Annotated in this window: 60 protein-coding genes, 1 tRNA gene, 1 other RNA gene and 2 pseudogenes (2 of these 64 cut by a window edge); 49 read left to right on the forward strand and 15 right to left on the reverse strand. The window is 63.4% G+C overall.

The features are described 5' to 3' along the window. The 5 genes from DYST_RS23535 to DYST_RS23555 all read right to left on the reverse strand — a co-directional run. Positions 1-744, reverse strand: the start of a protein-coding gene (locus tag DYST_RS23535; RefSeq protein ID WP_239948952.1) for a DHA2 family efflux MFS transporter permease subunit. Its footprint begins 810 nt before the window's first position; the window shows 744 of its 1554 coding nt (coding positions 1-744); it begins with the start codon at positions 742-744; the stop codon falls past the left edge of the window. Positions 745-765: 21 nt separating this feature from the next. Continuing rightward, positions 766-1968: an efflux RND transporter periplasmic adaptor subunit gene (locus DYST_RS23540; protein WP_102304258.1), complete on the reverse strand. Its 1203-nt coding sequence runs from the start codon at positions 1966-1968 to the stop codon at positions 766-768. After that, positions 1955-3460, reverse strand: coding sequence for an efflux transporter outer membrane subunit (locus tag DYST_RS23545; RefSeq protein WP_239948954.1), 1506 nt, complete (start codon positions 3458-3460; stop codon positions 1955-1957). Before DYST_RS23545 ends, DYST_RS23540 begins: the two co-directional genes overlap by 14 nt. After that, positions 3457-3948 (reverse strand): MarR family winged helix-turn-helix transcriptional regulator, encoded by a 492-nt coding sequence (locus DYST_RS23550; protein WP_239948956.1) that lies wholly within the window; start codon positions 3946-3948, stop codon positions 3457-3459. Before DYST_RS23550 ends, DYST_RS23545 begins: the two co-directional genes overlap by 4 nt. Positions 3949-4044: 96 nt before the next feature. Next, entirely contained in the window at positions 4045-4812 is a 768-nt protein-coding gene (locus DYST_RS23555) for a TatD family hydrolase (RefSeq protein ID WP_239948957.1), read from the reverse strand. Positions 4813-4954: 142 nt separating this feature from the next. Here DYST_RS23555 and DYST_RS23560 point away from each other — a divergent pair, with 142 nt between their 5' ends. Both DYST_RS23560 and DYST_RS23565 read left to right on the forward strand, forming a co-directional pair. Beyond that, the gene (locus tag DYST_RS23560; RefSeq protein ID WP_102304251.1) at positions 4955-5536 is read left to right on the forward strand and encodes a glycine zipper 2TM domain-containing protein; all 582 of its coding nucleotides are present in this window, start codon (positions 4955-4957) and stop codon (positions 5534-5536) included. An 11-nt stretch (positions 5537-5547) separates the two neighbouring features. Beyond that, a complete protein-coding gene (locus DYST_RS23565; RefSeq protein WP_199038477.1) occupies positions 5548-6000 on the forward strand; it encodes a glycine zipper 2TM domain-containing protein in 453 nt (150 codons plus the stop codon). A gap of 71 nt (positions 6001-6071) precedes the next feature. On the opposite strand, the gene DYST_RS23570 is transcribed toward DYST_RS23565, so the two are convergent. Beyond that, on the reverse strand, positions 6072-6506 hold the full coding sequence (locus tag DYST_RS23570) for a cell wall hydrolase (RefSeq protein WP_199179033.1): 435 nt from the start codon (positions 6504-6506) through the stop codon (positions 6072-6074). A 461-nt stretch (positions 6507-6967) separates the two neighbouring features. Then, positions 6968-7768 (reverse strand): YgfZ/GcvT domain-containing protein, encoded by an 801-nt coding sequence (locus tag DYST_RS23575; protein WP_239948959.1) that lies wholly within the window; start codon positions 7766-7768, stop codon positions 6968-6970. Between the two features lie 128 nt (positions 7769-7896). Between DYST_RS23575 and DYST_RS23580 the strand changes: the two genes are divergently transcribed. From DYST_RS23580 to lpxK, 14 genes and pseudogenes are all read left to right on the forward strand, one after another. Continuing rightward, on the forward strand, positions 7897-8064 hold the full coding sequence (locus DYST_RS23580) for a DUF1674 domain-containing protein (RefSeq protein WP_102304245.1): 168 nt from the start codon (positions 7897-7899) through the stop codon (positions 8062-8064). An 85-nt stretch (positions 8065-8149) separates the two neighbouring features. Further along, a pseudogene (gene sdhC, locus DYST_RS23585) lies at positions 8150-8546 on the forward strand (succinate dehydrogenase, cytochrome b556 subunit). Further along, entirely contained in the window at positions 8543-8956 is a 414-nt protein-coding gene (gene sdhD / locus DYST_RS23590) for a succinate dehydrogenase, hydrophobic membrane anchor protein (protein WP_102304242.1), read from the forward strand. Before sdhC ends, sdhD begins: the two are co-directional and overlap by 4 nt. 4 nt (positions 8957-8960) lie before the next feature. After that, positions 8961-10748, forward strand: coding sequence for a succinate dehydrogenase flavoprotein subunit (gene sdhA / locus DYST_RS23595; RefSeq protein ID WP_239948961.1), 1788 nt, complete (start codon positions 8961-8963; stop codon positions 10746-10748). 21 nt (positions 10749-10769) lie between these two features. Next, entirely contained in the window at positions 10770-11549 is a 780-nt protein-coding gene (locus DYST_RS23600; protein WP_102304238.1) for a succinate dehydrogenase iron-sulfur subunit, read from the forward strand. 176 nt (positions 11550-11725) lie between these two features. Continuing rightward, positions 11726-11974: a succinate dehydrogenase assembly factor 2 gene (locus DYST_RS23605; RefSeq protein WP_102304237.1), complete on the forward strand. Its 249-nt coding sequence runs from the start codon at positions 11726-11728 to the stop codon at positions 11972-11974. Then, positions 11946-12401: a protein YgfX gene (locus tag DYST_RS23610; RefSeq protein ID WP_239948963.1), complete on the forward strand. Its 456-nt coding sequence runs from the start codon at positions 11946-11948 to the stop codon at positions 12399-12401. Before DYST_RS23605 ends, DYST_RS23610 begins: the two co-directional genes overlap by 29 nt. Positions 12402-12469: 68 nt before the next feature. Further along, entirely contained in the window at positions 12470-13717 is a 1248-nt protein-coding gene (locus DYST_RS23615; protein WP_239948965.1) for a lipoprotein-releasing ABC transporter permease subunit, read from the forward strand. Next, the gene (lolD, locus tag DYST_RS23620) at positions 13710-14420 is read left to right on the forward strand and encodes a lipoprotein-releasing ABC transporter ATP-binding protein LolD (RefSeq protein WP_239948967.1); all 711 of its coding nucleotides are present in this window, start codon (positions 13710-13712) and stop codon (positions 14418-14420) included. Before DYST_RS23615 ends, lolD begins: the two co-directional genes overlap by 8 nt. Before the next feature lie 142 nt (positions 14421-14562). Further along, positions 14563-16827, forward strand: a complete 2265-nt coding sequence (locus DYST_RS23625; RefSeq protein ID WP_428994002.1) for a DNA internalization-related competence protein ComEC/Rec2 — start codon at positions 14563-14565, stop codon at positions 16825-16827. 162 nt (positions 16828-16989) lie between these two features. Continuing rightward, a complete protein-coding gene (locus tag DYST_RS23630; RefSeq protein WP_239952191.1) occupies positions 16990-17637 on the forward strand; it encodes a MotA/TolQ/ExbB proton channel family protein in 648 nt (215 codons plus the stop codon). Between the two features lie 3 nt (positions 17638-17640). Further along, positions 17641-18072: an ExbD/TolR family protein gene (locus DYST_RS23635; RefSeq protein ID WP_102304226.1), complete on the forward strand. Its 432-nt coding sequence runs from the start codon at positions 17641-17643 to the stop codon at positions 18070-18072. After that, positions 18069-19847, forward strand: coding sequence for a lipid A export permease/ATP-binding protein MsbA (gene msbA / locus DYST_RS23640; RefSeq protein WP_239948971.1), 1779 nt, complete (start codon positions 18069-18071; stop codon positions 19845-19847). Before DYST_RS23635 ends, msbA begins: the two co-directional genes overlap by 4 nt. 9 nt (positions 19848-19856) lie before the next feature. Next, complete coding sequence (lpxK, locus tag DYST_RS23645; RefSeq protein ID WP_239948972.1) at positions 19857-20837, forward strand: tetraacyldisaccharide 4'-kinase; 981 nt, start codon at positions 19857-19859, stop codon at positions 20835-20837. A gap of 61 nt (positions 20838-20898) precedes the next feature. Here the strand turns inward: lpxK and DYST_RS23650 are convergent, their stop codons facing one another. After that, the gene (locus DYST_RS23650) at positions 20899-21366 is read right to left on the reverse strand and encodes a glycine zipper 2TM domain-containing protein (protein WP_158241382.1); all 468 of its coding nucleotides are present in this window, start codon (positions 21364-21366) and stop codon (positions 20899-20901) included. A gap of 160 nt (positions 21367-21526) precedes the next feature. On the opposite strand from DYST_RS23650, the gene DYST_RS23655 reads away from it, so the two are divergent. Continuing rightward, entirely contained in the window at positions 21527-21925 is a 399-nt protein-coding gene (locus tag DYST_RS23655) for a DUF6165 family protein (RefSeq protein ID WP_239948974.1), read from the forward strand. A gap of 49 nt (positions 21926-21974) precedes the next feature. Here the strand turns inward: DYST_RS23655 and DYST_RS23660 are convergent, their stop codons facing one another. Beyond that, entirely contained in the window at positions 21975-23018 is a 1044-nt protein-coding gene (locus tag DYST_RS23660; protein WP_239948981.1) for a glycosyltransferase family 9 protein, read from the reverse strand. A 93-nt stretch (positions 23019-23111) separates the two neighbouring features. Here DYST_RS23660 and DYST_RS23665 point away from each other — a divergent pair, with 93 nt between their 5' ends. From DYST_RS23665 to DYST_RS23710, 10 genes and pseudogenes are all read left to right on the forward strand, one after another. Further along, positions 23112-23843, forward strand: a complete 732-nt coding sequence (locus DYST_RS23665) for a 3-deoxy-D-manno-octulosonic acid kinase (RefSeq protein ID WP_239952192.1) — start codon at positions 23112-23114, stop codon at positions 23841-23843. Next, positions 23840-24599: pseudogene (locus DYST_RS23670) on the forward strand (MBL fold metallo-hydrolase). Before DYST_RS23665 ends, DYST_RS23670 begins: the two are co-directional and overlap by 4 nt. Before the next feature lie 27 nt (positions 24600-24626). Continuing rightward, a complete protein-coding gene (locus tag DYST_RS23675; RefSeq protein ID WP_239948983.1) occupies positions 24627-25130 on the forward strand; it encodes a DinB family protein in 504 nt (167 codons plus the stop codon). A gap of 100 nt (positions 25131-25230) precedes the next feature. Continuing rightward, positions 25231-25323 (forward strand) — tRNA-Ser (locus tag DYST_RS23680). Between the two features lie 60 nt (positions 25324-25383). Beyond that, positions 25384-25480, forward strand: an RNA gene (gene ffs, locus DYST_RS23685) — signal recognition particle sRNA small type. A 100-nt stretch (positions 25481-25580) separates the two neighbouring features. Next, positions 25581-27263 (forward strand): DNA polymerase III subunit gamma/tau, encoded by a 1683-nt coding sequence (gene dnaX, locus DYST_RS23690; RefSeq protein ID WP_239948985.1) that lies wholly within the window; start codon positions 25581-25583, stop codon positions 27261-27263. Between the two features lie 19 nt (positions 27264-27282). Then, entirely contained in the window at positions 27283-27606 is a 324-nt protein-coding gene (locus DYST_RS23695; protein ID WP_239948987.1) for a YbaB/EbfC family nucleoid-associated protein, read from the forward strand. A 145-nt stretch (positions 27607-27751) separates the two neighbouring features. Continuing rightward, on the forward strand, positions 27752-28345 hold the full coding sequence (recR, locus tag DYST_RS23700; RefSeq protein WP_239948996.1) for a recombination mediator RecR: 594 nt from the start codon (positions 27752-27754) through the stop codon (positions 28343-28345). A 4-nt stretch (positions 28346-28349) separates the two neighbouring features. Further along, entirely contained in the window at positions 28350-28757 is a 408-nt protein-coding gene (locus tag DYST_RS23705; RefSeq protein ID WP_239948997.1) for a GNAT family N-acetyltransferase, read from the forward strand. Between the two features lie 17 nt (positions 28758-28774). After that, complete coding sequence (locus DYST_RS23710; RefSeq protein ID WP_239948999.1) at positions 28775-29119, forward strand: histidine triad nucleotide-binding protein; 345 nt, start codon at positions 28775-28777, stop codon at positions 29117-29119. A gap of 63 nt (positions 29120-29182) precedes the next feature. Here DYST_RS23710 and DYST_RS23715 read toward each other — a convergent pair whose 3' ends face one another. The 4 genes from DYST_RS23715 to DYST_RS23730 are packed head-to-tail and all read right to left on the reverse strand — an operon-like array spanning position 29183 to position 33700. Next, positions 29183-29782, reverse strand: coding sequence for a Slp family lipoprotein (locus DYST_RS23715; RefSeq protein WP_102304204.1), 600 nt, complete (start codon positions 29780-29782; stop codon positions 29183-29185). Between the two features lie 50 nt (positions 29783-29832). Further along, a complete protein-coding gene (locus DYST_RS23720) occupies positions 29833-31806 on the reverse strand; it encodes a transglutaminase TgpA family protein (protein ID WP_343214845.1) in 1974 nt (657 codons plus the stop codon). Further along, a complete protein-coding gene (locus tag DYST_RS23725) occupies positions 31803-32759 on the reverse strand; it encodes a DUF58 domain-containing protein (RefSeq protein WP_239949001.1) in 957 nt (318 codons plus the stop codon). The genes DYST_RS23720 and DYST_RS23725 overlap by 4 nt, the downstream gene beginning before the upstream one ends. Beyond that, entirely contained in the window at positions 32759-33700 is a 942-nt protein-coding gene (locus tag DYST_RS23730; protein WP_239949003.1) for an AAA family ATPase, read from the reverse strand. The genes DYST_RS23725 and DYST_RS23730 overlap by 1 nt, the downstream gene beginning before the upstream one ends. Before the next feature lie 41 nt (positions 33701-33741). Between DYST_RS23730 and DYST_RS23735 the strand changes: the two genes are divergently transcribed. Further along, positions 33742-35334 carry an ArnT family glycosyltransferase gene (locus tag DYST_RS23735; protein WP_239949005.1) on the forward strand — a complete coding sequence of 531 codons (1593 nt, stop codon included), beginning with the start codon at positions 33742-33744 and terminating at the stop codon, positions 35332-35334. 6 nt (positions 35335-35340) lie between these two features. On the opposite strand, the gene DYST_RS23740 is transcribed toward DYST_RS23735, so the two are convergent. Together DYST_RS23740 and DYST_RS23745 are read right to left on the reverse strand one after the other, a co-directional pair. Continuing rightward, positions 35341-35925 carry a Maf family protein gene (locus DYST_RS23740; protein WP_239949007.1) on the reverse strand — a complete coding sequence of 195 codons (585 nt, stop codon included), beginning with the start codon at positions 35923-35925 and terminating at the stop codon, positions 35341-35343. Beyond that, complete coding sequence (locus tag DYST_RS23745) at positions 35922-36377, reverse strand: hypothetical protein (RefSeq protein ID WP_239949009.1); 456 nt, start codon at positions 36375-36377, stop codon at positions 35922-35924. Before DYST_RS23745 ends, DYST_RS23740 begins: the two co-directional genes overlap by 4 nt. A 173-nt stretch (positions 36378-36550) precedes the next feature. Here DYST_RS23745 and DYST_RS23750 point away from each other — a divergent pair, with 173 nt between their 5' ends. The 21 genes from DYST_RS23750 to nuoF form a co-directional block, all read left to right on the forward strand. Then, positions 36551-37030, forward strand: a complete 480-nt coding sequence (locus DYST_RS23750; protein ID WP_239949011.1) for a YceD family protein — start codon at positions 36551-36553, stop codon at positions 37028-37030. Between the two features lie 18 nt (positions 37031-37048). Next, positions 37049-37243: a 50S ribosomal protein L32 gene (gene rpmF / locus DYST_RS23755; protein ID WP_019466219.1), complete on the forward strand. Its 195-nt coding sequence runs from the start codon at positions 37049-37051 to the stop codon at positions 37241-37243. 149 nt (positions 37244-37392) lie between these two features. Further along, a complete protein-coding gene (locus DYST_RS23760) occupies positions 37393-38367 on the forward strand; it encodes a beta-ketoacyl-ACP synthase III (RefSeq protein ID WP_102304196.1) in 975 nt (324 codons plus the stop codon). Positions 38368-38742: 375 nt separating this feature from the next. Continuing rightward, complete coding sequence (gene fabD / locus DYST_RS23765; protein ID WP_239949018.1) at positions 38743-39690, forward strand: ACP S-malonyltransferase; 948 nt, start codon at positions 38743-38745, stop codon at positions 39688-39690. Between the two features lie 64 nt (positions 39691-39754). After that, positions 39755-40498 (forward strand): 3-oxoacyl-ACP reductase FabG, encoded by a 744-nt coding sequence (fabG, locus tag DYST_RS23770; protein ID WP_239949020.1) that lies wholly within the window; start codon positions 39755-39757, stop codon positions 40496-40498. Between the two features lie 301 nt (positions 40499-40799). Continuing rightward, on the forward strand, positions 40800-41039 hold the full coding sequence (gene acpP, locus DYST_RS23775; RefSeq protein WP_019466215.1) for an acyl carrier protein: 240 nt from the start codon (positions 40800-40802) through the stop codon (positions 41037-41039). Between the two features lie 212 nt (positions 41040-41251). Then, positions 41252-42490 carry a beta-ketoacyl-ACP synthase II gene (gene fabF / locus DYST_RS23780; RefSeq protein ID WP_102304191.1) on the forward strand — a complete coding sequence of 413 codons (1239 nt, stop codon included), beginning with the start codon at positions 41252-41254 and terminating at the stop codon, positions 42488-42490. Continuing rightward, on the forward strand, positions 42487-43839 hold the full coding sequence (locus tag DYST_RS23785; RefSeq protein WP_239949022.1) for an aminodeoxychorismate synthase component I: 1353 nt from the start codon (positions 42487-42489) through the stop codon (positions 43837-43839). Before fabF ends, DYST_RS23785 begins: the two co-directional genes overlap by 4 nt. Further along, positions 43839-44663, forward strand: coding sequence for an aminodeoxychorismate lyase (gene pabC, locus DYST_RS23790; protein WP_239949024.1), 825 nt, complete (start codon positions 43839-43841; stop codon positions 44661-44663). The genes DYST_RS23785 and pabC overlap by 1 nt, the downstream gene beginning before the upstream one ends. Next, positions 44660-45697, forward strand: a complete 1038-nt coding sequence (gene mltG / locus DYST_RS23795) for an endolytic transglycosylase MltG (RefSeq protein WP_239949025.1) — start codon at positions 44660-44662, stop codon at positions 45695-45697. The genes pabC and mltG overlap by 4 nt, the downstream gene beginning before the upstream one ends. Next, on the forward strand, positions 45694-46326 hold the full coding sequence (gene tmk / locus DYST_RS23800; RefSeq protein WP_239949027.1) for a dTMP kinase: 633 nt from the start codon (positions 45694-45696) through the stop codon (positions 46324-46326). Before mltG ends, tmk begins: the two co-directional genes overlap by 4 nt. Next, complete coding sequence (gene holB, locus DYST_RS23805; RefSeq protein WP_239949029.1) at positions 46323-47258, forward strand: DNA polymerase III subunit delta'; 936 nt, start codon at positions 46323-46325, stop codon at positions 47256-47258. The genes tmk and holB overlap by 4 nt, the downstream gene beginning before the upstream one ends. Before the next feature lie 80 nt (positions 47259-47338). Further along, positions 47339-48961, forward strand: a complete 1623-nt coding sequence (locus tag DYST_RS23810) for a hypothetical protein (RefSeq protein WP_239949031.1) — start codon at positions 47339-47341, stop codon at positions 48959-48961. 1 nt (position 48962) lies between these two features. Beyond that, positions 48963-49901, forward strand: a complete 939-nt coding sequence (locus DYST_RS23815) for a PIG-L deacetylase family protein (protein WP_239949032.1) — start codon at positions 48963-48965, stop codon at positions 49899-49901. A 113-nt stretch (positions 49902-50014) separates the two neighbouring features. Then, positions 50015-50371 (forward strand): PilZ domain-containing protein, encoded by a 357-nt coding sequence (locus DYST_RS23820; RefSeq protein ID WP_102304182.1) that lies wholly within the window; start codon positions 50015-50017, stop codon positions 50369-50371. Positions 50372-50657: 286 nt separating this feature from the next. Continuing rightward, positions 50658-51014: an NADH-quinone oxidoreductase subunit A gene (locus DYST_RS23825; RefSeq protein WP_102304180.1), complete on the forward strand. Its 357-nt coding sequence runs from the start codon at positions 50658-50660 to the stop codon at positions 51012-51014. Beyond that, the gene (locus DYST_RS23830) at positions 51005-51562 is read left to right on the forward strand and encodes a NuoB/complex I 20 kDa subunit family protein (protein WP_074550954.1); all 558 of its coding nucleotides are present in this window, start codon (positions 51005-51007) and stop codon (positions 51560-51562) included. Before DYST_RS23825 ends, DYST_RS23830 begins: the two co-directional genes overlap by 10 nt. Positions 51563-51580: 18 nt before the next feature. Then, positions 51581-52309 carry an NADH-quinone oxidoreductase subunit C gene (locus DYST_RS23835; protein WP_102304178.1) on the forward strand — a complete coding sequence of 243 codons (729 nt, stop codon included), beginning with the start codon at positions 51581-51583 and terminating at the stop codon, positions 52307-52309. 2 nt (positions 52310-52311) lie between these two features. Next, positions 52312-53565 (forward strand): NADH-quinone oxidoreductase subunit D, encoded by a 1254-nt coding sequence (locus tag DYST_RS23840; protein WP_102304176.1) that lies wholly within the window; start codon positions 52312-52314, stop codon positions 53563-53565. 18 nt (positions 53566-53583) lie between these two features. Continuing rightward, positions 53584-54111 carry an NADH-quinone oxidoreductase subunit NuoE gene (gene nuoE, locus DYST_RS23845; protein ID WP_102304175.1) on the forward strand — a complete coding sequence of 176 codons (528 nt, stop codon included), beginning with the start codon at positions 53584-53586 and terminating at the stop codon, positions 54109-54111. Positions 54112-54123: 12 nt separating this feature from the next. Continuing rightward, a protein-coding gene (gene nuoF, locus DYST_RS23850) for an NADH-quinone oxidoreductase subunit NuoF (protein ID WP_239949038.1) crosses the window boundary here: on the forward strand, positions 54124-55064 show its 5' portion. It continues 370 nt past the right edge of the window; 941 of the gene's 1311 nt are visible here — the first part of the coding sequence; it begins with the start codon at positions 54124-54126; its stop codon lies off the right edge, out of view.

A 55064-nucleotide genomic window follows, 5' to 3' on the forward strand; every position in this document is an offset into this window, starting at 1 on the left:
CGCGACGATGCCGAGGGTGGCGATCAGCGGCGAAGCGAACCAGTCATGGTCGTTGCCGTTATCGAGCATGAACTGCAGGCAGCCCACGCCGGCCACGAGCAACACCAGGCCGACCACGTCGATCGGCGACTGGAAGGTCTTCGTTTCACGTTTGCGCAGCAGCGTCCACGTGATGACACCCGCGGCCACGCCCACCGGCAGGTTGATGTAGAAGATCCAGGGCCACGAGAAGTTGTCCGTGAGCCAGCCACCCAGGATGGGGCCGAAGATAGGCGCCACCACCACGGTCATCGCCCATAGCGCCAGCGCAATGCCCTGCTTGGTCTTCGGATAGCTCGCCAGCAGCAGGGTGAGCGACAGCGCCACCATCGGGCCGGAGCCGGCACCCTGCATGAGGCGGGCGAACACCAGCATCGGCATCGATGTGGCGAGGCCGCACATCATCGAGAAGATCACGAACAGGGCGACGGAGACCACGAAGGTCTTCACCTCGCCGAAGCGCCGCGCGATCCAGCCGGTCAACGGCTGCATGATGGCGCTGGCCAGCGAGTAGGAGCTGATCGTCCACGTACCTTCGTTGGCGCTGACGCCAAGGCTACCGGCGATATGAGGCACAGCGACGTTGACGATGGTCATGTCCAGCACCTCCATGAAGGTGCTGAACGCGACCGCGATGGTCAGCAGGACCAGCGCGGTGCCGTGCAACGGCGGTAGCGGTTTGGCTTCGGAGGGGTTGGCAGCCATGGCGGCGTTTCCGTCGGATCGTCAGTTCGCGTCGCGCGGGCTGAGGTTGGCCTTGATGATCTTCTCGGCCTCTTCGTCGGCCTTGCTGGCCATCTGATCGTAGACCGTCGTTTGCGCGATCGGCTGGCCGTTGCCTTGCGCGGCGTTCATCTCACCCTTGTCGTTGGTGATGTCCACGGAGACGTCGGTGGACAGGCCGACGCGTAGCGGATGATCGTCGAGCTCCTTGTTGTCGAGCGCGATGCGCACCGGTACGCGCTGCACCACCTTGATCCAGTTGCCGGTAGCGTTCTGCGCAGGCAGCAGCGAGAACACGCTGCCGGTGCCGGCGCCGAGGCCGATCACCTTGCCGTGGAATTCCACGCTGCCACCGTAGACGTCGGCCTCGATCTTGGCGGGCTGGCCTACGCGGATATGGCGCAGCTGGTTTTCCTTGAAGTTAGCGTCGATCCACAGGTCGTGCAGTGGCACCACGCTCATCAACTGCTGGCCCGGCTGCACGCTGTTGCCGACCTGCACGCTGCGCTGGGCGACATAACCGGTGACCGGGGCATAGATGTTGTTGCGCTGGGCGGCGATCCAGGCGGCGCGGAAATTCGCACGAGCCTGTTCCACGGCTGGATTGTTGGCGATCTGCGTACCTTCAATGACGGCGCGCGACGCGGCGGCCTGAGCAACGGCGGAATCGAGCGAGGCACGCGCCTGATCAACGGCATCACGCAAGTGCTGCACGTTCTGAGGTGCTTCGGCCTGGGCGGCGACCAGCGGGGCGCTGCGCGCAAGGTCGGCCTCGGCCTTCTTCAGATCCACGCGGGCCTTGGCCACCTGGGCATCAGCGCTGTTCGCCGATTCGGTCTGCTGGCGCACCTGGCGAACGGCCTGGGCGAGCGCGCTGCTGTTTTGCTGCAGGCGGACGTCCGCATCGGTGCTGTCGAGCTTCACCAAAATCTGACCGGCTTCCACGCGCTGCGTGTCGTCGGCGAGGATGGCCACCACGATGCCCGGCACCTGTGCGGAGATCGCCACCTGGTTGCCGTTCACGTAGGCGTTGTCGGTCTTCTCCCGGGTGGAGAACACGAATACCCATAGCAACGCCCACGCGGCGGCGGCGATGAGGAAGATGAAGGTGACGATCAGCAACGCACGGCGGCGCTTGGCCGGATCCTTGGCGGCCATGCCGCTGTCGTTGTCGTTCTTGTTGACGGCGGAATCAGTGGCGCTCATTCGAGGCGTCTCCGGAAAGGTTCAAAGGGGAGGAGGGGCGGTCGCTGGATGCCTGCTCAGGCATGCTGGCGCGGTAACCGCCGCCCAATGCCTTGATCAGCGAGATATCGGTGGAAAGTGCTTGGGCCTGCAGGCTCGCGTCGCTGTCCTGCTGTTGCAGCAATTGTGCCTGTGCACTCAGTGTTTCACGGCGATCCGTCACGCCGCGTTGCACGCGTGACTGTGCATTCGCGAGCAATTGCTTGTTGGCGTCGATCTCGCGGGCTTGTTCCTTGCGGCGGCCCTCGATCTGATCGGCGGTGAGGCTCTGCGTCGCGACGTCACGCGCGGCGCCGAGCACCGTGCTGTTGTATTGCGCCACAGCGGTATCGAGCTGCGCTTTGCTGATGCCGTAGTTCGCTTCCAGCAAGCCGCCGGTAAAGATCGGCAGGTGCAGCGCCGGCGTCAGGCCGAACACGCGACTGCCTGAGCTGAACATCTTGTCGAGATCGATACTCGACAGCCCCGCCATAGCGCTGATGCTGATATCCGGGAAGAACTGCGCGCGCGCCACGTCGGTTTGCCGTAGGGCAGCTTCGACCTGCCACAGACTGGCCGCAATGTCGGGGCGGCGTGCGATCAGGTCGACGCCGACATTGTCAGGCAGCCCCGTGGTGACGTTGGGTAGCGCGCGTGGCTGCAGCGAAGGCAGCTGGGCGGGCGATACGCCACACAGACTGGCGAGCGCTGCCTGGCGGATGTGGGCGGAGCTCTCTATCGCCACCAGCATCTGCCGCGCCGAGGCCGTCTGAGCCTTGGCCGATTGGAGGGTGTCCGGGCGATCGACGCCTTGCTTCACGCGCAGTGCTGCGATCTGCTCCAGCTGTTCGGCCGTCTGTACGGCTTGCTTCGCGATGGTGATGCGTGCCTGATCGGCTAGCCAGCCGAAGTAGGTATCGGCGACATTGGTCTGAATGGCAAGAGCCGCGACGCTGTGTTGCGCTTCCGCCGCATGCGCCTGGTCCACGGCGCCTTCGATGGTGTTGCGCTTTTTGCCCCAGAAGTCGAAGTCGTACTGTGCTTGCACGCCGATATCGCCCTGGTTGTACCAGGTGAAACCGAGGAACTTCGGCGGAATCAGCCCCGTTTCGCTCAGACGCTGGCGTTCGACCTGCGCGCTGCCGCTGACACTCAACCCCGACTGCGCGGTGGCGGCCCGGATGGACTGCTGCGCCGAGTCCACGCGTGAGCGCGCCTGGGCGATATCTGGCGAATCCTTCATCGCCAGTTCGATCAGCTGATCGAGCTGCGGGTCGTTGTACTGCTTCCACCAGGCTGCATCGGGCCAGCCGGCGCGATGACCTGTATCGAGGCCGGCCAGCGGGACATCGTCGCGAATGGGCGGCCGATTCAGCTTGGCGGGGATGGAGCAGCCCGCGACGGCGAGTGCAACGGCGCAGGCAAGCAGCGCGCGACGGCCGAGTCCGCGGTGGGAAGGGCGGTGTGAAGTCATGGACGGGAGTCCGGCTGGGTGAGCGAGTCGATGTTGACGGCAATCTGACGGAGCAGGCGATCGAGCGTGCGTTTGTCATTCGCCGTCAGCGAGGCGAAAGCCCCGTGGACGTTGGGAAACAGTGGCGGAAGGATCTTCCGTACCAAGCGTTTGCCGGCGGTAGTGATGCTGAGCACGACGCGGCGGCGATCCTCGGCGCTGGTGGCGCGCGTGATCAAGCCGGCTTTTACCAGCGCATTGGCGATGCGAGTCATGTTGGTGGCGCCCTGTTGCGCGTACTCGCACAGTTCGGTGGGCGTCGCGCTACCACGGCTGTAGATCATCATCAGCGTGCGGAAGTCGCTTTCATTCAGGCCGTGAGGCTTGAGATCGCGCTCGAGTTCACCGAGCAGGTTTCCGCCAACCAGCAACAACAGGCGTGTCAGCACCACCTCCTGGACGGGAAGGTCCGGGAAGATCTCGCCCACACGGCCAATTCCCTCGTCCATGTGGGCGAGGCACTCGGACATTCGCTTCATTTCACCAAAGGATATTTCGCCAGTGAAGTATTCAGTCTAGCGCTGGCCTCTGGCAGCCCGCAAGACTCAGTCGAGCCCGAAGAGCTCTCGGGCGTTCCGGGTGGTGGCGCTCGCGATAGCTTCGGGGCTTTCGCCGCGAAGCTGCGAGATCACATCGAGCACTTCAATGATGTTGGCGGGCTCGTTGCGTTCGCCGCGATGACAGGCGCCTGGCTGATCCGGGGCGTCGGTCTCCAGCAGCAATCGTTCGACAGGCATGGTCGCGACGATGTGACGGAGGCGTTGAGCGCGTTCATGTGTAACGGGTCCGCCAATGCCGAGATGGAATCCCATTTCCCATAGTCGTTCGGCCTGTTGCAGGCTGCCGGAAAAGCTGTGCACCACACCACGCAGGCCGCCGATGCGGCGCATGGTGGAGGTGACTTCGTCCATGGCTTTTCGTGCATGCACGATGACAGGAAGGTCAATATCGCGGGCGATGCGCAGCTGCTGCTGGAAGTACTCGCGCTGCCGTTCGACGTCGAGCTCGGGCAGGAAATAGTCGAGCCCGATCTCACCTACGGCGACGGCGCGATGTGTCTGCAGCCAGTGCCGGAGCTCATCGATGTGCCCCGGGCGATGCTGGTCGATATAGATGGGGTGCATGCCATAGGCGGGGTGCGCTTCCGCGTGGTCGGCGCAAAGCGTGGCGATCCCCTGCCACGATGCCTGGTCAATGGCGGGCACGATGATATGCCGCACGCCGGCGTCGCGCGCCCGCTGAAACATGGCCTCCCGATCGGGTGCGAAGCTCGCATCATCGATATGCGCGTGGCTGTCGGTGAGTTCGAGCACAGTATTGGGTATCCTGAATTTGGAAGAATGGTTGGCTTCGATCTAAGCGAACATTCAGTGTTTTACAGGTTCAATGTTCGTACTGGATCGAAATTAAGGCAGGAGCGGGGGGCGCTCCGCCGGTCCAGATCAGGAGAGCATTATGAACAGGTTGGTCGTTTCGGCGCTGCATGTGGGTTTCGCCGGCGTATTGGCGATGGGTCTTTCCGCGTGCAACAAGGACGCGAATGCCGATGGCGGCGTAGGTGGGGTGGCACAGCAAGGGGCTCCCGACGGAGCCAAGTACGCGCGCGTCGTGAGTGTGACGCCGGTGCGCGAAGCTGCGAGTGCGTCGCAGCAGGTGTGTCATGACGAGGTCGTCACCACGCATAAGCCGGTGCAGGACACCCACCAGATCGCAGGCACGGCCATTGGCGCCGTGGCAGGTGGCCTGTTAGGTAATCAGGTCGGCGGCGGCAAGGGCCGCACGCTAGCGACAGTGGCGGGTGCGGTAGGTGGTGGCTATGCAGGCCACGAAATCCAGAAGAATCATCAGGAGAATGCGACCCAGCAGACGACGCAGCGTCGCTGCAATACGGTGGCCGGTAACGCTGGCGATAGGGTGGTGGCATACGATGTAAGTTACGAGTACAACGGTGTCACCCGCACTGTGCGCATGGACCACGACCCGGGTGACAGGCTGCAGGTGCAGGAAGGTGTGGTAGCCGTTTCTGACGCTCACTGAGGATTCACGCCATGGATACACTGCTTAGACGTTTGGCTGTCGTGGGACTTGTTTCGGCTGTAGCGCTTCTTTCGGGATGTGAAACACCACCGCAACGGCAGGTGGTTTACAGCGGTGCTTCCAATCGGTGCGAGCAGTGTGGCGTGGTCAGCGACATACGCCAGATCCAGACGCAGAAGGAAAATTCGCCGCTAGGTATGGTCATTGGCGGTATCGCTGGTGGTGTGATCGGCAACCAGTTCGGCGGTGGTAGCGGCAAGGCCTTGACGACGGTCGCTGGCGCCGTGGCTGGTGGCGCCATCGGTAATCAGGTGGGCAAGAATTCCGGAGGTCCGGATGTCGCGTACCAGGTGACCATCAAGCTCGATGATGGTCGCTACGCAACGGTGACGCAGGCTGCTGATCCGCAGGTTCGTCCCGGCGACTACGTGCAGATTCGAAACAACCTTGTTTACCGTCTTTGATTAACGGACGTTTAGACGTCCAAATGAAAAGGCCCTCTTGCGAGGGCCTTTTTTATTGGGGCGGGGTTTGATTAGTTGTTGACCGCGTAGAAGGCGTGCTCGCCGATGGTCTTGACGCGCTTGTTGGACCACTGCGGCGTTACCGCAAGCGTGGCAAAAGCGTCCGCTCGTGGCACGTACACCGTGCGCTCTCCCTGCGGAAGGCTCCAGTTGCTGATCGAATCACCAGCAATCTTCCACGCCTTGGTCCAGGAGTTGAGATCGGTTACTTCAAAACTGCTCGCGGTTGTTGTCAGTGCAAACTGACGTGGTGAGGTCACAACCTCACAAACGCTGTCGCCCCATGTGCCGCGATCGCGGCGACGCATGGCAACTTCGGCCACGGCATATTGGCCGATGGTCGACTCACTGCGTGCCTCGAGATACACCGTCGTGGCCAGGCAGGTCTGGTCCGCGAGGGGCTGGGGTAGCACGGACGCTAACCACAACAGCATCGAAAGTTTCATTAATCTGCCTCCAACGTGCTGTACGTGCGAAGTCGGTGCTACTGACTTCGTACGCCGTTGCGGTGGACGGGCGGGCAGGCCGTTCCACCTGGATTGATCACCTGTGCCGAAACTTGTGGCTAGGTGGTTTGCCACGGGATTGTGGCCAGTCGAGCGGCTGATCCGGTGCCGTTCAAAACTTTTTTTTGCTGCAAGGGCATTGTATCGGGTACTAAGTGACCTCGTGCCTGCAACGTATCCGCGCCATGGGCGGTACTTACACCGACATCTCTGTCGGGTCGCGCCGATCCGGACCCCTCCGGTTCGTCGCGTATGTCGACACCCGTGGGCTGTGGGCGTCGTCTAATTTAGTTGGCGGAGCCTAGTGGTCGATTTCAGATCTGGCAAGTGCCTGGCAGTTCAGGTTCACGCGACGCTCACATTGTCATTTGATCGTGAATCTTTGCGTTTGGTATTTTTTGTCACGCAGACCAACTCTGCATCACGCGCAAAGAGATGCCTTCGTCGGTGTCGATGCTTGCAACATTTTCAATCGCGTGGATTAGACCATCGTCTATGACAGCGAGTGCCTGAATGCTTGCGTCGTCGCCAGCGACATCGAGCAATTGAATGCCGTTCTCGCCGCTACGGTGCAGCACCGTGCCGCTGTCGATAGGTCGCGACAATACGACGCAATGCATATGTCGCTTGAGCCCGCCGCGATAGTGCAGGCGAGCCACGATTTCCTGTCCCGGATAACAGCCTTTGTCGAACGCAACTGCCTGCAGGCGTTCGAGAGAGAGTGCTTGCGGAAGCAGCGCGCCGAGTGTGTTGTTTGGCAACCACGGCCAGCCGAGATCAATCTGTGGCTGTCGCCATGCGCCGTCCGGCGGTGAGGCTCCGATCACCATGCTGTGGTCCCCGCAGCCGAGCACGTAGGCATCGGCTTCACGACGGGCAGCGTAAGTGTCCAACGCTGGGCCGGTGCTGAGCGCGCGCGGTTCGGGCACGGTCAGTTTGACCTTGGAGCGGAATACGAACCGCTGCAGCGATTGCGCCATGGAGGCAGCATCGCCACCGCGTAACAGCAACAGCAGGACGTCGTCGGCGAGTCGTGCAAGGTGGAACAGTGCAAGCACGCGACCTTGCGCATCAAGCCACGCGCCGAACTGCCACGTGCCGATGGCGAGCGACTGGACATTGCTGCTGAATTGGGCCTGGGCGAACGCCGTGGCGTCGGCGCCTTCGAGCAACAGGGTGCGGGCGGTGTAATCTGTTGGCATAGAGGTGGGACATGAGGGCAGGGGTAGGGAGATGCAAGTGGCGCCACCCCTACTGGCAGACGAAAGCACCGCCGTCAAGGTTGTGCTGCATTAACGCAGGTATTACGCTTTTACGGCTTTCAAACACCATGTCCGATACGTCCTCCCAAACTGAGTCCAAGCCCGCTTCCGCTCCGGCGGAGCCGACTGCCGTGCCTGCTGTTCCGGACACGGGAAAGACTTCGAAGGAGCAACCGGCCCCGGATCCCACCCGCTACGGCGATTGGGAAAAGAACGGGCGCTGTATCGACTTCTGATCGCGCCGCGCCGGCTCCGCGCCGGCGTCGTCGGGTAAGGGAAGGGCGGTATAGGGCATTAGCGATTCCACCCAGGATAGCCGCCATGGCAGACACGCAACGACCGCTCTCTCCCCACATGGGCATATATAAGTGGCAAGTGCAGATGGTGACCTCCATCGTGCACCGCGCTACCGGTATAGCCCTCTCCGTCGGAACCCTGATTGTGCTGTGGGGGGGTGTTCTCCCTGGCCAGCGGCGAAGACAGCTACAACCAGTTCAAGACCTGCATCGGTAGCCCGATCGGTCTGATCCTGATGTTTGGCTGGACCTGGGCGCTGTTCTATCACCTGTGCAACGGCATCCGTCACCTGTTCCAGGACGGTGGCATGGGCTACGCCATTCCGCAGTTCATCCGCTCCAGCTGGCTGTCGATTGGCGGCAGCATCGTGCTGACCCTCCTCGTCTGGGCCTATGTGCTGATGTGCGGAGGTGCGGCATGAGCGCGAACGGTCAGCAACACGACGTGCGCAAGCTGTTGCGCAACCCCCTGAAGCGCGCCCGCGGCCTTGGCTCGGCACAGTCCGGTGTCGGCCACTGGTGGACGCAGCGCGTCACCGCCACGGCGCTGGTCTTTCTTGCCATCTGGTTTGTGGTGACGGTGCTGGGCGCACTGCACGCCGACTACGCAACGGCCAGGAGCATCATCGCCAAGCCGTGGAATGCCCTGCTGCTGGTGGCCTTTGTGCTTGCCGTGTGCTGGCACGCCGTGCTGGGCCTGCAGGTCGTTATCGAAGATTACGTGCATACGCGCTGGAAGGAAGTCGCCCTCCTGGTGCTGGTGAAGTTCATTGCAGTGCTCGGCACGCTGGCCACGCTGATGGCCGTGCTGCGCGTGGCGCTGGGAGCCTGATTCCATGGAAAGCTACAAGATCCAACAGCATAAGTACGACGTGATCGTGGTCGGCGCCGGTGGCGCGGGCCTGCGCGCCACCTTCGGCCTGGCCGAAAAGGGCCTCAAGGCCGCGTGCATCACCAAGGTGTTCCCGACGCGCTCGCATACGGTGGCGGCGCAGGGCGGTATTTCCGCCGCGCTCGGCAACATGGGCGAGGACGACTGGCGTTTCCACTTCTACGACACCATCAAGGGTTCGGATTGGCTGGGCGACCAGGACGCCATCGAATACATGTGCCGCGAAGCGATTCCGGCCATCATCGAGCTGGAACACTACGGCGTGCCGTTCTCGCGTACCGAGGAAGGCAAGATCTACCAGCGTCCGTTCGGTGGCATGACCACCCATTACGGTAAGGGCACCGCGCAGCGCACCTGCGCCGCGGCTGACCGTACCGGTCACGCCATCTTGCACACGCTGTACCAGCAGGCGCTGGCGCATGACGCCACGTTCTTCATCGAGTATTTCGCCATCGACCTCATCTTCGACGAAGAAGGTGTGTGCCGTGGCGTGCTTGCGCTAGACATGAACGAAGGCACCTTGCATTTCTTCCGCGGCCAGTCGGTGGTGCTCGCTACCGGTGGTTACGGCCGCGCCTACTTCAGCGCCACCTCGGCCCATACCTGCACCGGCGACGGTGGTGGCATGGTGCTGCGCGCGGGTCTGGCGCTGCAGGACATGGAGTTTGTGCAGTTCCACCCGACCGGCATCTACGGTTCGGGCTGCCTGATTACCGAAGGCGTGCGTGGTGAGGGCGGTTACCTCACCAACTCCAACGGTGAGCGCTTCATGGAGCGCTATGCACCGAACGCCAAGGATCTTGCTTCGCGTGACGTGGTCAGCCGCGCCATGACGATGGAGATCCGCGAAGGCCGTGGTGTGGGTGAGCACAAGGACCACATTTTCATCAACCTGATGCACCTGGGCGCGGACGTGATTCACGAACGCCTGCCGGGCATCGCTGAGTCGGCACGCATCTTCGCCGGCGTGGATGTGACTAAGGAGCCGATCCCGGTGATCCCGACCGTCCACTACAACATGGGCGGCATCCCCACCAACTATCACGGTGAAGTGGTGCAGAAGCGTGGCGACGACGTCGACGCCGTCGTGCCGGGCCTGTTCGCCATCGGCGAGGCGGCTTGCGTGTCGGTGCACGGCGCCAACCGCCTGGGCTCGAACTCGCTGCTCGATCTGGTGGTGTTTGGCCGCGCGGTGGCGAACCGTTGTGCCGAGATCGTCAAGCCGGGCACGCCGCACAAGGATCTGCCGGCCAGCGTGCTGGACAAGGCCCTGGAGCGCTTCGACAGCCTGCGCAATGCGAAGGGCAGTCAGCCGACCGCAAAGATTCGCGCGGAAATGCAGCGCACCATGCAGTCCGACGCCGCCGTGTTCCGCACGGGCGAGTCGCTGAAGGAAGGCTGCGAGAAGATCTCCAAGGTGCGCGAGTCGTTCAAGGACGTGGGTGTCAGCGATCGCTCGCTGGTGTGGAACTCCGACCTGATCGAGACGCTGGAGCTCGCCAACCTGCTTGATCAGGCTGTGGCGACCATGTACTCAGCTGCACAGCGCGAGGAGAGTCGTGGTGCCCATGCCCGCGAAGACTTCCCGGACCGCGACGACCATATCTGGCAGAAGCACACGCTGGTGGCGGTCGACGAGAACGGCAAAGCTAATTTCGACTTCCGTCCGGTGCACATGTACACCATGACGAACGAAGTCGAAGTTGTGCCGCCGAAGAAGCGCGTTTACTAATTCCCGGACTGGAGAGCCACTGTGGCTGAGTTTTCGCTACCCAAGAATTCCACGGTCCAGCCGGGCAAGCATTTTCCGGCCAAGGACGCGAAGAAGTCGCGGACGTTCCGCATCTATCGCTGGTCGCCGGATGACGGCCAGAACCCGCGCATCGACACGTACGAGGTTGACCTCGCTTCGTGCGGTCCGATGGTTCTGGACGCCCTGCTGAAGATCAAGAACGAAATCGACCCGACGCTGACGCTGCGCCGTTCGTGCCGCGAAGGCATCTGCGGTTCGTGCGCCATGAACATCGACGGCACCAATACGCTGGCCTGCACCAAGGCCATCAGTGATTGCGCTTCCGGCGACGTGAAGATCTATCCGCTGCCGCATATGCCGGTGGTGAAGGATCTGGTGCCCGACCTCACGCACTTCTACGCACAGTTCGCGTCGATCAAGCCGTGGCTGCGTACGCAGAGTGCGGCGCCGGATCGCGAGCGCCTGCAGTCGCCGGAAGACCGCAAGAAGCTCGATGGTCTGTACGAGTGCATCTTGTGCGCCTGCTGCTCGACCAGCTGCCCGAGCTATTGGTGGAACGGCGACCGTTACCTCGGTCCTGCCATCTTGCTGCAGGCCTACCGCTGGATCGTCGACAGCCGTGACGAGGACACCGGTGCCCGCCTGGACGACTTGGAAGATCCGTTCAAGTTGTACCGCTGCCACACGATCATGAACTGCGCCCGCACCTGCCCGAAGGGTCTGAACCCGGCCAAGGCGATTGCGGAGATCAAGAAGTTGATCGTCGAGCGTCGGACGTAAGTACGGCGTGCTCTGTTCCCTCTCCCCTCCGGGGAGAGGGTTAGGGTGAGTCCCGAAAAGGGGATAAAGGTTGGGTGCTCGCGGTAAGGCTTCCGCTCGCCACGGCTGAGGCAAGATTGACCCCTCACCTCAATCCTCTCCCCTTCGGGGAGAGGAAGCAGCTAGAAGGCATCTCAATGGACGAAGCCCGCATCAAACGCCTCCGCTGGCGCACCCGCCGTGGCACCCGCGAACTCGACGCCCTGTTCGGCGGCTGGCTGGACGAGCGTTTTGCCGGTGCTGACGAAGCGCAGCGGCAGGCTTTCGAGGAATTGCTGGACGTGCAGGACCCGGACCTGTGGGACTGGGTGATGGGGCACGCCAAGGCGACCCGCCCGGATTGGCAGGCCATCATCGATGACATCCGCTCCCGCCATCGGCTTTGAGTACCGGCCCTCGCGCTGGTTGGGCCGTCTTCTTATGCTCGTTTCCCTGATCGCGGTGCTGGCGACATGGATGAGCGCCGCGCCGTGGGTAGCAAAGCTGATCGTCACTGTCGGCGTGCTGTTGGCCTGCTGGCGGACGCGGATGCGTTTTTCGGATCGATGGGTTCAGGCCGCAGGCTGTGCGCGTGATGGCGGCTGGAACGTGCGGATGCGCTCTGGCGACGATATCCAGGCAACTCTGGCGTCGTTCCGGGTGATCGGCGAGAAGATCGTGTGGCTGCGACTGTCCTTGCCCGGGCGACGGCACGCCTTGCTGTTGCTGGCGCCAGACAACAGCGACGCGGATATCCGCCGCCGCCTGCGCATGCGATTGGCCCAGATCGAAGCATCGGGCACTCTGGCGGCTGAACGCGGTCCTACGGTTTAGCCGCATCTCAGGCGATAATCTCGCCATTCGGGCGGCCTGCCCTTCGATACCCACAAGCGACCGCCCTAATGTTCCGACCGCTAGAGCTTTTCATTGGCCTGCGTTACACCCGCGCCAAGCGTCGCAATCAGTTCATCTCCTTCATCTCCACGGTATCCATCGTGTGCATCGCCATCAGCGTGACCGCGCTGATCACGGTGATGTCGGTGATGAACGGTTTTGATGACGAGTTGCGCTCGCGCATTCTCGGTGCGATCTCGCATGCCACCGTCTCGGGCATGCCAGGGCAGGCGGTGGAGGAATGGCCGCGCGCGGTGAAAATCGCCGAGGCGAACAAGCACGTGAAGGGCGCCGCGCCCTACGTCGAGTCGGAGGCCTTTCTTCAGGCACGCCGCTCCACGGGCGGGCTGATCCGCGGCATCGAACCGGCGGTAGAGCCCAAGGTGTCGGATATCGACCAGCACATGGTCGAGGGCAAGCTCAATGCGTTGACGCCGGGTAGCTGGAACGTTGTGCTGGGTCGCGAGCTGGCGATGCAGTTGGGTGTGTCGGTGGGCGACAAGGTTATCGTCGCAGTGCCCTCGTTCCAGTCGTCGCCGATCACTGGCAGCGTGCCCAGCTTGCGCACGTTTACCGTGTCGGGTGTATTTGAAATGGGTATGCAGGAGTTCGACTCCGGTCTGGCCCTGATCAACATGACCGACGCCGAGCGACTCAATCGCCTCGATGGCCCGACGGGTATCCGCCTGAAGCTGGACGACATGTTCAACGCGCGCGAAGTGGCGCGCGAGCTGGCCGACCAGTTGGGGCAGGTGTATCGCGTGGATACCTGGATGGACAGTCACGCCAACTTCTTCGCCGCCATTTCGATGGAGAAGAACGTGATGTTTATCATCCTCTCGCTGATCATCCTGGTTGCGGTGATCAACCTTATTTCCATGTTGATGATGCTGGTGACAGACAAGCAGGCCGACATCGCCATTCTGCGCACGCTGGGCTCCACGCCGCGCAGCATCATGGGCATGTTCATGGTGCAGGGCTTGCTGGTTGGCTTCGTTGGTATCGGCTTTGGCGTGGCGCTGGGCTCGTTGCTGTCATGGAAGTTGCCGGCGATCGTGAAGTGGATCGAGCACGTCACGGGCGTCACCTTCCTCTCGCCGGACGTTTATTACATCAGCGAGTTGCCAAGCAAACTCTCCGCCAGCGACGTGGGCTGGGTGGCTTTGGTCACTTTCCTGTTCTCGCTGCTGGCCACCCTTTATCCCGCTTGGCGCGCATCGCGCACCCAGCCTGCGCAGGCGCTGCGTTATGAATAAGCCGATGAATAACCACAACGGCGTGGTGATGCGCGCCAGCAACATCGCCAAGACGTACGACGAAGGCGACCTGAAGACCGACGTGCTGTCCGATGTCAGCTTTACGCTGAATCGCAGCGAGACGTTGGCCATCGTGGGCGCCTCCGGCTCAGGCAAGAGCACGTTGCTGCACATCCTTGGCGGGCTGGATACGCTCACGCAGGGTTCGGTAGAGGTGGAGGGACGCAACCTGTCCAGCCTCTCCGACGCCGAGCGCGGTCGTGTGCGTAACCGCTCGATGGGCTTCATTTATCAGTTCCATCATCTGCTGCCCGAGTTCACAGCGCTGGAGAACGTCTGCATGCCGTTGCTGATCCGCGGCGTGTCGATCAGTGAGGCGGAACAGCAGGCCTCGGCACTGCTGAGCCGCGTGGGCCTGGGCCAGCGTCTGCATCACAAGCCTGCAGAGCTTTCCGGTGGTGAACGCCAGCGGAGCGCGGTCGCGCGCGCGCTGGTGACGCGACCGGCCGTGGTGCTGGGCGACGAGCCGACCGGCAATCTCGACGAAACCAATGCTGCGCAGGTGTATGACCTGATGATCGAACTCAATCGCGAGATCGGCACCAGCTTCATTCTGGTGACGCACGACAATCGCCTGGCTGCGCGTATGGATCGCACGCTCGAACTGCACAACGGCCAACTGATCGACAAGGTTTTCGCCTGACCCCCATGCCGCCATCGCGCGGCTTGTGGCGCTAACGCCTACACGTTTTTCAGCACCGCAGTTTTCGCGCACTCACTAACCTGTTCCTTTCTGCGGAGAGGGATGGGATGTGCGCGAGGACGGTGCGCTGGTACCCGCGGTCATGCTGTTGCTCGGCGTGCTGGCGGTGCAGTGGTGGGTCGCGCTTCCGCCCGCATGGCTCTGTGGCGTCGGTGCCTCGGTGGCCTTGGTTCTGTTTCGCTGCGGACGCTACGGGCGTGCGCTGGCATGGTGCCTGTTCGGTGTCGCCTGGGCGTGCTGGCGTGGTGGTACAGCCATGGACGCGCGGCTGCCACGTGATCGAGAGGGGCAGGATGTCTACGTCGTAGGTCGCGTTGTCGACCTGCCGTTGGTGCGCGATGAGGCTACGGGTTTCCTGCTGGACGTGGAGGAGGCCCGGTTTGGCTCGACGCCGTTGGCGTTGCGCGGCCGCGTGCGGGTGAATTGGTATAACGACGCACCTGACATCCCGCCATGCAGCCGCTGGCAACTCACCCTACGGTTGAAGCGACCGCGCGGCATGCTCAACCCAGGTGGGGCAGATAGCGAGCGCAGTGCTCTCGAACGCCATATCGTCGCCGTCGGTTACGTGCGCAACGGGGCAGGTAACGAACAACGTGGCACACCGGGTTTCTGCGTCAACGCCGTTCGCCAGGCGATCAGTCATGGCATCGCCGCGCGCGTCGATGATCCACATGATGCCGCCTTGCTGCAGACATTCTCAGTAAGTGACACGCGTGGACTCAGTCAGCGTGACTGGGAGGTGGCGCGCGCCAATGGCATTCCGCATCTCATTGCGATCTCGGGATTCCATGTGGGCGTAGCGGCGCTATTTGGCGTGTGGTTTGCGCGCTTCATCTACCTATTGTTTCCTCGGCTTGGACTGCGCTTGCCACGGGTGCAAGCACAGGCGGCGCTGGCGATGCTGGTCGCGAGCGTTTACGGCGCACTTGCCGGATTCGGCCTGCCCACGGTGCGCACGCTGCTGATGATAGGCATCGTGGCGTTGGCGCGTTGTTCCCGGCGCCACGCCAATGGTCCGCAGACGCTCGCCGTCGCGTTGATGGCCGTGCTGGTGGCCGATCCCCTGTCGGCCTTGTCGGCGGGGTTCTGGCTCTCCTTCATCGGCGTGGCGTTCCTGATGGCGTGCATGAATACGCGTGGTAGAGGGCTGCGCGGCTTCCTGCATGAATTGTCATCGGGCCAACTGGTGATGACGCTGTCGTTGCTGCCGTTGACGATGTGGTTCTTCGGCGAATCGTCGCTGGTGGGTGCCTTGTCCAACCTGATCGCCGTGCCCTTCGTCAGTTTTGTGATCGTGCCCGTGACGCTGGTGGGGATGATCCTGTTGGGCCTTTGTCCACCGTTGGCGCAGCCGGTGTTCTGGTGTGCCGCATGGCTGGCCCATGCGCAGTGGTGGTTGCTCGAGCGGATGGCGACGTGGCCGGGTGCGCACTGGTACCTGCCAGAAGTGGGCGGATGGGCCTTGTTGTTCGCCACGCTGGGCGCACTCTGGCTGTTCATGCCGCGCGGCATGCCGATGCGCTGGTTGGGCGGCCTGCTGTTCCTGCCGCTGCTGTTCCCGCCAAGGGATGTTCCTGTCGCTGGCGGGTTCCAGCTATGGATGCTCGATGTTGGCCAAGGGTTATCCATGCTGGTTCGCACCGAGCATCACGTGCTGGTCTACGACGCAGGGGCGCGCTATCCATCGGATTTCGATCTGGGCGAAGCCGCGGTGCTCCCCTCGTTACATGCACTCGGTATTGGGCGTGTAGACCTGATCGTCGCCAGTCACGCCGACAACGATCACGCCGGCGGTGTGCCCGCCGTCGCGGCGGCGTTTCCCGAGGCGGAGCGCATTTCCGGTGAACCCGAGCGGCTGCCCATTCCCATGGCGCCCTGTGAGCCGGGCAAGCGCTGGCAATGGGACGGTGTGACGGTGCGGATATTGCCGTCGGGTAGAGAGGGTGGGCCGGCGAACGACCGATCCTGCGTGCTGCTGGTGGAAGGGAAGGGCGGCCGGGCGTTGCTCACCGGCGACATCTCGGCAGCGGTCGAGCCAGCGGTGGCGGCGGCGATACCGCATGGGCCGCCGCTCGTGTTGTCGGTGCCGCATCACGGCAGCAAGACCTCGTCCAGTGAGGGGTTCATTCAGTCGACGTCGCCAACGTTGGCGCTGGTGTCGGCGGGGTGGCGAAGCCGCTTCCATCACCCCAATGCAGCGGTCATGCAGCGCTACGACGACGCGGGCGTGCCTTGGCTGAACACGGCGACCGCCGGCGCCATCCAAGTGGACCTGCCGCCGGATGGAGCGCCGCACGTCTCTGAGACTTGGCGACAGCGCCAGTCTCGTTACTGGCGCGAATGAGCCCGGATGCGGCCTTGCAACACGGACAATCGGCCCCCAAAGAGCCTCTTCGCATGCGTTTCGCAACTGCCACGGGTGCCGCGGAACGGCTTGGTGAGACTGATATGATGCGTGCTTCCCTGACTGTCTGAGCGGCCCGGAGTCGTTGTGCTGGAAATCCTGATGGCTGGTGGCTGGGCAATGTTGCCCATCCTGATCTGTTCGGCGGTCGCGCTCGCGATCGTGTTGGAGCGTTGCTGGACCCTGCGCCGCTCATCCGTATTGCCGCCCGGCTTGGGCGAAGAAGTACGTAACTGGGCCCGTTCGGGGCAGTTGGATCCCAACCACCTGTCAACGCTGGCGAACGGGTCCCCGCTTGGCGAGCTGCTGGCGTCGGCGCTGGCCGTACGCAACCGTCCGCGCGAACTCATCAAGGAGCGCATCGAGGACACGGGGCGCCATGTCGTTCATCGCATGGAGCGTTACCTCAACACGCTCGGCACGATTGCGCTGATCGGTCCGCTGCTGGGTCTGCTGGGTACCGTCATCGGCCTGATCCGCATGTTCATGGAAGTGATGCGTGGTGGCGTGGGCGATCCCATGAAAATGGCGGGCGGCATCGGCGAAGCGCTGATCTGTACCGCCACGGGTCTGATCGTCGCTATTCCGGCCTATGTGCTGCATCGCTATTTCCGCTCCAAAGTGGCCGGTTACTGCGTCGAGATGGAGAAGCAGGCGACCGAACTGCTCGACGAGCTGACCGTCAACCAGACGTCGCCCGCACCGCGTACGCGCGCACCGCGCGTCACCACCGAGTCGAGCGCGAGCTGACGCATGCGTATCGGTAACGACCGTCGGCAAGACGACTTCGAGATCAACGTGATCTCGCTGATCGACGTGCTGCTTACCCTGCTGATGTTCTTCGTGCTCACCACCACCTTCATCCAGCATTCGCGGTTGCAGGTGACGCTGCCCAAGGCCAGCGCGGAAGAGCGCGACATGCAGGCACCCGCGCTCACCATCGTGGTGGATCGCGACGGCCATTTCTTCGTCGGCAGCGATGAAGTCCACGGCGAGGGCGTCGAGCCGCTCAAGCAGGCTATCGCCAATGTCGCCGGCGACGATCGCGAGCGTCAGGTCACCATTCGCGCGGATGCGATGACGCCGCACCAGAACGTCGTCATCGCCATGGACGCGCTGGGCCAGTTGGGCTTTACCAAGCTGTCCATCGCCACCACGCCGACCCAGTCGGGCACGGGTCCATGAGCGAGGGCAAGAAGAAAGTCGCCCTGTGGGACGCACATAGCCGGCAGATCTACAAGCGCTTGCTCGGCTACTCGGCCCGTTACTGGCCGGTGATCCTGATTGCCATCGTCGGCTTTGCTGTGGACGGCGGCGCGTTGGCCGTCTTCACCAACGCGCTGCAGCCGATCATGGACACGCTGCTGCAGCAGAAGGATCCGTACCTGATCCGCTGGATGCCGTGGTGGATCATCGGTATTTTCACGATGCGCGGTATTGCCATCCTGATCAGCAACTACGGCATGGGCTACGTGGCGCGCAACGTGGTGCAGTCCATGCAGCGCGACGTGTTCGCCGCCTACCTGCGCCTGCCTGCGTCGTTCTTCGGCAGCGAGCACTCTGGCCATCAGGTCTCGCGCATCACCTACACCAGCGAGCAGGTCGCCGGCGCATCCACCGATGCGCTGAAGGTGGCAGTGACGGAGAGCATCACCGTCATCAGCATGATCGTGGTCATGCTGCACAATAGCGTGTACCTCACGACGGCCTTGTTGATCCTCGTGCCTGCCATCGTGCTCATCGCCTCGGCGGTGAGCCGTCGCTACCGCATGGTCAGCAGGCGCATCCAGGGCATGATGGGCTCGGTCACCGGTACGGTGGACGAAATGATCAAGGCCCATCGCGAGGTCCGCATCTATGGCGGGCAGAAGCAGGCCGACGAGCGCTTCCGGCAGGTGTCTGATCGCGCGCGCTACCTCAACATGAAGATCATCGCCACCAGCGCTGTCTCCGGTTCGTCCATCCAGACGGTGGCTTCGGTGGCGCTCGCAGGCATGGTGTTTCTGGCGTCGCGGCCATCGCAGATTGATCATATTTCGCCGGGCGTGTTCATTGCCGTGCTTACGGCCATGGGCGGCATGCTGTCGTCGCTGAAGCGCCTTACCAACGTGCAGTCCACCATGCAGACAGGCATCTCGGCGGCGGAGAACCTGTTCTCCCTGATGGACCTGCCGCCGGAAGTGGACCACGGTACCAAGGTGCTCGAACGCACCAAGGGCGACCTGCGCTTCGACAAGGTGGGCCTGGTCTATCCGCTGGGAGAATTCGAAGCCCTGGCAGGCGTGGACCTGTATTGCGCACCGGGTACGGTGACGGCCCTGGTGGGGCGTTCGGGCAGCGGCAAGAGCAGTCTGGTCAGCCTGCTGCCCCGCTTCAACGAGCCCAGCAGTGGACGCATCCTGCTCGACGGCGAGAACTACGAGAGCTACACGCTGGATTCGTTGCGCCGTCAGATCGCATGGGTGGGGCAGAACGTGGTGCTGTTCGACGGCACGGTGGCGGAGAACATCGCCTACGGTGAACTGGCTGGCGCCAGTGAACAGGACATCATTGCGGCTGCCACGGCCGCCCACGCGATGGAGTTCATCGCGGGCATGCCCGAGGGCATCCACAGTCCGATCGGCGAGGGCGGCAACCGCCTTTCTGGTGGGCAGCGGCAGCGCATCGCCATCGCGCGTGCCATCCTCAAGAATGCGCCGATCCTGGTGCTGGACGAAGCAACCAGCGCACTCGACACCGAGTCCGAGCGCCTGATTCAGCAGGCGCTGCAGGGCCTGATGCGCGACCGCACGACGCTGGTGATTGCTCACCGCTTGTCCACTATCGAGCACGCCGACCAGATCGCCGTGATGGATCATGGTCGCGTCGTCGAGCGCGGTAACCATGCCGAACTGCTGGCCCAGGGCGGGCAGTACGCCGCGTTGCATCGCATGCAGTTTCATAGCCAGCCCGGTGACTGAGGCCGTCGCATGACGCTGGCCGAACGGCTCGAATCGGCATGGTATGGAACGGCGCATGCGCCGTGGTGGACTGGGCCGCTCTCGTGGCTCTATGGCGCGCTGACCAGTTGTCGGCGCGGCCTGTATCGTCTGGGTGTGCTGCGCAGCGTGCGCCTGCCGGTCCCGGTGGTGGTCATCGGCAATTTGAGCGTTGGCGGCACCGGCAAGACGCCGCTAACCATTGCCCTGGCCGAGGCACTGCGCAAGCGCGGCTATACGCCGGGCGTGGTAAGCCGTGGCTACGGTGGTACGCAGAAGGAACCCCTGTTGCTGGGTGACCTGCCTGACCCCTCGCGCGTTGGTGACGAGCCTTGCCTTATTCGCGCCAGTGGCGTGCCAGTGGCGGTGGGGCGTGATCGTACGGCGGCGGCGAAGCTGCTGCTTGAGGCGGGTTGCGACCTGGTGATCGCCGACGATGGCCTGCAGCATTACGCGCTGGCTCGCGATCTTGAAATTTGTGTCATCGATGGTGTGCGCCGTTTCGGCAACGGCCGATTGCTGCCGGCAGGGCCGCTACGCGAGCCGATGTCGCGGCTGCAGAAGGTGGGTTACCGCGTCTGCAACGGCGGTGTGGTGGCGCCAGGCGATGTGCCGATGGAGCTTCGCGGTGGCACCGTGCGCGCGTTGGTGGACGAACATACCAAGCCGCTGACGGAGTTCGCCGGACAAACCGTACACGCGGTGGCTGCCATCGGGCATCCCGTGCGCTTCTTTGCAAGCCTGCGCTCTCAGGGACTGCAGGTGATCGAGCATGCTTTTCCCGACCACCACGCGTTCGTGCCGGATGATCTTTCGTTTGGCGATGATCGGCCTGTGCTGATGACCGAGAAAGATGCGGTGAAGTGCCGGGCTTTCGCGCAGCCCCACTGGTGGTCGGTGCCCGTGCGGGCGGTATTGCCACCTGCTTTCTTCGACGACATCGAGACGCGCCTACGACGTGACGGGCATTGATCCCGGATACGAAAAAAGCCGACCCGAGGGTCGGCTTTTTTGTTGGGCATCGGCCCGCCGCTTACTGGATGCGGGCGATGTTGCCCTGCGGGTCGATCTGCACCATGTCGCCCACGCGAATAGCGCTGGCGTCCGGCACCGTCACGTTGCTGTAGCCGCCGTTGCCCATGCGGATGCGCAAGGTATAGCTGGCATTCGGGCGACCACTGTTGGCGCCGATGCGGTTGCCGGCGTAACCGCCGCCGACAGCACCAGCCACGGTAGCGAGGGTGTTGCCCTTGCCCTTGCCAACCTGGTTGCCCAGCACGCCGCCGGCAATGCCGCCGATGATGGTGCCAGCCATGCTGTGATCGTTGCCCTGGGTAATGTTCTGGTCGATGGCTTCCACCGTGCCGCACTGGTCACAGCGGAGATAAATGCCGTCGTTGCGGACCAGTACGCCGTTGCGCGCGGACTGGGCGCTGGCGGCAAACGGACTGGCGGCCAGCAGGGCTGCCAGCGACAACACGGCGAGGCGAGGGGTGAACATGGACTTTCTCTCCAATGGGAAAATGTTGCGGCACCAGTCTAGCGGGGCAGGCTGAATGACGGACTGAATGATCGAGCGATACGCCTTATCATGAGGTCTTTCTCGGCTGGCCGTCGTGACGGGTATGTCACCGGACAACTTTCTCTTTTTCGGAGTTCCCATGAGCCTTATCCAAGTCCCGGTTTCTTACGGCGAGCTGATTGACAAGATCACCATCCTGGAAATCAAGTCCAAGCAGATCACCGACGCCACGAAGCTGGCTAACGTGCGTACCGAGCTGGATCTGCTCAACACGACCTGGGCCAGCCACCCGGCATCGACCACGGATATTTCCGCCGAACGTGCCCGCCTGCTCGCCGTCAATGAGTCGCTGTGGGATATCGAAGACCGCATCCGCCTGAAAGAAAAGGCACAGGCCTTCGACGCTGAGTTCATCGAGCTGGCTCGCTCGGTGTATTTCCAGAACGACGAGCGCGCTGCGGTGAAGCGCGAGATCAACGTCAAGCTGGGCTCGCAGCTGGTCGAAGAGAAGTCGTACCAGGACTATCGCGCCAAGTAACCCGCCGGACACTGTAGGGAGCGCGCAAGCGCTCCCTACATTTTGAGGTTCAGGCCAGGCCGAGGTGGGCGGCGCACGCCTCGAACCGGTCGACCGCGTCGTCAACCGTGATCAGGTCCATCACGCCGGGCTTCTCGATCTTGGCGCCCCACGGAATCTCGCTGGAAGACTTGCCGAGGAAGGCAAGCGAAGCCTCATCGTACTTGTCCACGCACCAGCGCCGGTCGGAATAGGGGCCGGAACGGTTTGGATTGCTGGCGGCATGCAGGCCCAGCACCTTGCAGCCCACCGCGTTTGCCATATGCATCGGCCCGGAATCCGGCGTCAGCAGCATCGGCGCACGCACCAGCATGGCCATCATCTTCTTCAGCGTGTCCTTGCCCGTGAGGTCGACGGGGGCGTGGCGGCATGCGGCGAGGACGGCATCGGCCATGCCGCGTTCGAGCGAGGATGGGCCACCCACCAGCACCACACGCCAGCCGCGCGTAGTGGCATGGTCCATGACCGCGGCGTAGCGCTCAGGGCGCCAGTTGCGCAGCGAGTGGCTGGAGGTCGGGCTCACCAGCAGGGTGGGTTGTTCGCCTGGTAGCTGCTCAGCGGCCCAGGTATGGGCCTCCTCGGGAATCGGAATATCCCAACGCACCTGTGTCTGCTTGAGGCCCAACGGTTCGCAGAAGCTGCCCATGGCATCCAGCACGTGTTCGCCGGTGCGGGCGGGGATACGCTCATTGATCACCACGCCATGCCCATCCTTGGCCCGCGCCTTGTCGTAGCCGATGCGCTGGCGGGCTTTGACGAACAGGCTGAGCAGGTTGGAGCGCAGGGCGACCTGCATTTGCAGCAAGGCATCGAAGCGCTGGCCGTTCAGTGCATCGCCGACCGCGCGCATGCCGGCAAAACCGGCGCCCTTATCGAACGTGACGAAATTGACGCCGGGGATGTCGCCGACCAGTCGGCGCTCCAGCTTGCCTACGATCCAGGTGAGTTCAACCTGGGGCCACGCTGCCTGCAGGGTTCGCACCAGTGGCACGACGTGGGTTACGTCGCCGATGGCGGACGTGCGCAGGAGGCAGATGGAGGAGGGTGTGGGCATGAAGGGTGCTGGTCGATGTGGCGGCGTGGATTCGGGACGGCCCTCGGCTAGAATCACGGCACTTGGGCCTCAGGGCGGGTGTCTGACGTACAGATGGCGATGCAGGAACGAATTCGCGAAGGCGCCACAGGGGCGATTCTGTTCGACGCCACGGTGTCACCACAAGTCGAGGATGACTGGTTCGAGCCGGAGGCGTGGCGCGAACGGGGTGCGTTACGCCAGCAATCCGGCGGTCGTGGTGGTGTCGCCATCATCGACACGTCGGCCGGCGAATGCGTGCTGCGTCATTACCGGCGCGGCGGGATGGTGGCGAAGCTGATGGGCGATCGCTACCTCTGGAACGGTGCCGATCACACCCGCAGCTTCATGGAGTTCCGCCTGCTTGCGCGCATCGCTGCGCTCGGGTTGCCAAGCGCGCCGCCCGTCGCCTGCCGCTATCGCCGGCATGGATTGCTCTACTCGGCCGACCTCATTACCCGTCGCATCACCCATGCCCAAACGTTGGCCGAGTGCCTGGCGTCGGGACGGCTGGACGGCGAAATGGCAGAGCTGGTGGGGGCGTTGGTCGCGCGGTTCCATCGCGCAGGCATCTGGCATGCCGATCTCAACGCCCATAATGTGCTGGTGACCGACGACGAGCTTTACTTGATCGATTTCGACCGCGGTCGCCAACGCGAACCCGCCGACAGCTGGCAACAGGCCAACCTGCAGCGCTTGCGCCGTTCGCTGGTGAAGCTGGGCGCGGCCTCACAGGGTGAGGCGGTGTTCGAGGAGCAGCTGTGGAAACCCTTGGTTTATCGCTATGAGCGTACCCTGAGAGCATGAACTGGTCCCTGCATTTCCTGGGTGTCGGCGCGGCGCATGCCGTGGAACTGGGCTCCTCGGCCGTTGTACTGGAGCGGGACGGCAAGCCGCTACTGCTGATTGATTGCGGCCCCGATACGCTGGACCGCTACATCGCCGCCTACGGTGAGCCCCCGCACGCGCTATACATCACGCACACCCACATGGATCACATCGGGGGGGATGGAGCGGTTGTTCTTCCGGCTGTGGTTCGACGACGCATGGCGCGGGCGCACCAAAGTGTTCGTGCATGCCGGGTTGATGCCGTGGCTGCAGGCACGCGTGGCGGATTACCCCAATGTTCTGGCCGAGGGTGGCGTCAATTTTCGGGAAGCCTTCCGCTTGGTGCCTTGCACGCGGGGATTCTGGCTGGATGGCTTGTGGTTCGACGTGTTCGGTACGCGGCACCATATGGCCGGCACGTCCTACGGCGTGGCCTTGGCGGGCAGTTTTGCCTATACCGGCGACACACGTCCGATTCCCGAGGTGCTTGCGCGAGTGGCGGCTGGTGCCGAATTCATCGCCCATGATTGCGGGTTGGTGGGAAATCCCTCGCACACCGGCATCGACGATATCGAGCGTGAGTATCCGGAATCGTGGCGGTCCCGCTTGCGCCTGTATCACTACGGCAGCGAAGCCGACGGGCAGGCATTGGCGTCGCGCGGCTATGCCGTTGCTCGTCCGGGCGAGCGCTTGACGCTCCCGGAACCGGCGCTGCCTCGCCCCGATGCCGGTTGACGTCTTTCACCACGGATTCCGAACACCATGTCCACGCCTTATCTCCAGAAACTGTTGCGTTACCGGGACTGGGCCGACCAGCTGACCTACGCGGCCGTCGCCGCGCTGCCCGAGGGTGCATCGACCGCTCCGCGTGCCACGGTCTTCGGCAACATGCTGCGTACGCTCAGCCACAGCTGGGTCGTCGACGACATTTTTCAGGCGCACCTGCAAGGGCGAGCCCACGGCCACACCAGTCGCAACACGCCCGAGCCGCTGCCGCTCGATGAATTGTGGGCGAGACAGCAGGCCATGAATGCGTGGTACCAGGACTATGCCTCGACGCTCACGCCAGCACAGGCCGCCGAGGTGGTCGCGTTCCAGTTCATCGGTGGCGGGGAAGGGCGGATGACTCGCGAGGAGATGATCCTGCACGTGGTCAACCACGCCACTTACCACCGGGGTTTCGTGGCGGACATGTTCTACCAGGTGCCGGCCAAGCCGCCGGCAACGGACCTCCCCGTGTTCCTGCGGGACGTGCCGCAGGAGTGAGCCGGGCCGCCCCGCGCTATCTTGTGTGAACGGGCCCATCCCGCTATCCTTTCGCCTCTTTGCCGGGACGTGAGTCCCTGGCGAGCGGTTTCACCATTGCGGAGAGGTGTCCGAGTGGTTGAAGGAGCACGCCTGGAAAGTGTGTATACGGCTTATCCCCGTATCGCGGGTTCGAATCCCGCCCTCTCCGCCAGTGAGTGAAACCGGGCGCCGGCCTTGAGCCGACGCAAAATGCACGTCTCTATGGTGGCCCTGTCGGTCCCCCCGCGACGATAGTTCGTAAATTCCGCCAGGCCCGGAAGGGAGCAACGGTAGCGAATGATTCGGGTGCCGGGGTGTGGCTGGCAGGGCCGCCGCCTTTTCAGGGGTCCGATCGGCAACTGCTGCAGGCGTTACTGACTTGCCACGGTCGACTTGGCACAATCGGTACTTGCCCCAAGGTATACCGGAATGTCCTATCAGGTACTCGCGCGCAAATGGCGCCCTCGCAAGTTCGCTGAACTCGTCGGGCAGGAGCACGTCGTGCGCGCGCTCACCAATGCGCTCGACACGGGCCGCATGCACCACGCCTACCTATTCACCGGTACGCGCGGCGTAGGCAAGACCACGATTGCGCGCATCTTCGCCAAGTCGCTGAACTGCGAGCGAGGCGAATCGGCCGATCCCTGCGGTGAATGCGCCGTCTGCACCGCGGTGGACGCGGGTCGTTTCGTTGACCTGCTTGAGATCGACGCCGCCAGCAACACCGGCGTGGACGATGTGCGCGAGGTGATCGAAAACGCGCAGTACGCGCCCGCCCGAGGTCGCTTCAAGGTGTACCTGGTCGACGAGGTGCACATGCTCTCCAAGCCGGCCTTCAATGCGTTGCTGAAGACGCTGGAAGAGCCGCCGCCGCACGTGAAGTTCCTGCTCGCTACCACCGATCCGCAAAAGCTGCCGGTGACGGTGCTGTCGCGCTGCCTGAAGTTCAACCTGAAGCGCCTGCTGCCGGAGCAGATATCCGGGCAGATGCGGCACATCCTTGGTGCGGAAAATATCCCCTACGAAGACGCTGCCATCGCCGAGCTGGCGCGTGGTGCGGATGGTTCGCTGCGTGACGGCTTATCGCTACTGGACCAGGCCATCGCCTACGGTGGTGGCTCGCTACGCGTGGATGACGTGCGCGCCATGCTGGGCAGCGTCGCTCGCGGGCAGGTGTTGGGCCTCCTGCAGGCGCTGACGGAGGGTAGCGGCGAAGCACTCATGGCGGAGTGCACGCGCATTGCATCCTTCTCGCCTGATTTCGGCGGCGTACTGGACGACCTGGGCAGCGTGCTCCATCGCATTCAGCTGACCCAGCTCGTGCCGGGCTATCGGCCGGAGCAGGACGACAGTGACGGCGAGACATTGGTAGCGCTCGCCGGGCAACTGGTGCCGGAAGACGTGCAGCTGTACTACCAGATCGCTACTACGGGCCGCCGCGATCTAGCACTCGCGCCGGATGCTCGCACCGGCTTTGAAATGGCCATGTTGCGCATGCTCGCGTTTCGCCCCGCCGAAGGCGGTGGTTCGCAGGTGGAGCGTCCGGCGGCCAGCACCGCGCCACGCGCGCCGGCGCAGGCGCCACGCGCTTCGGCACCGGTGGCCAACGAGCGCATGCATATGGCCAGCGTGGCGGAACCATCACCCGTGCGCGCGGCTCCCGCACCGGCAGCGCCGCCGGCTGCCGCGCCCGCTCCGCGTGCGCCGATTGCGACGGACGCGCGCGGTCTGCCGCATTGGGACAGCCTGATCGAGCAGGCCAACCTGAGAGGCCCGCTGGGCCAGCTCGCCCAGAATGCCGCGCTGCGCGATCGCGAAGGGCAGACGTTGGTACTGGTCCTGCAGCCCATGCACATGCATCTGGCGGTCGAGCCCATGACCAGCCAGATGGAAGAACGCATCAGTCAGGCACTGGGTGAGCGCGTGAAGCTGCGTTTTGTCGAAGAGCGCGGCGCGGTGGGTGAAACCCCGGCAGCACGTGCCGCCAATGCGCGCGAAGCTGCGCAGTCGGCGGCCGAGCAGGCCATCGAGGAAGATCCACTGGTGCAATCGCTCAAGCGCGAATTCGGGGCGCGTGTCGTGCCTCAGTCGATCAAACCGTTTGAAAACTGATAGATAGCGGAGTTATGCCATGAGAGGACAGATCGGTCAGCTGATGCAGCAGGCCCAGCGCATGCAGGAAGAAATGAAGCGTGCGCAGGAAGAGATCGCCAAGCTGGAAGTCACCGGCAGCGCCGGCGGCGGCCTCGTCACCGTTGTCATGACGGGGGCACACGAAGTGCGCCGCGTGCAGATCGATCGCAAGCTCTTCGCCGATGACCCGGAGATGGCAGAGGATCTGGTCGCCGCCGCGGTGAACGACGCGGTCAACAAAGTGGCTGACGTCAGCAAGAACAAGCTTGGCGGCGTGACCTCCGGCATGAATCTTCCGCCCGGCTTCAAGATGCCGTTCTGAAGCGCTTCCGCAGGAGCGCGCTTTGTGGGCGGTCTCCCATGGAGCGGAGATGCCATCGCGGTACAGAGGCGAAAGCCGCTAACGAAAGTAACGATGCATCTCCCCGGTCGCGCGCAGGGTGCGCTCCTAAAGTGATATTCGATTCATGAGCAAGCTCCTTACCGATCTCATCGAAGCATTGCGTTGCCTGCCCGGCGTGGGTGGCAAGAGCGCGCAGCGCATGGCCTTCCATCTGCTCGAACGCGACCGCGAGCGCGGGCAGCGCTTGGCGCTGGTGCTGGAGCAGGCTATGCGTGAGATCGGCAATTGCTCGCGTTGCCGCAATTTCAGTGAAGCGCCGGTATGCGCGTTGTGCTCTGGCAGCAGCCGCGACCGCCACCTGTTGTGCGTGGTGGAGTCGCCGACGGATCTGGCGGCCATCGAGCAGGCCACCGGATATCGCGGCCAGTATTTCGTCTTATTGGGGCGGCTGTCGCCGCTGGATGGATTGGGGCCCGAAGAACTCGGTCTCGATCAGTTGGTCGAGCGGCTGGACGAAGGCGAGATCGAGGAAATGATCATCGCCACCAATCCCACCGTGGAAGGCGAAGCGACGGCACACTATCTCGCGCAACTCGCGCGTGCGGCCAGCGTACGCCCAACGCGATTGGCGCATGGCGTGCCCCTGGGGGGCGAGCTGGAATACGTCGATCGCGGCACGTTGGCGCACGCTTTCGGTAGTCGGCAGTCCGTGGACTGACGTGATGGAACCGATTCTCACCTTCGAGATTCCCGGCAACGAGGAATACCGCAGCCTACGCGCGGCGGCGGGCCTGAGTGTGATGTCGGAGCAAGGCGCAGCGATGGGCCTTCCTGCAAGTTGGAGCGCCGTTTGCGTACGCCTTGGCGATGCGTTGATCGGCATGGGACGCGTGGTGGGTGATGGCGGCCTGTTCCTGTTCGTGGTGGATATCGCGGTGGCGCCGACGTGGCAAGGCAAGGGGCTTGGTCGGCGCATCATGCAAGCCTTGATGGACGACGTGCATGCGCGTGCGCCTGCACGCACCATGATCGCGCTCATCGCCGATGGCACGGCTCACGCGCTCTATGCAAAGTTCGGGTTCAAACTCGTGGCGCCGGGCGCACACGGTATGCTGCTGCGTCTGACATAACGGCTAAGGAATCAGTCATGGGCGACACCATCTTCGGCAAGATCATCCGACGGGAAATCCCCGCCGACATCGTTTACGAAGACGATGACGTGCTGGCTTTCCGTGACCTCAATCCGCAAGCGCCGGTGCACGTGCTGTTCGTTCCGAAGAAGCCCATCGCCACGCTCGACGGTGCGACCGCCGCCGATGCGGAGTTGCTCGGCAGGTTGCAGCTTGCGGCGGCTGCCTATGCGCGACGCGAGGGTCTGGCGGATCAGGGCTATCGCACGGTGATCAATTGCAACGAACACGGCGGGCAAACGGTATTTCACCTGCACCTGCACCTGTTGGCCGGTCGTCAGATGCATTGGCCGCCCGGCTGAGCATCGAACGACACGAACGCGATAAAAAACGCCGGCTTTCGCCGGCGTTTTCTTTATACCTAGTTAGCGGCGCGAGGGCGGCGGGCGGACGATCACTCGGGTGGGGTAATAACCACCCCAGGCACCCCAGCCACCCCACGGGCCCCACGGTCCCCAGCCTGGACCCCAATACGGGCCCCAGTATGGGTCGTACCAACCGGGTCCGTAATTCACGGCGACGCGCTTGGGCCACAGATACACGACGTTGGCTTCCACGCGCGGATAGGCGTAGTTGTAATCGCCGATCTTCTCCGACACGTTGCCCTGGATGACACCAACAACCGTGATGTCGCGACCACGGGTGAATACTTCCGGGTCGTAGAAGCCAGCGCGGCAGGCGACGAAGCGGCCCTGCGTTTCGCTGTCGCTGCTCCCTTCTTTGGGACGGGCCTGGTCATCCAGCGGACGCTGGAGCACGTAGAAGCAGGTTTCCTGCGGGCCCGGCTCAGTCTTGATGATCTGGCCGCCCCAGCGGATTTGGGCGCCGCTTGCTCCGTTGCTTTCTTGCTGTGCGGAAACGGACGTGACCTGGGTGTACGTGCCCTGCAGCGGTTGCGGCACCGTTGCGCAGGCCGCCAGCGTGGCCACTGCGGTCGCGAGAATCAACGGCTTGTACATGGACATGACGCTTTTCTCCATCGTTTTGGTGGATGTGATGCATCCACGGTTCACTGTCATTTGAACACGCGACGCGGCCGAAAGTCCCGCGTGGCCAGTCGAAAGTTTTTTAGCAGGTCAGCGGGCGGTTCATCGTGTGCATAGCGCAGTTCTAGATATGTCCTCATCAATTGCTCGAGCTCGGCGCGCTGGTTGGGGAGGGCCCGCGCGGCGCGGCTGAGGTAATGCTGCGGTCCTTCGCTGCGTCGGCGGGCTACGCCTGCCGCAGCCAGCCGCTTCTCCAGCAACTGCATCGCCGCGCGCGCCTGATCCGTGTCGGGGCGCTTCCACAGCGCCCACCACAGGCCAAGCATCGCAAGCAGCGAGCCACCGATAGCGAGCACTAACCCCAACATGCCCACGCTGGGGTCGCGCACTCCGAACGGCGTCAGCAGCCCGTGTTGCCGAAGCGAGTTGAAACCGATAACGCCTTGGTTCCACCACTGGTTGACGATATCCCACCGATTGCGCCATCCCAGCCACCAATGATTGGGCGACCAGTCAGCTGTCGCGGCATTGGCTGCCGCGGAGCCTTGACTGATGCGCGTGGGGCGCACGGCAGCGGTGGGATCCAGCCGGACCCAGCCGCGCTGGGGTAGCCAGACTTCGCTCCATGCATGGGCGTCGGCCTGGCGTACGAGCAGATAGTTGCCTATGGTGTTCCAGTACCCGCCCTGGTAGCCGGTCACCACTCGCGCTGGAATGCCTGCGGCACGCATGAGCACGGTGAAAGACGATGCATAGTGCTCGCAAAACCCTTCATGCGTGCCGAACAGGAAGTCATCGACGGCGTTAGTGCCTAACGGGGCTGGGGCCAGCGTGTAGCTGAAGCCGCCGTCGTGGAACAGGCCCATGGCGGCCTGGATGATGGCCGTGTCGTTGCTGCCGTACTGCGCTCGCCAGCGTGCGCCGAGCGCGTGGGCGCGCGGATCGAACCCTGCCGGCAATTGCAGGGCGTTGCTTCGATCGAGATCGCTTAGCTGCGTTTGCAGGTGATAGCCGGGGGCCGAGCCGAGCCGATAGGTGATGGGGTCATTCACCGGCTGATCGGAGCGCAGTTCCCGGTCCGGTCCGAGCTTTGCGTTGGCTGTCGCCTCGACAGGGATGTCCAGCGCAGGCAATACACGCTGACCCGTCGCTTCGAGACTAATCGTGTAGTGGATGACCGGGCCGTGTTGCTCGGCGGCGGCTGTACCTGTGCGTGGCAAAGAGCGCCAGGTGCGGCCGTCGTAGTTTCCCAACACGTAGGCGCGGAAGTAACGCTGCTCGTTGGGCGGCGGCGTGCCTTCGAAAGTCACGCGCATGGCTGGGCTGTCATCCAGCAACACCTCCCCTAAATTGCCAGGTGACATATCTGGACTCAGGCCTGGTCGTGACTGCGCGGCATTGGGGGCGCCCCACAGCGGGGAGCTCAGGCGCGGCAAGAAGAGGAATGCGACCAGCGCTAGCGGCAAGGACGCGCCCAGAAGGCCCAGCGCGGGCAGCAAATCGCGTGGCAGCGTGGTGGATTTGAGGTGAGCAGGCTCAAGTGCACGCAGCGTAGCGATGGCAGGCAAGAGGCCGAGCGCTACCAGCAAAGTCGCCACCAGACTCTGGTCGAACAACAGAGCAGACATCAGGGCGAAGCAAGCGAATGCGGTACCGACGCGGGCGTCTCTTGCTGTTTCCGTTTCCAGCAGCTTCAGCACCATGAGGCCAGCGACCAGCGCGGCCCCGGGTTCACGCCCGAACAAAGTGTCGTAGTGAAACACCACGGCGCCCACCAGTAGCGCGACCAGTGGAAGCTTGAGATAGGACGGCGCGTGACCCACCCGCTGGTGACGTTGCCGCCAACGCAGCCATAGCGTGGCCGCCAGGGGCAGCGTCAGCCACCAGGGAATGTGCGGCGCATGCACGCCGAGCACCACGGCGATGGTGATGCAGAGCAGGTCGAAAGGGCGCTGCTCAAGCGACGGCTGGGGTTTGCGCCGAAACAACGGCCAGCGAATCACGGTAGGCGCGCCAGCGCATTCATGCAATGCGCATAGTGACTACGGCCGTGGCCGAGGCTGATGTCTTCGCTGGGCAGCCACAGGCTGGTTGGGCGACCAACCGCCTCGGCTTCGCCTAGCCAGCGCGCCAGCCGTTCGATGCGCATCTCGGGAACCAACTGCGAGAGTTGCCGCCAGTCGAGCAGCCATTCCTCTTGGGCTTCGGGTTGTTCGAAGTCCTTCACAAGCAGGCTCTCGTGGCGTGCGCTGTGTTTCCAGGCGATGTGACGCTGGGGGTCGCCTACGCGGTACGCGCGCAAGGCAGCGATGTCCTCGCCATGGTGCAGCCGTTGCTGCTTGCCGCCCTGGGCGGGCATGGCAGGGGGTGGTCCGCCCGTCTCGGGGTGCGGCCACACCAGGACGGATTGGTCTGGGTGGATCCAGCTCCACGCATGGAAAAGGCCCAGCGGCCAGTTGCTCCAGAGCTTGATGCGCGGCAATGGCTGCCAGCCACGATGTTCGGTAGGCAGGTTCATCGAGACGACAACCTCACCCTGCGCGGCCACGGCAAAGGCTTCGATTTGACCATCCATTTCGACATGGATGGACGCGTGTGCGTGATCTCCGCCAACGAAGACCAGTTGCAGCACCATGGGCTCGCCGGCAATCGCGTGTCCGTGCCGCACGTTGGTCAAGCGCAATCCGTTGAGGCTGCGGAACGCGACCAACATGCTCGCTGATGCGGCGGCGCCGAGCATGCAGGTCAGCATCAAGGCGGCATTGTTGGAGTAATTGAGCGCACCCGTCAGCATGACCATCAGCAGCACGGTGAATGCGCCGCCGAAGGCCGTGGGTACGATGTAGATGCGGCGCTGGTGCAACAGGATCGGAAGACTTTCCGGGCGCCGGTAGCGTGTGAGCGCCGGCAGGCGCCGTTCCGCCCAGTGCCGGAAGCGGCGAAGCGCTTCTTGCATCAATCCACCGCGACGTCGGCGAGCAGACTGCGGGCGAGACTGTCGCCGCTCGCGCCGCGCGTGGTGACCAGACGATGCGCGGCCAGGGGGACAAAGAGTGCCTGGATGTCTTCCGGCAATACGTGTTGGCGGCCGCTCAGCAGCGCCCAAGCACGCGCGGCGCTGAGCAAGGCCAGGCCTGCGCGCGGTGACAAGCCCACGCGCACGTCCGCGTGGCGACGGCTTGCCGCCAGCAGGGCCTGCAGGTAGTCGAGCAGCGCGGAACTGGCGGTGACGGACTGCGCTTTGCGCGATAGTTCCGCCAGTCCGGCTGCATCCAGTTGCGGCGTGAGTTGGGCAAGCAGGTCGCGTCGATCACTGCCCGTGAGTAGCGCACGTTCGGCGGCAGCATCGGGGTAGTCGAGCGAGACGCGCAGCATGAAACGATCGAGCTGCGAATCGGGCAGGGGGAACGTGCCAGCGAGATCCAGCGGATTCTGCGTGGCGACGACAAAGAACGGTTGCGACAGCATGTGCGTCTGACCGTCCACCGTCACCTGACCCTCCGCCATGGACTCGAGCAGGGCGCTCTGTGTTTTGGGCGTGGCGCGGTTGATCTCGTCGGCGAGCAGCAGGCCAGTGAAGATCGGGCCGGGATGAAAGCGGAACTGCCCCGTCTCGCGCTCGTAGACGCTGACGCCGATAATGTCCGAGGGCAGCAGGTCGCTGGTGAATTGCACGCGCTGGAAATCCAGTGCGAAGCTGGCGGCCAAGGCGTGTGCCAGTGTGGTCTTGCCAACGCCTGGTACGTCCTCCAGCAGAAGGTGACCACCTGCCAGTAGGCAGGCAAAGGCCAATTTGACCTGGCGTGGTTTGCCCAACAACACGCGATTGACCTGGGCCATGGCGGCTTCCAGGCGCGTGCGTAGCGATTCATCGTGCAGCGGAGTGATGGCGGACATGGGCATGTGGCATCGGCGAGGGGCGGGGCAAGGCGGGGCGCATGCGTGACCCACGCAGTGTAGCCGCGGGTCTTTGGCGCTGGCGAGCCATCTTCGTGATCGTCTTCGCGCTACTTGGCGTCGCCAAGCTGATGCTTGCCGCCAGCCTGTCGCCATTTGGTGACGAAGCATTCTATTGGCAGGAAAGCCGCCATCTCGCTTGGGGCTACAGCGACCTGCCGCCCCTGACAGCGCTGCTGATCCGGCTGGGCGAAAGCGTGGCGGGTCACAGCGTGCTCGGTATGCGCTGGCCTTTTCTTTTGGTCGGCAGCGCTTTGCCATGGCTGGTCCGCAGTTTTGCCCGCGACGCGTTCGACGAGCGCACGGGTTGGCAGGCAGCGCTGCTTTGCCTTGCCCTGCCGCTGGGAGGCAGCTTGGGCGTGTTGGCCTTGCCCGACGTGCCACTCACCGTAGCGATCATGGGCGCGCTGGTGGCGCTGATGCGGGCGCTGGATCGCGAGCGTGTCGTCGACTGGCTGTTGCTTGGCCTGGCGTTGGCTGTGTGCTGGCTGACCCACTATCGCGCCGCGATGGTCATGCTTGCAGGGCTGTTGTTTTGCCTGTTGGCCAAGCGGGGACGCAAGCAATGGCGTCGTCCTGGTCTGTGGCTGGCCTTGGGCGTGGCGGCACTGGGCTTGATCCCGCTGGTGGTTTCCAACTGGCAGCAACATGGTGCAGGCGTCCTGTTCCAGGTAGTAGACCGCAATCCGTGGCGTTTTCACGCCGATGCGCTGGTGCAGCCGTTGGAGCAGGCCGCGGCGTGCACGCCCTTGCTGTATGTGCTGTTGCTCTGGGCAGCGTGGCGCAGTTGGTGCCGCCGCGAGCAGGGGCAGCCGTGGGATCTGATCGCCATCGTCTCCGGCAGTTTCATTGTTGGCTACTTCGTCCTTGGTTTGTTCGCGGACGATCTGCGGTTTCGCGCGCACTGGCCTTTGCCAGGATATCTACCGCTGCTGGCAGCACTTCCAGTGTTGGTGCGAGAGCGAAAGCCTTGGCGCCATCGCTGGTTAGTGGCTGCTTTCGTGCTCGCCGTGGCAGGCCAAGGGCTTGGCCTCGCGTACCTGGGGCTGGCTGCCAGTGACGGCGGTGCACGTGTGCTCGCCGGTTTCAAAGCATTTCCCGCGCGCTTCGTCGGCTGGCGTGAGAGCGGCGACATGGCGCGGCGGTTGCTCATCGAGCATCCCAGCGTACTCGTGGCGGACAATTTCATGCTCGCCGCCGAGATCGATTTTCAATTGGATGGCAGTGTGCCGGTCTATGCGCTGGACAGTCCGCTCAACGTCAAACACGGCCGTGCGCCGCAACTGGTCATCTGGCAGCGTGACGAGGCTGCGCTGCGTGAACAGCATGCCGGCGAGCCGATGTTGCTCGTCGTGGACGAAAAAGCGTTGCGCGTGCATGAACGCAGGAACTGGCTTGGCTCGCTATGCAGTCGCATTGACGCCGTCACGCCATCGGCACGGCTGGACCTGTTCGACGGCCGTCGGCGCATTGCGTTCTATGCAGGGCAAGTGCCCAAGGTCGCGCCGTTTACGGACGGGAGCGATGATTGCCTGGTCTGGCGCCGCGCTGCGGAAGCGGAAGCTGCGCGTTGAGGTGGATCAGGGCAGGGCGATGCCTGCTTCGCGCAACATCCGGGTGAGTGCGATCAGCGGTAGGCCGATCAGCGCAGAAGGATCCTCGTTGTTGATCCGCTCGAACAGAGCGATGCCCAAACCTTCGCACTTGAAGCTGCCGGCGCAATCCAGTGGCTGTTCCTTTTCGATGTAGCGGTCGATCTCCTCTGTGCTCAGGCTGCGGAACATGACCACGGTATGGTCGACGTGCACGCGATCCTGCCCGGTGCGGGTGTCATGCAAGCACAGCGCCGTATGGAAGTGCACTTCGCGACCGGAGCTTGCAGTCAACTGCGCATGGGCACGCTCCCGCGTTCCAGGCTTGTCGAGCACTGTGCCGGCCAGTTCGGCGACTTGATCAGAGCCGATAACTAGGGCGTCATCCAGGCCCTCGGCCGCTGCGCGGGCCTTTGCAATGGCCAGACGCAGGGCGCGATCGCTTGGTGTTTCGTGGGGAAGCGGGGTTTCGTCGGTGCCCGGCGCCCGCTGTTCGAAGTCGCCGTAGACACGGCGAAGCAGCTCGGCTCGGTAGCGCGAGGTAGAGCCCAGGACCAGGATAGGGAGGCTCATGCGTCGTGTTCCCGTCGCAGGTGCTCGCGCATGGCGCTGTCCAGATCGTGCTGGGCGCGGTCCAAGGCTGCCAGCAACGGGCGGAGGCGGTCCCGTGTATCATTCATGGACGAGACCGCCTCATCCAGTTCCTTTTGGGCTGCCCGTGGCGCCTTGTCGCGGATCCATATGCGCTGCAGCAACAGAGAGCGCAGGCCTGCATCGATCGCGTGCCGGGCCTCCTGCTCGCTGCTGGCGGGGAGGTCCGGATTGAGTGACATCACCGCATAAGCCTGCTGGAGCCCGGCTCGGCAGGTCTTGAGGTCGCCCTCCAGCTTGTCGGCCAGTTCCAGTAGTTGGTGCAGGCTGGTGGCCCGGCGATCGACGCGTCGCCGGTAGGCGACAGTTGCGCCGACCAGGGCCGCCGCAAGGACTGCCAAGGCGGTAAGGCCAAGGATCAGGTAGGCATTCACGGAGGGCGGGCTCGCAAAAAGAATGGCCAAAGTCTGCCGTACCGAGGTCGTTCAGGCAAAATGGCGGCCCAGGGTGGTCGCAGCGTTGCTAACCCGTTGACTTCAACACGTTGTAATCCTATGATTTCATGTCTATGTCCGTGACACTGCCAGAGTCCGTGGACGCTTGGCGCATGGTCTCGGCGCGGCGTTCGTTCCAAGGGGAATTGCCCGTGGCCGCTATGAAGCGGCTGGGCGGTGCCCTGGCCGTTATGGAAGGGATGGCGCAATACGAGCTGGATTTTGGTCGGGACGAGTTTGGTACGGCGTACCTCGATGTCCGTGTCCAGGTTCCGCTCACGCTGACTTGCCAGCGCTCCTTGGAGCCGTTTGTACTGCCTGTGACGGTCAATAGCCGACTCGGGTTGATCCGCTCCGAGCGCGAAGAAGCGGCCCTGCCGCCGGATGTCGAGCCGTTGCTGGTCGCTGACGACGCCAAGCTGGGTTTGCTGGACGTCATCGAAGACGAATTGTTGTTGGCTTTGCCGCTGATACCGATTAATCCGGACAGCACGCTGCCTGAAGAAGTAGTAGGTCCCGAGCCGGAGGAATCCTCCAGTGAGGGGCGTCCCGATAACCCGTTCGCGGTTTTGCGCGAACTCAAGAAACATTGATTTAGCTGGAGACTCGCCATGGCCGTTGCCAAGAGCCGCAAGACCCCGTCCACCCGCGGCATGCGTCGTTCGCACGATGCGCTGAAGACCGTGCAGCTGGCCACCGATCCGACCAGTGGCGAGGTGCACCTGCGCCATCACGTCACCAAGGATGGCTACTACCGCGGTAAGAAAGTCATCGACACCAATACCTCGGTGGTCGAAGAGGATTGATCGTTCCCGCAAGGGATACGGTTTCGCATGGCGGCGCGATTTCGCGCCGCTTTGCGTTTGTGCGATCACCCACGTAACGTTGGCGGTTTGGAAGCCGGTTCAGGCCTTTTATAGGGCTATTCCGTCCCAACCCGTCGCATGGAAAGTTAATGGCCCAGATCTATGCCCGCATCACTGGCACCGGCAGCGCGCTGCCCGAGCGAGTGGTGACCAACGCCGATCTCGAGAAGATCGTCGAGACCAGTGACGAATGGATTCGCTCCCGTACCGGCATTCAGCGCCGTCACATTGCCGCTGATGGCCAGACCACCGGCGATCTCGCCACCGAAGCCGCGGAGCGCGCCCTTGAGGCCGCCGGCGTCAAGGCATCCGAGCTTGACCTGATCGTGCTGGGCACGACCACGCCGGACATCATTTTCCCGTCCACCGCTTGCCTGGTTCAGCATCGCCTGGGCGCCAACGGCTGCGCGGCATTCGACGTCAATGCGGCTTGCTCGGGCTTCGTCTATGCCTTGGGCATCGCCGATAAGTTCATCCGCAGCGGCCAGTCCAAAAAGGTGCTGGTGATCGGTGCGGAAACGCTGACCCGCATGGTCGATTGGAGCGAGCGCGAGACCTGCGTGTTGTTCGGCGACGGCGCGGGCGCAGTGGTGCTGGAGGCCTCGGAAGAGCCGGGCATCTACGCCACGCTGTTGCACGCTGATGGCGGCTTCAAGCACTTGTTGTACAACCCGGTTGGCGTGTCGGCGGGTTTCACGGACGAGCCGAATCACGGCGTGCGCATCAACATGGCCGGTCGTGAAGTGTTCAAGGTTGCGGTGAAGACGCTGGACTCGCTGGTTGACGAGACGCTGCAGGCAGCTGGTATGGAGGCCTCGCAGATCGACTGGCTGATTCCGCACCAAGCGAACCTGCGCATCATTGAGGCGACGGCGAAGCGCCTGAATATGCCGATGGAGCAGGTCATCGTGACCGTACAGGAGCATGCCAACACCTCGTCCGGTTCGGTGCCGCTGGCACTGGATTACGCCGTTCGTACGGGCAAGGTGCAGCGCGGCCAGAATCTGCTGCTGGAAGCCTTCGGTGGCGGCTTTACCTGGGCGTCGGCGCTGCTGCGTTACTGATCTCAGAGCAACGCATGTTGAGAAATGCCGCCATACAAGGCGGCATTTTTTTGCTCGTCATTCCGGCGCACCCGAGTAAGGGGCGTGGGCCGGAATTCAGTGGTCGTGCCGCTGAGTTGTCGTGATGGCCGTGCCTTACCGTGGCTGGATGGCTTCGCTGTTGTGAAGCCCCTCCGGCCCTTGGTCCCTTTTGCGAGGCTTGCTCCCTGTTGTGGGGCTTGCCCCCTTTTGCGGGGTACGCCGGAATGACGATTGAAAATGGGGTGCCCGCAAGCCTGACAGCCCGATGCGACCCCGTATCGGAGCGAATACAGCTGCGTATGGCGCGCAATGCTGGCACCATTCCGTTTTTAGTTTTCGGACATTCACTCATCCATGACCCAGATCGCCGCTAACCTCGCTTTCGTTTTCCCGGGCCAGGGTTCGCAATCCGTTGGCATGTTGGCCGAGCTGGCCGGCGTGCATCCGGAAGTGAAGGCCACGTTCGACGAGGCGTCGCAGGGCGCGGGCATTGACCTGTGGGCGCTCAGCCAGCAGAGGCCTGAAGAAGAACTCAATCGCACGGAAAACACGCAGCCAGCGTTGCTGGCGAGTAGCGTGGCTGTGTGGCGCGTGTGGCAGAAGTTGGGTGGTTCGCAGCCGGCGCAGATGTCTGGCCATAGTCTTGGCGAATACAGCGCGCTGGTGTGCGCTGGCGCCTTGTCTCTGCATGATGCGGCCGCGCTAGTGGCCGAGCGTGGTCGTCTGATGCAGGCAGCCGTGCCGCCGGGCGTGGGCGCCATGGCTGCCATCCTGGGTGGCGATGACGCACAGATCGCTGCCGTGTGCGAAGAAGTGGCGCAGGGGCAGGTGGTTTCGCCTGCCAACTTCAATTCGCCGGGTCAGCTCGTCATCGCGGGCAATGCCGAAGCGGTGGATCGCGCGCTTGCCAAGTTGGCAGAGCAGGGTGTGAAGAAGGCCATCAAGCTGGCCGTCTCCGTGCCTTCGCACTGCGCGCTGATGCGCGATGCGGCAGATCGCCTGGGTGAGCGCATGGCTTCCATCCAGTGGTCGTTGCCGGCAATCCCTGTTGTGCAGAACGCCGACGCACGCAGCCACGGCACGCTGGACGATATTCGCGGCGCATTGCAGCGCCAGCTGTATCTGCCGGTGCGCTGGACGGAGTGCGTGCAGGCATTGGTCGCAGGCGGTGCGACGCGCGTGGCCGAAGCTGGTCCGGGCAAGGTACTCGCCGGCCTCATCAAGCGCATCGATAAGAGCGTCGAGGCTCGAGCCATCGGCACGCCGGTGGAGTTGGATGCCGCCCGCGCTGAATGGGCGTAAGGCGTCAAACGAATTCAAGCGGATTGGACCGATTGACGTCCAGCCATCCAAAGGGAAATGACACATGAGCAAGACTCTCCAAGGTGAAATCGCCCTCGTCACGGGCGCCAGCCGCGGTATCGGCGCCGCCATTGCCGACGAGTTGGCCGAACTCGGCGCCACCGTCATTGGCACCGCCACCAGCGAAAGCGGTGCTGCGGCGATTGGCGAGCGTCTTGCTGCGCACGGTGGTCATGGCCGCGTGCTCAACGTGACCGAAGGCGGCGCCATCGAGACCCTGATTGACGGCATCGCCAAGGAATTCGGCCCGGTGTCGATCCTAGTCAACAACGCCGGCATCACGCGTGACCAGCTCCTGATGCGCATGCGCGATGAAGATTGGCAGGCCATTCTTGATACCAACCTCACGTCCGTGTATCGCGCCTCCAAGGCGGTCATGCGCGGCATGATGAAGGCGCGCAAGGGGCGCATCATTTCGATCGCCTCCGTCGTCGGCGTCACCGGCAACCCTGGCCAGGCCAACTACGCAGCCGCCAAGGCCGGCATCATTGCGTTCTCCAAGTCGCTGGCGCGCGAGATCGGTTCGCGGGGCATCACCGTGAATGTGGTGGCGCCGGGCTTCATCGATACCGACATGACGCGTGCACTGCCGGAAGATGCACGTCAGGCCCTGCTGGGCCAGATCGCCCTGGGTCATCTGGGTCAGGCGTCCGATATCGCGAAGGCTGTGGCCTTCCTGGCGACCCCGTCTGCCGCTTACATCACGGGCGAGACCCTGCATGTCAACGGCGGCATGTACATGCCGTAAGGCGTGAAGAAAGGGCGCCAAACCCTTCTCCCGTCCTTCATTGTTTGAAACGACCAGGCCGCTCCCAGTATCGCTGGAGGGCTGTCCGGTGCACCGGCACGGGCCGGCTTAACAAGGAGTTGTCGCAAGCTCCATCGTTTTAGGCGACAATTGCTTCTTTCGCGCCGGTCCCGTGGCCTGCGTTTAACGATAGCTGGTGGATCATGGCGGCCTTGAGGCTTAGCCACTACAATGCCGCCGGCGATATGCCGGCCACTGGCCGGTATTGACAGGTAACTACTCCTTGGGAGGTATTGGCAACATGAGCACCATCGAAGAGCGCGTCAAGAAAATCGTCATCGAGCAGCTGGGCGTGAAGGAAGAGGAAGTCACGGCGAACGCTTCGTTCGTGGACGATCTGGGCGCTGATTCGCTGGACACCGTCGAACTGGTGATGGCTCTCGAGGAAGAATTCGAGACCGAAATCCCGGACGAAGAAGCCGAGAAGATCACCACGGTGCAGCAGGCTGTTGATTACATCAAGGCCCACACCAAGGAGTGATCGCTCCTGCGGCGGACGCATCCACTGATGTGTCAGTCCATAGCGATACCGGAAGCTGCGCCACATTGGCGCAGTTTTCGTTTCTGCATTTTGCAACGTCCGATCCCGTATGGTGCGCACGGCGTGCCGCGCGGTCCGGATGACGTGGCCGCGGGATACGCAGACCGCCTGTCGCCAGCGACAGTGCCACGGAAACACGAGGGAAGATCAGCATGAGCAAACGACGTGTGGTTGTAACCGGCCTCGGCATTATTTCGCCGGTCGGCAACGATATCGCGACCGCCTGGGGCAACATCCTCAAGGGCGTCAGCGGCATCGGCGAGGTTACCCATTTCGACGCCACCGCCTATGCCACGCGCATTGCCGGCCAGGTACGTGATTTCGATCCGGCGGCGTGGATTGCCCCGAAAGAGATCAAGAAGATGGACCCGTTCATCCATTACGGCATCGCCGCGGGCACGCAAGCCCTGCGTGATTCCGGCTTGGAAGTGACGGAAGCGAACGCGCCGCGCATCGGCGTGGCAGTGGCTGCGGGCATCGGCGGCTTGCATACCATCGAGCACACCTCGATCGAACTGCACGACAAGGGGCCGCGTCGCGTGTCGCCGTTCTTCGTGCCGTCGTCGATCATCAACATGGTCTCCGGCCACTTGTCGATCATGAACGGCCTGAAGGGTCCGAACATCGCCTGTGTGACCGCATGTACCACGGGCACGCACAACATCGGCCTGGCCGCGCGCATGATCCAGTACGGCGATGCCGATGTGATGATTGCCGGTGGCGCCGAGTTCGCCACCACCGGTACGGCGATGGCGGGCTTCTGCTCGGCCAAAGCCATGTCCACCCGCAACAACGAGCCGACCAAGGCCAGTCGTCCGTGGGACAAGGACCGTGATGGCTTCGTGCTGTCCGACGGTGCCGGTGTGCTGGTGCTGGAAGAGTATGAACATGCCAAGGCACGTGGCGCGAAGATCTACGCCGAACTGGTGGGCTTTGGCATGAGCGGCGACGCGTTCCACATCACCGCACCCAGCGAGGGTGGTGAGGGTGCGGCGCGCAGCATGGACACGGCACTGAAAGACGGTCACCTCAACCCGACCGACGTGCAGTACGTCAACGCGCACGGTACCTCGACGCCGCTGGGTGACCTGGGCGAAGTGCTGGCCGCCAAACGCGTGTTCGGCGACCACGCCTACAAGTTGGCGATGAGCTCGACCAAGTCGGCCACGGGTCACCTGCTGGGTGCAGCCGGTGGTGTGGAAGCCATCTTCACCATCCTCGCCTTGCGCGACCAGGTGATGCCGCCGACCATCAACCTTGACGAGCCGGGCGAAGGCTGCGACCTCGACTTCGTGCCGCACACCGCGCGTGAAGCCAAGTTCGACGTGGCCATCTCCAACTCGTTCGGCTTTGGCGGCACCAACGGTACGCTCGCATTCCGTCGGGTGTGACCTCGTTCCATCGACGTACCCTGCACGGCCGGCGCGATCTGCTCGCGCCGGCCGCTGCATTTCCGGAGCGCTATCCGGGGCTGCTGCAGAGCGTGACCCATGGCACACCGCAGTCGCGTTACGACATCCTGTTTGCGTTCCCTCAGGAATCGCTGACCCTGCTTGCCGATGGCCGGCTTGTGGACGGGCAGGGAGGTCAGCGACAAGGTCGTTTTCTCGATGTGCTTGACGACGCATGGCGTGCAGAGCGTCTGCCTCGCGATGCCTCAAGTGATCTTCCGTTCCACGGCGGGTGGCTGTTGCTGCTGGCTTATGAGCTGGTCGGCGAGATCGAGACGCGCCTGCGTCTTCGTCCATCTGATCTGTTGCCCATCGCGATTGCTTTGCGTTGTCCAGCGGCAGTGATCGTCGACCATGCCCGCGGATGCACAGTGCTGGTCGCCGAGGCCGAGCATCGCGATTTGCTCGATGCGCTGGAGGCGGATCTCGACGTACCGCTTGAGGTGCCCGCCTTGCCCGGGCCGGACGGCTGCGGAGAAGATGATCCCGCGCTGTTCCTCGATGGCGTGGCTCGCATTCATGAGCATCTGCATGCCGGCGATATCTTCCAGGTGAATCTCTCGCGGGCATGGCATGCGCATTACGCGATGCCACCTAGCCCGGCCCAGTTGTACCAATCACTGCGGCAAGCCAATCCTGCGCCGTTCTCCGGCCTGTTCCAGCAGCCTGTATGGGCAGTGGTTAGTTCATCCCCGGAACGCTTGGTGGAGGTGCGTGGCAGCCTTGCGCAAACGCGCCCGATCGCGGGCACGCGTCCGCGTACGCCGGGCGACGATGATGTCGCGCGCATCCGCGAACTCAGCACGCACCCGAAGGAGCGGGCCGAGCACGTCATGCTGATTGATCTGGAGCGTAACGATCTCGGGCGTGTCTGTGTGCCAGGGACGGTCGAGGTCAACGAGCTGATGGTGGTCGAGAGCTACGCGCACGTGCATCACATCGTTTCGAACGTGCGCGGTCGCCTGCGTGATGATGTGACGCCAGGCGAGGTCATCGCCGCCACGTTCCCCGGCGGCACCATCACCGGATGTCCCAAGGTGCGCTGCATGGAGATTATCGCAGCGCTGGAGCACGCGCCGCGTGGCGCGTATACAGGGGCGATGGGTTATCTGGATCGCAGTGGCGATCTTGATCTGAACATCCTCATTCGGACCTTCGCGCTGATGGGTTCGGACGTTACCTTGCGTGCAGGCGCCGGCATCGTCGCCGACTCCGTGGCGGAGAAGGAGCTGGACGAAACGCGTGCCAAGGCACGTGGCTTGCTTCGCGCGCTGGGAGTGCAGGGGTGATGGCTGGCCGCGTGCTGGTCAATGGCGTGTCGGCGGCGACGGTTTCCGTGTTCGATCGCGGGTTGTCCTATGGGGATGGCCTGTTTGAAACGATTCGTTTTGTGCATGGCGCGGCACCGCTGTGGCTGCGGCACATGGCGCGCTTGCGCGACGGTTGTCGACGATTGCATTTGCCGCCGCCGGATGTTGCGACGTTGTCGAGCGAGTCGGCGGCTGTTGCCTCGGGCATGGATCACGCTGTGGTGCGGATCAGTGTTACGCGTGGTATGGGCGAGCGTGGCTATGCACCCCCGCCGTCGCCCGTGGCAACCCGCATCGTGGCCGGATTCGAGGCGCCGCCGATGCGCGGTGATGTTTACGCTTCCGGAGTGCGTGCGCGCTGGTGTGAAACGCGACTCGGCCTGCAGCCGTTGCTTGCGGGTTTGAAGCATCTCAATCGGTTGGAGCAGGTGCTGGCACGTGCCGAATGGTTAGATCCCTCGGTGGGTGAAGGCCTGATGTGTGATACCGACGGATACGTGATTTCCGGCACCATGACCAACGTGTTCGCCGTGCTGGATGGTGAGCTCATGACGCCGATACTGGATCGCTGCGGCGTCGCCGGCGTGGCCCGGGCCGAAGTCCTGGCGGCTAGGCCGGCGGCACGTGTCATGGCCATGCGTCCTGAGGAGCTGGTGCGGGCGAGCGAAGTCTTCCTCAGTTCGAGCGTCCGAGGCATCCTGCCTGTTCAGGCCGTGGGCGATACCGTGTATGGTCCCGGCCCGGTGACCCGCGCCTTGCAGCAGCATTGGCGCGGCCTGGGCTTTCCGATGGAGCAGGCATGAGTCGATACAAGATGCAGGGGCGGGCGTTCTGGCGTGTTCTGATCGTGTTGGTATTGCTGGCGGTGGCCGGCGGCCTCGTCTACGGTTGGATGGACTACCAGCGATTCGCTGGCAAACCTTTGGCGGTGTCGGCGCAAGCCCCAAGCCTCGACGTAGCCAAGGGCAGTAGCCTGCGTGACGTGGTCGGCCTGCTGCACCAGCAGCATGTGACAAATACTGGGCCGCTGTACTGGCGCCTGCTAGCCGAGCAGCTGCGCGTCGCGGGCCGCCTGCATGCGGGCGAATATGCCCTGACCAGTGGCATGACGCCACGCGACCTGTTGCTCAATATGGCGGCGGGCAAGGTCGTGCAGCGCAACTTCACCATCGTGGACGGCTGGAATTTTCGCGATCTGCGCCAGGCGCTGGCCAAGGCTGACAAGCTCCGACAGGATGGCGTGGCGCTTGACGACACGGACCTGATGGCGAAGATCGGTGCGCCGGGCGAGATGCCTGAAGGGCAATTCCTTCCCGAAACCTATGCCTACGTGAAAGGCGACAGCGATCTGGACATCCTGCGCCGCGCGCACGCCGCGATGAAGAAGATGCTCGACACGCTGTGGGTTCAGCGCGACAAGGACTTGCCGCTGGCGACGCCTTACGATGCGCTGATCCTCGCGTCGATCGTGGAAAAGGAAACCGGGCGCGCGGACGAGCGACCACGCATTGCCGGCGTCTTCATTCGTCGCCTGCAAACCCATATGTTGCTGCAGACGGACCCCACGGTGATCTACGGCATGGGTGATGCGTACGCCGGCAACATCCACAAGTCCGATCTCACCACGGATACGCCGTACAACACCTATACCCGTCAGGGCTTGCCGCCCACGCCAATCGCCATGCCGGGCAAGCCTGCTCTCCTGGCTGCCTTGCACCCGGCGTCGGGCACAGAGCTTTATTTCGTCGCGCGTGGCGACGGTACCCATGTGTTCTCCAGTACGCTGGACGAGCACAATCGCAATGTCGCCTGCTATCAGTTGAAGCGCTGTCAATGAAACGAGGCAAACTCATTACGCTCGAAGGCGGCGAAGGCGCCGGCAAGAGCACACTGCTCGCTGGCTTGCAGAGGCATTTGCTGGCCCAGGGCGTGGACCTCGTGCAGACGCGCGAGCCGGGCGGTACGCCGCTAGGCGAGGCGGTGCGGGCGATCGTGCTCGATCCCGCGCATCGCGACATGAGTGCGGAGTCCGAATTGCTGCTGATGTTCGCCTCGCGCGCGCAACTGGTGCGTGAGTGCATCGAGCCAGCACTTGCCGCAGGGCGATGGGTGCTGTGCGATCGCTTCTCCGACGCCAGCTATGCCTATCAAGGCGGTGGCCGCGGTGTGCCGACAGAGCGCATTGCGTTGCTGGAGCAATGGGCTACGCACGGATTGACACCCGACCTGACCTTGTTGCTCGATCTGCCGGTGGCAACGGGGCGCGCGCGTGCGGCCGGGCGCGGCGCGGCGGATCGCATCGAGGTGGAAGGCGACAACTTCTTCGAGCGCGTGCGTTCGGCTTATCGTGGGCGGGCCGCGGCGGAACCGGCGCGTTTTCGCATTATCGATGCCTCGCTGACGCCACCTGAAGTACTGGCGGCGGCCATCGATGCCACCCGCCATCTGTTTGGAGCCGTCGCATGAGCGCCATGCCCTGGCACGCCGAGCACTGGGCCCGATTGCAGGCTCGTCGTGCGCGCGATGCTATGCCTCACGCACTGTTGCTGTGCGGCCCGGAGGGCCTGGGTAAGCGGGATTTCATGCGCCGCTTCGCCGAAGGTCTTTTGTGCCAGCGACCGCAGGATGGTGACCCCTGCGGTCAGTGCCGCAGTTGCCTTTTGTTCGCGGCAGGGACGCATCCGGATTTCGCCGTGCTGAGTTTCGGCTTGCGCAAGGATGGCGTGCAGCGTAGCGAGATCGTGGTCGACCAGGTCCGTGAGCTATCGGCGCGGCTGGCTATGGCGAGCCAGTTCGGCGGATGGCAGATCGTCTGCATTGATCCGGCCGACGCGATGAATGCAGCTGCCGCCAACGCCTTGCTCAAGACGCTGGAAGAGCCTTCGCAGCAGACCCTGCTGCTGCTGGTAGCCGATGCGCCATGGCGTTTGCCACAGACCATCCGCAGCCGTTGTCAGCGCATCGAGTTCCACTTGCCTCCGCGTGAAGAAGCTTTGTCCTGGTTGCAGCAGCACGGCGTCAAGGATGGAGCTGCCGCGCTCGATGCTGCTGGCGGCAATCCGGGGCTGGCGCATGCCTGGGTAGAGCAGGGCGCGCTCGCCCGCCGACAGGAGGTGCGCAAGGATCTCGGCGCGCTGGCGGCAGGGCGGGGTGAGGCGATGGAAGTGGCCAAGCGCTGGCTCGACAACGAGCCGGAGCAGCGGCTCTGGTTTGCCGCACAGGCGGCTGCAGACGAAATGAAGGCGCGCGCCGCGGCGGGGCAGGGGCCGTTGGTCAGCCAGCTCGACGCCGAAGGGCTGGATCAGTGGTACATGGCGGCGAACCGTACACGCGATTCCTTGCGTGGTCCGTTGCGAGGCGACTTGCTGTTGCTGGAGTTGCTTGCCCGTTGGCATTGAGCGGGCTTTGACGCCCCACTGTCACATCAGTCTTCACTTCGGGAAAGCCCGCTGACAGGCCATCTACCTACGCTTCCCTGATGACGTTTTCTTCTCAACGCCACATCCCCGTCTGGCCGTGGATCTCACTCCTGTTCCTGCTGGTCCTCCGACTGGCATGGCTTAACGCGTACACGCTCAACTCGGATGAGGCGCAACACGCGCACGTGGCGTGGGCATGGACGCAAGGACTGTTGCCGTACCGCGACGTGTTCGATAACCACGGCCCGCTGTTTGGATGGCTGCATTCACCGTTGCTTCGGTGGCTCGACAATCGGCCCGACGTATTGACCTGGCTACGCCTGGCCATGCAGTTCTGGTACGTCGTTGCGCTTGGATCCGCCGGTTGGGTGGCGCGCCGTCTCTACGGTTGGCGCACCGCCGTGGTGGTCGTGCTGGTGGCAGGGTTGTTTCCGCGTTTCTTCATCGTCAGCGGCCAGTTCCGCACCGACGACATGTGGATGGCGATGTGGCTGCTGGGGTTGGCTTTCATCGCAGGGGCGCCGCCGCGAGCCTGGCGTTACTTCCTTGCTGGACTTGCCTTTGGTTGCGCCTTGTCGGTGTCGCAGAAGACGCTGGTGCTGCTGGCGACCTCGCTGGTGGCTGCGGGTGTTGTCCGCCTGCTGCGTCCCGCGGGCGCGCCGCGCGCTGGCGTGCGGTGTTGGCTGGCCGCGTTGCTGGGTCTGCTGCTTGTCCCCGCGATCTTCGTGGCTTGGCTGGCCTCGCATGGCGTGTTGACTGAGGCGTGGTACGGACTTGCTGGTTACAACGTAGGCGGTGCCAACAAGCGACATGCCGCGCAACAGGGTTTGTGGTTCATCCTGTTGGCAGTGGCCCTGATCGTCCTCTGCGTGCGCGTGGCGCGTCAGCGTTCCGAGCAGGGTTTCGACTGGCCCGTGTTCTTCTTGCTGCAAGGCGGCCTGTACCTGTTCCTGATTTGGTTTATTTGGCCGCTCATCACTAAGCAGGATTTCCTGCCAGTGCTGCCCACGCTGGCCATCGCCTTGACTAGTTGGGTGTCGGCCTGGGCATGGCTTGGGAGTCGTCCGCGCCTGCAGGCCGGGCTACTGGTGTTTGTCGTGGTGGCGGAATTGGCGACCCTGATCGCCTACGCGCCGCCATGGCAGGACAGCCTTGCCGAACAGCGTGCCGAGTTGTCGACCGTGCTTCGCTATACGGATGAAACGGACACGGTGATGGATGCGAAGGGCGATAGCATCTTCCGCATGCGCCCTTATTACCCCGTGCTGGAAAGCCTGGCCATGCGTCGATTGCGCCGTGGCCAGATGGTGGACACCATCGTCGATGACTTGATCAATCACAAAACCATGATGGTGATCATTCGTCGCTTGCCGCCATCGAGCGCGCGCTTCGTCATGCTCAATTACGTGCAGGCGGGCGACGACCTCTGGGTGGCGGGCCATGGGTTGCCCGACCATCAGCTCAACCAGACGATCGACGTGAAGATGCCTGGAGACTATGTCGTGACCGACGGCCATCGTCGTCTGAGCGGCAGCCTTGATGGTGGTCCGATGGCGGACCACTGGTTCCTCGATCGTGGAACCCACCATCTGGTCGTCAGCGAAGGTACGCCCGTGGCCTACGTGTGGTCGCAAGCATTTGACCGGGGTTGGCGCCCGGCACCTCCTGTCACGGGAGGCTGACGTGGCCTTGACCCTGAATGCCGGGACGCGCCTTCTGGTCGTGGCCCCGCACCCGGATGACGAATCCATTGCTACCGGCGAGTTGATCCAGCAGGTACGGCTGGCCGGTGGTGAAGTGCAGATTCTGTTGCTGACCAACGGCGACAACAATCCCTGGCCGCAGCGCTGGGTGGAGCGACGGGTTCGCATCGGCCTGGACGAGCGTCGCCGATGGGGTGAGCGCCGTCGTACCGAAGTGGGCGAAGCCCTGGTCCGGTTGGGCGTGGATGCCCAAGCCCTGCGGCCTCAGGGATGGCCTGACATGGGGATAACTGCCCGTTTGCGCGAAGCGCTGGACGACAGTCTGGCCATCCTCCTGGAACGCCTGGATGATTTCAGTCCAACGGTGGTGGCGCTGCCCGCACTGGGTGATCGCCACCCCGACCACAGCGCGGCCCATGTGCTGACCCGGCTAGCCGTGGCTCGCTGGGGGCGCCAGGCGCCGGAGATGCTTTCCTACCTCGTCCATGGTCATGAGGTGGGCACGGGCGGCAAGGTAAAGCTCGATTCCTCGGTGGGGCTGCATGCCACCAAGATGGCGGCGCTCGCGTGCCACCGCAGCCAGATGGCGCTGAGCGGCAAGCGTATGCGCCGCCTGGCGGACCGGGCCGAGCGCTACCAGTGGACTCCCGGATCGTCAGCCACCTCGGATTCGGCCGTGTTGCCGTGGCAGCCATCGCCGCTGCTACAGGGCTGGCTGCATCTGAGCCTGGTTGACGGGCAGGGTATTCGCCAGTGGTCCTGGCGCGAGGCTCCGTTGGCCAGGGATGGGCAGGGGCGTCATGTCCTGCACGGACTGGATCCCACCATGGAGGGGCCCCGCTTCGTGAAGCTTCATATGAATGTGCCGTCCCCCTGGATCTTTGATCGGTGGGGTTGGTGCGAGCTCCACGTCGGTTAGGTCCGCTAGGCGCTGGTCTCGTCACAATCTGTCGACATCTTGCTTGTCGCTAAGCCGTGGCGGTCGCTACGATGCGGCGAGGGGCGCCGCCGCAGCGGCGTACAGGAGTAGTCATGAATCCGGTCATCGCCGCCCGTCAGGGCATTATTTCGTTGAAGATCAAGGACGCGGCGTCGCTTTACAACGCCTACATGCCTTATCTGAAGTACGGCGGCCTGTTTGCGCCCACCGCTCAGAAGTACTCGTTGGGCGACGAAGTGGTGCTGCTGATCAACCTCACCGACGAGGGGGAACGCCTGTCGGTGGCCGGCAAGGTCGTGTGGGTCACCCCGATCGGCGCGCAGGGCAATCGCACGGCCGGCATCGGTGTGCAGTTCAACGAATCCCCCGATGGCGGGGCTGCCCGCACCCGTATCGAGAACATCCTGGCCGGGATGGCCGGCTCTGAGCGGCCCACGCACACCATGTGAACCCCTAGACCTTGGTCGTGTGTGTGTGCCAATCGCACCGCAAGGTCCTTTTTTAGTCGCCTGTAGCGTCTTTCAGATACCGGTCAAGGCTTGTTGTTGTTAAGCGCACTGATACAATGTCGCGCTTCCCGACTTTGATCGTGGAAAGTCGCACGTTCGCAGCTGCGCAAGCATCGTGATCGTGGTGCACAACCCATGGCCTTCACCGGCCGTGCCGAATCCGGTTCTGGACCGTTTCCCCGACGGTCACTGATGCGCCAAAGAAGGCGCGGAGGTACGTTTCACCGTGCTTGCCGAATACTGGCCCATTCTGCTGTTCATCGGCGTCGCCGCCGGCCTTGGCGTGGTCTTGCTGGTCATTGGCCTGCTGGCCGGCCCGCGTCGTCCCGAAGCGGACAAGCTCTCGCCCTACGAGTGCGGCTTCGAAGCCTTCGAAGACGCCCGCATGCGCTTCGACGTGCGGTACTACCTGCTGGCGATCCTGTTCATCATCTTCGACCTGGAAATCGCCTTCCTGTTCCCGTGGGCAGTGGTGTTCCAGAAGATCGGCATCATCGCGCTGATCGAAATGGCGCTGTTCCTGCTGCTCCTTGTCATTGGTTTTGCTTACGTGTGGAAGAAGGGAGCACTGGAATGGGAGTGATCTCGTCCCTTGACCGGGTGATGCACAACCCGCAGCCGTTGAACCTAGTGGACGATATTCTGCGTCCGGCCGGGGACAATCCTGTCATTCAGCGCGGTTTCGCCACGACCAGCGTCGACGCCCTCATGAACTGGGCGCGCACCGGTTCGATGTGGCCGATGACCTTTGGTCTCGCCTGCTGCGCTGTGGAAATGATGCATGCCGGCGCCGCGCGTTTGGACCTGGATCGCTACGGTGTGGTGTTCCGCCCGAGCCCGCGCCAGTCCGACGTGATGATCGTGGCCGGCACCCTGGTCAACAAGATGGCCCCGGCGTTGCGCAAGGTCTACGACCAAATGCCCGATCCGAAGTGGGTCATCTCCATGGGCAGCTGCGCCAATGGCGGTGGCTACTACCACTACTCCTATTCCGTGGTGCGTGGTTGTGATCGCATCGTGCCGGTGGACATCTACGTGCCAGGTTGCCCGCCGACGGCCGAAGCGTTGATCCACGGCATCCTGCAGTTGCAGAAGAAGATCCGTCGCACCAATACCATCGCGCGTTCCTGATAAAGGCGCAGCAAAGTTATGACCGATACACCGATCAACTCGCTGGCCGAGCGCCTCTCCGCGCGATTCGGCGACACGCTGAAGATCAGCGTCGTCCGCAACGAAGTCACCGCCGAAGTGGCCGCTGCCGACTTGCTCGCGGTGACCACCGCGCTGCGTGACGAAGCCCCGTTCCGTTTCGGCGTGCCGATCGACGTCTGCGGCGTTGACTACATGAGCTACGGCCAGACCGAGTGGGACACGGAAACCGTGTCCGGTACCGGCTTCTCGCGTGGTGTGGAAGGCGAGGCCGTCGGCCGCTTCACGTGGTCCGATCGCCCGCGTGCCGATACGCTGCCGAACCGTTTCGCATCCGTCGTGCACCTGCTGTCGCTGGAGAACAATCAGCGCCTGCGTCTGCGCGTGTTCTGCGAAGACGACACGCTGCCGGTGGTGCCTTCGCTCACCGGCATCTACCCGGGCGTGAACTGGTTTGAGCGCGAGACGTTCGACCTGTACGGCATCATCTACGAAGGCCATCCGGACCTGCGCCGCATCCTCACTGACTACGGTTTCGTGGGTCATCCGTTCCGTAAGGATTTCCCGCTGATCGGCAACGTCGAAGTGCGCTACGACCCCGAGCAGAAGCGCGTGGTGTACGAACCCGTGTCGATCGAACCGCGCGTGCTCGTGCCGCGCGTCATCCGTGACGACGCCGACCTGCTGCAGGCCAAGGCCGAAGCGGCCGACAACTGGCGGAACAACTGATCATGCAAGAGATCCGCAATTACACGATGAACTTCGGCCCGCAGCATCCTGCTGCGCACGGCGTGCTGCGTCTGGTGCTGGAGATGGACGGTGAAACCGTTGTCCGTGCCGATCCGCACATCGGCCTGCTTCACCGCGGTACCGAAAAGCTGGCCGAGTCCAAGCCGTTCAATCAGTCGATCGGCTACATGGATCGCCTCGATTACGTGTCGATGATGTGCAATGAGCACGCCTACGTGCGCGCTATCGAGACCCTGATGGGTATCGAAGTGCCGGAGCGTGCGCAGTACATCCGCACCATGTTCGACGAGATCACCCGCATCCTGAACCACCTTATGTGGATCGGCTCCAACGCGCTCGACCTGGGCGCGATGGCGGTGTTCCTGTACGCGTTCCGCGAACGCGAGGAATTGATGGACGTCTACGAGGCGGTGTCGGGCGCGCGCATGCACGCCACGTACTACCGTCCGGGCGGCGTCTACCGCGACCTGCCGGGCCAGATGTCGCAGTACCGCGAGTCGCCCTGGCACAAGGGCAAGGACCTCAAGCGCCTCAATAGCTGGCGCGAAGGTTCCATGCTCGACTACCTGGAGGCTTTCACCAGCGACTTCCCGACCAAGGTGGACGAGTACGAGGAACTGCTCACCAATAACCGTATCTGGAAGCAGCGTACCGTCGGTATCGGCGTGATTCCGCCGGAAAAGGCGCAGGCCTGGGGCATGACGGGCGTGATGCTGCGCGGTTCGGGCATTGCCTGGGATCTGCGCAAGAAGCAGCCGTACGCCAAGTACGCCGAGGTGGATTTCGATATCCCGGTGGGCGTGGGCGGCGACTGCTACGACCGTTACCTAGTTCGCGTCGAAGAGATGCGCCAGTCCAATCGCATCATCCAGCAGTGCGTGAAGTGGCTGAAGGCCAACCCCGGCCCGGTCATCGTGCAGAACTACAAGGTCGCTCCGCCTCATCGTGAAAACATGAAGGAGGACATGGAAGCGCTGATCCACCACTTCAAATTGTTCACCGAAGGCTACGGCGTGCCAGCAGGCGAGACGTACGCGGCGGTGGAAGCACCGAAGGGCGAGTTTGGCTGCTACCTCGTGTCGGATGGTGCGAACAAGCCGTTCCGCGTGCACCTGCGCGCGCCGGGCTTTGCCCATCTCTCCTCGATGGACGCCATCGTGCGTGGCCACATGCTGGCTGACGTGGTGGCGATGATCGGTACCTACGACCTCGTGTTCGGCGAAGTCGATCGCTGAGCCCACGGGAGCCATTGAATGAAAGCCACCGGAAATTACGAGCAGGTCAAGAACGTTGACCCGCTCGTTGTACTCAACGAACACACTCGTCATCACATTGAAGAGTGGGTTGCCCGTTTCCCGCCTGATCGCAAGCGTTCGGCACTGATCCAGGCGCTGTTTGCCGCGCAGGAACAGAACCAGGGCTTCCTCACAGACGAGCTGATCACTGCGGTTGCCAAGTACCTCGAACTGCCCGCTGTATGGGCGTACGAGGTCGCCAGCTTCTACTCGATGCTCGAGACCAAGCCGGTAGGCCGCAACAACGTCGCCATCTGCACCAACATCTCGTGCTGGCTCAACGGCGCTGAAGAATTGGTGGCACATGCCGAGAAGAAGCTGGGCATCAAGCTCGGCGAGAGCACGGCGGATGGTCGCGTATACCTCAAGCGTGAAGAAGAATGCATCGCCGCCTGCGCCAGCGCGCCGGCGATGACCGTCAATGGTCACTACCACGAGCGTCTCTCGATCCAGAAGATCGACGAGATCCTCGACGGTCTTAAGTAAGGGCAGGGCGAAATGGCTTACGGACCCGCACCCCAAGAACATCAGGTCGTCTACACCACGCTGCATTTCGACAAGCCGTGGGCGATGGACAGCTACACCCAGGTCGGTGGCTATGAAGCGTGGAAGAAGATCCTCGCCGAAAAGCCCGACCCGAACGCTCTGATTGAGGAGATCAAGAAGAGCAACCTGCGCGGCCGTGGTGGCGCGGGCTTCCCGACCGGTCTGAAGTGGTCCTTCATGCCGAAGGGCGATATGCAGAAGTACATCCTCTGCAACTCCGACGAATCGGAGCCGGGCACCTGCAAGGACCGCGACATCCTGCGCTTCAACCCGCACGCGGTGATCGAGGGCATGGCAATCGCGTGCTATTGCACGGGCTCGACCGTTGCCTACAACTACCTGCGCGGCGAGTTCCATCACGAGCCCTTCGAGCACTTCGAAGAGGCGTTGAAGGAAGCCTATGCGGCTGGTCTGCTCGGCAAGAACATCCAGGGCACCGGCCTCAATGTGGACATCTATGGCGCACTCGGCGCCGGTGCCTACATCTGCGGCGAAGAAACCGCGCTGATGGAATCGCTGGAAGGCAAGAAGGGCCAGCCGCGCTTCAAGCCGCCGTTCCCGGCCAACTTCGGCCTGTACGGCAAGCCCAGCACGATCAACAACACCGAAACCTACGCCTCGGTGCCGGCCATCCTGCGCAAGGGTGCCGACTGGTTCCTGGCGCAGAGCAAGACCAAGAACGGCGGACCGAAGGTCTTCTCGGTCTCCGGTTGCGTGCAGAAGGGCGGTAATTTCGAAGTGCCGCTGGGCACCACCTTTGACGAACTGCTGGAAATGGCCGGCGGTCTGCGCCCGGGTCGTACGCTGAAGGGTGCGGTTCCGGGTGGTGTGTCCATGCCGGTGCTGCGCGCTGAGCAGCTCAAGGGCCTGCCGTTCGACTATGACACCCTGCG

The organism is Dyella terrae (assembly GCF_022394535.1).
Classification (GTDB): domain Bacteria; phylum Pseudomonadota; class Gammaproteobacteria; order Xanthomonadales; family Rhodanobacteraceae; genus Dyella.

What these genes read in the sequence shown, in the direction of transcription:
- DYST_RS23835 (WP_102304178.1), top strand. Translation starts at nt 51,581, where the DNA reads ATGACCGATACACCGATCAACTCGCTGGCCGAGCGCCTCTCCGCGCGA.
- fabD (WP_239949018.1), top strand. Translation starts at nt 38,743, where the DNA reads ATGACCCAGATCGCCGCTAACCTCGCTTTCGTTTTCCCGGGCCAGGGT.
- dnaX (WP_239948985.1), top strand. Translation starts at nt 25,581, where the DNA reads ATGTCCTATCAGGTACTCGCGCGCAAATGGCGCCCTCGCAAGTTCGCT.
- holB (WP_239949029.1), top strand. Translation starts at nt 46,323, where the DNA reads ATGAGCGCCATGCCCTGGCACGCCGAGCACTGGGCCCGATTGCAGGCT.
- nuoE (WP_102304175.1), top strand. Translation starts at nt 53,584, where the DNA reads ATGAAAGCCACCGGAAATTACGAGCAGGTCAAGAACGTTGACCCGCTC.
- DYST_RS23740 (WP_239949007.1), bottom strand. Translation starts at nt 35,925, where the DNA reads ATGAGCCTCCCTATCCTGGTCCTGGGCTCTACCTCGCGCTACCGAGCC.
- sdhD (WP_102304242.1), top strand. Translation starts at nt 8,543, where the DNA reads ATGAGCGCGAACGGTCAGCAACACGACGTGCGCAAGCTGTTGCGCAAC.
- DYST_RS23705 (WP_239948997.1), top strand. Translation starts at nt 28,350, where the DNA reads ATGGAACCGATTCTCACCTTCGAGATTCCCGGCAACGAGGAATACCGC.
- DYST_RS23625 (WP_428994002.1), top strand. Translation starts at nt 14,563, where the DNA reads ATGCTGTTGCTCGGCGTGCTGGCGGTGCAGTGGTGGGTCGCGCTTCCG.
- DYST_RS23840 (WP_102304176.1), top strand. Translation starts at nt 52,312, where the DNA reads ATGCAAGAGATCCGCAATTACACGATGAACTTCGGCCCGCAGCATCCT.
- msbA (WP_239948971.1), top strand. Translation starts at nt 18,069, where the DNA reads ATGAGCGAGGGCAAGAAGAAAGTCGCCCTGTGGGACGCACATAGCCGG.
- DYST_RS23715 (WP_102304204.1), bottom strand. Translation starts at nt 29,782, where the DNA reads ATGTCCATGTACAAGCCGTTGATTCTCGCGACCGCAGTGGCCACGCTG.
- fabF (WP_102304191.1), top strand. Translation starts at nt 41,252, where the DNA reads ATGAGCAAACGACGTGTGGTTGTAACCGGCCTCGGCATTATTTCGCCG.
- DYST_RS23630 (WP_239952191.1), top strand. Translation starts at nt 16,990, where the DNA reads ATGGCTGGTGGCTGGGCAATGTTGCCCATCCTGATCTGTTCGGCGGTC.
- DYST_RS23570 (WP_199179033.1), bottom strand. Translation starts at nt 6,506, where the DNA reads ATGAAACTTTCGATGCTGTTGTGGTTAGCGTCCGTGCTACCCCAGCCC.
- DYST_RS23565 (WP_199038477.1), top strand. Translation starts at nt 5,548, where the DNA reads ATGGATACACTGCTTAGACGTTTGGCTGTCGTGGGACTTGTTTCGGCT.
- DYST_RS23575 (WP_239948959.1), bottom strand. Translation starts at nt 7,768, where the DNA reads ATGCCAACAGATTACACCGCCCGCACCCTGTTGCTCGAAGGCGCCGAC.
- sdhA (WP_239948961.1), top strand. Translation starts at nt 8,961, where the DNA reads ATGGAAAGCTACAAGATCCAACAGCATAAGTACGACGTGATCGTGGTC.
- DYST_RS23710 (WP_239948999.1), top strand. Translation starts at nt 28,775, where the DNA reads ATGGGCGACACCATCTTCGGCAAGATCATCCGACGGGAAATCCCCGCC.
- DYST_RS23810 (WP_239949031.1), top strand. Translation starts at nt 47,339, where the DNA reads ATGACGTTTTCTTCTCAACGCCACATCCCCGTCTGGCCGTGGATCTCA.
- DYST_RS23675 (WP_239948983.1), top strand. Translation starts at nt 24,627, where the DNA reads ATGTCCACGCCTTATCTCCAGAAACTGTTGCGTTACCGGGACTGGGCC.
- DYST_RS23655 (WP_239948974.1), top strand. Translation starts at nt 21,527, where the DNA reads ATGAGCCTTATCCAAGTCCCGGTTTCTTACGGCGAGCTGATTGACAAG.
- DYST_RS23610 (WP_239948963.1), top strand. Translation starts at nt 11,946, where the DNA reads ATGACATCCGCTCCCGCCATCGGCTTTGAGTACCGGCCCTCGCGCTGG.
- DYST_RS23820 (WP_102304182.1), top strand. Translation starts at nt 50,015, where the DNA reads ATGAATCCGGTCATCGCCGCCCGTCAGGGCATTATTTCGTTGAAGATC.
- pabC (WP_239949024.1), top strand. Translation starts at nt 43,839, where the DNA reads ATGGCTGGCCGCGTGCTGGTCAATGGCGTGTCGGCGGCGACGGTTTCC.
- lolD (WP_239948967.1), top strand. Translation starts at nt 13,710, where the DNA reads ATGAATAAGCCGATGAATAACCACAACGGCGTGGTGATGCGCGCCAGC.
- DYST_RS23650 (WP_158241382.1), bottom strand. Translation starts at nt 21,366, where the DNA reads ATGTTCACCCCTCGCCTCGCCGTGTTGTCGCTGGCAGCCCTGCTGGCC.
- DYST_RS23725 (WP_239949001.1), bottom strand. Translation starts at nt 32,759, where the DNA reads ATGCAAGAAGCGCTTCGCCGCTTCCGGCACTGGGCGGAACGGCGCCTG.
- rpmF (WP_019466219.1), top strand. Translation starts at nt 37,049, where the DNA reads ATGGCCGTTGCCAAGAGCCGCAAGACCCCGTCCACCCGCGGCATGCGT.
- DYST_RS23605 (WP_102304237.1), top strand. Translation starts at nt 11,726, where the DNA reads ATGGACGAAGCCCGCATCAAACGCCTCCGCTGGCGCACCCGCCGTGGC.
- DYST_RS23735 (WP_239949005.1), top strand. Translation starts at nt 33,742, where the DNA reads ATGCGTGACCCACGCAGTGTAGCCGCGGGTCTTTGGCGCTGGCGAGCC.
- acpP (WP_019466215.1), top strand. Translation starts at nt 40,800, where the DNA reads ATGAGCACCATCGAAGAGCGCGTCAAGAAAATCGTCATCGAGCAGCTG.
- DYST_RS23615 (WP_239948965.1), top strand. Translation starts at nt 12,470, where the DNA reads ATGTTCCGACCGCTAGAGCTTTTCATTGGCCTGCGTTACACCCGCGCC.
- DYST_RS23830 (WP_074550954.1), top strand. Translation starts at nt 51,005, where the DNA reads ATGGGAGTGATCTCGTCCCTTGACCGGGTGATGCACAACCCGCAGCCG.
- mltG (WP_239949025.1), top strand. Translation starts at nt 44,660, where the DNA reads ATGAGTCGATACAAGATGCAGGGGCGGGCGTTCTGGCGTGTTCTGATC.
- tmk (WP_239949027.1), top strand. Translation starts at nt 45,694, where the DNA reads ATGAAACGAGGCAAACTCATTACGCTCGAAGGCGGCGAAGGCGCCGGC.
- DYST_RS23560 (WP_102304251.1), top strand. Translation starts at nt 4,955, where the DNA reads ATGAACAGGTTGGTCGTTTCGGCGCTGCATGTGGGTTTCGCCGGCGTA.
- DYST_RS23695 (WP_239948987.1), top strand. Translation starts at nt 27,283, where the DNA reads ATGAGAGGACAGATCGGTCAGCTGATGCAGCAGGCCCAGCGCATGCAG.
- DYST_RS23660 (WP_239948981.1), bottom strand. Translation starts at nt 23,018, where the DNA reads ATGCCCACACCCTCCTCCATCTGCCTCCTGCGCACGTCCGCCATCGGC.
- DYST_RS23540 (WP_102304258.1), bottom strand. Translation starts at nt 1,968, where the DNA reads ATGAGCGCCACTGATTCCGCCGTCAACAAGAACGACAACGACAGCGGC.
- DYST_RS23760 (WP_102304196.1), top strand. Translation starts at nt 37,393, where the DNA reads ATGGCCCAGATCTATGCCCGCATCACTGGCACCGGCAGCGCGCTGCCC.
- lpxK (WP_239948972.1), top strand. Translation starts at nt 19,857, where the DNA reads ATGACGCTGGCCGAACGGCTCGAATCGGCATGGTATGGAACGGCGCAT.
- DYST_RS23635 (WP_102304226.1), top strand. Translation starts at nt 17,641, where the DNA reads ATGCGTATCGGTAACGACCGTCGGCAAGACGACTTCGAGATCAACGTG.
- DYST_RS23750 (WP_239949011.1), top strand. Translation starts at nt 36,551, where the DNA reads ATGGTCTCGGCGCGGCGTTCGTTCCAAGGGGAATTGCCCGTGGCCGCT.
- DYST_RS23550 (WP_239948956.1), bottom strand. Translation starts at nt 3,948, where the DNA reads ATGGACGAGGGAATTGGCCGTGTGGGCGAGATCTTCCCGGACCTTCCC.
- DYST_RS23545 (WP_239948954.1), bottom strand. Translation starts at nt 3,460, where the DNA reads ATGACTTCACACCGCCCTTCCCACCGCGGACTCGGCCGTCGCGCGCTG.
- DYST_RS23730 (WP_239949003.1), bottom strand. Translation starts at nt 33,700, where the DNA reads ATGTCCGCCATCACTCCGCTGCACGATGAATCGCTACGCACGCGCCTG.
- DYST_RS23580 (WP_102304245.1), top strand. Translation starts at nt 7,897, where the DNA reads ATGTCCGATACGTCCTCCCAAACTGAGTCCAAGCCCGCTTCCGCTCCG.
- fabG (WP_239949020.1), top strand. Translation starts at nt 39,755, where the DNA reads ATGAGCAAGACTCTCCAAGGTGAAATCGCCCTCGTCACGGGCGCCAGC.
- DYST_RS23665 (WP_239952192.1), top strand. Translation starts at nt 23,112, where the DNA reads ATGGCGATGCAGGAACGAATTCGCGAAGGCGCCACAGGGGCGATTCTG.
- recR (WP_239948996.1), top strand. Translation starts at nt 27,752, where the DNA reads ATGAGCAAGCTCCTTACCGATCTCATCGAAGCATTGCGTTGCCTGCCC.